Origin of the sequence: Neptunitalea lumnitzerae (genome assembly GCF_027924185.1) — a bacterium.
In the GTDB taxonomy this organism is placed as follows: Bacteria; Bacteroidota; Bacteroidia; order Flavobacteriales; family Flavobacteriaceae; genus Neptunitalea; species Neptunitalea lumnitzerae.
This window is the reverse complement of the sequence record NZ_BRVO01000004.1, coordinates 173015-230685: the sequence shown is the minus strand read 5'-3', so window position 1 is coordinate 230685 and position 57671 is coordinate 173015. Positions and strand designations below refer to the sequence as shown.

The window sequence follows — 57671 nt, the reverse complement described above, 5'->3', positions numbered from 1 at the left end:
GTTGGCTAAGGTATAAAATAGCAGAAAACAGTCAAATGTTTTATTAAGAAATATTCTAGATAAAGAATTTTTTAATCTAAAGAGTTTAATTTTTAGGGTTAGGTTTTTAACATTTTTTTAAGTTAAAACCAAATGCTTTGATGGTTTTAATAAAGATTATGAATTAATAATAAAATGACGTTAATCATATACGAAAAATTACACTTATTCGTAAATTGTACCTAAATTTAAACAAATGAACAAAATACTTAAGCCGGTAGATAGTTTTATGAAATCTTCTAACTCAGGGAGTTTTCTTTTACTTTTTGCTACCGCCCTCGCGCTCATAGTTGCCAACTCACCTTGGCATCATTATTACACAGAATTTTTAAATAGTGAATTTACTTTTGGTTTTATTGAGAATGGCATAGAGCTTACGGAACCCTTTTATTTGTGGATAAATGATGGTTTAATGGCCGTGTTCTTTTTTCATGTAGGACTTGAAATTAAACGGGAAATTTTAGATGGAGAGCTGAAAACGATGCAGAAGGCATCGTTACCCGTAATTGCTGCTTTAGGTGGGGTTATTGTGCCTATAGTTATTTATTTATTACTAAACTCTAACCCAGATACAGCCAAAGGATGGGGAATACCTATGGCTACTGATATAGCCTTTTCTTTAGGGATTTTACAATTATTTGGTAAACGAGTTCCATTAGGGCTAAAAGTGTTCCTAACGGCGTTTGCTATAGTAGACGATTTAGCAGCTGTTATTGTGATTGCAATTTTCTACGGATCGGACATCCAATGGGATTTACTTATGTACGCTGGTATTATTTTAGGGTTTATGGCATTCCTAGGTGTTAAAAAATATTTTTCGCGTTACATTTTCTTTCCGTTAAGTGTAGTGGTATGGATATTCTTTTTAAAGTCTGGTATTCACCCAACTATTGCTGGAGTATTGTTAGCATTTACCATCCCGGCAACCAGACAAACAACTTTAGATAAGTTTTTTGATAAAATTCAAAATTCAGTGCAGAGTTTTGTGCAGAATAAAGAACATTTAGAGAGTCACCATATTATGGATGAGGAACGTGTAGATGCTGCACATACTCTTAAAAAAGCTTCAGAGCTTATTAACTCACCTTTGCAAAAAATAGAGCACGATTTACATCCTTGGGTAACATTTGTAATTATGCCCATATTTGCCTTTGCCAATGCAGGGGTAAACTTTACTGGAGACGCTGCTATAGAGTATGACTTAGTTTTTCATATTGCCATAGCCCTTATTGTAGGTAAAGTGGTAGGTATCTCGTTGGCTTCGTTCTTATCGGTTAAGGCAGGTATAGCACATTTACCTAATGGGGTTAATTTTAAGCATATCATAGGTGCTGGTTTCTTAGGTGGACTAGGTTTCACCATGTCATTGTTTATTGCCAACCTTGCTTTTACATCACCTTCGTTACTTAGTTCAGCTAAAATAGGAATCTTGGCTGGTTCTTTTATTGCTTGTATTATTGGGTATGTTGTTTTAAAAATTGTAATTGGAAAAGGGGCTAAAGAAATAGTAGAGCAGGAAGTATAGCATACTTTATCATATAAATATAAAGACCTCTTATTTATTAAGAGGTCTTTTTGTTTATAGGGGGGTTTTATCTATGTATAGTTTATATCTATAATGTTTTTGTTTCTGATAGTGTTTAACTATTTATATTTGTTTCAATAAAAATAGTAAGCCATGAGTTCAAAAAAATTAACTACAACTGCCGGTGCTCCGGTACCCAATAATCAGAAATCTTTAACCGCAGGAAACAGAGGTCCTGTTTTGTTACAAGATTATCAATTAATAGAAAAGTTAGCTCACCAAAACAGAGAGCGCATACCAGAGCGTGTTGTGCATGCAAAAGGATGGGGAGCCTTTGGTACGTTTACCGTAACACATGATATTTCTAAATATACCAAAGCCAAGATTTTTTCGGAAGTAGGGAAACAAACCAAAATGTTAGCACGTTTTTCTACAGTGGCTGGTGAACAAGGAGCTGCCGATGCTGAAAGAGATGTAAGAGGTTTTGCTTTAAAATTTTATACAGAGGAAGGAAATTGGGATTTAGTAGGGAATAATACCCCTGTTTTTTTTGTAAGAGACGGGTATAAGTTTCCAGATTTTATTAGAACTCAGAAAAGACATCCAAAAACAAATATGCGATCTGCAACTGCCATGTGGGATTTTTGGTCGTTAACACCTGAAAGTTTGCACCAGGTTACCATCTTAATGTCTGATAGAGGATTGCCAAAATCGCCAATGCACATGAATGGTTATGGGTCGCATACCTATTCTTTTTGGAATAATGAGGGTGAACGCTTTTGGGTTAAGTTTCATTTTAAAACTCAGCAAGGACATGAATTTTTAACCAATGCTGAAGCAGAAAAAGTTGTGGGTAAAACTAGAGAGTCTTACCAAGAGCAATTATTTGGTGCTATTGAAGAAGGAAACTTCCCGAAATGGAAAGTACAAGTTCAAATTATGCCGGAAGAAGAAGCTACTAATACCCCATATAACCCATTTGATATTACCAGAGTGTGGCCACATGCCGATTATCCATTGTTAGACGTTGGAGAAATGGAACTAAACTATAATCCTGATAATTATTTTCAGTATATAGAAAATGCAGCATTTTCTCCTTCTAACATTGTTCCTGGTATTGCTTTTTCACCTGATAAATTGTTACAAGCAAGAATATTCTCTTATGCAGATGCACACAGACACCGTTTAGGTACACATTATGAGGCTTTACCGGCAAATGCACCTATTAGTGAAGTCAATCATTACCATAAAGATGGTTCGATGCGATTTTTTGATAATAACTCTGGTAATCCAGACGCTTATTATGAGCCTAACTCCTTTGATGGTCCTGTAGAAGACCCTTCTGCTCAAGAACCTCCAATGAAGATAGATGGTGATATTACCAGATATGAAGATCAGGATGTAATAGGAAATTATAAGCAACCAGGAGATTTGTTTAGAATGTTTAGTACTGAACAAAAAGAGCGTTTGTTTTCTAACATAGCAGAGGCTATGGCGGGTGTGCCAATAGAAATTGTAGAAAGACAATTGGTGCATTTTGATGGTGCAGATCCTGAGTACGGTGCAGGTGTTAGAAAAGCTTTAGGATTAGCCTAAAGAAATGAATTTGATGTACCAATGTTGAAATAAAATTGTTGTAATGCGCCCGGCATACATACGAATTGAATTTTCACCTCCCAACTCGATCATCGAGATTAACTGTTGCTAGGCTTGCCTTGAAATTGTTTCTTAGAAAATTCTTTACTGGTTTGGTGTCATACCTTTAAGATGTAAAAGTATAATGCCGGGTTATTTTAAAAAAAAATATGTTATGGAAAGTAATACCTTGTTAGATAAGTTTTTTAATGCCATACGAAATGGAGATGCTGAGAAAGTAGCTAATTTAATTGATGTACAGCCTGAATTGGTAAATGTAAGAGACCAAAGAGGATCTACACCACTTATATTGGCTGCTTATTATGATGCGTTACCTATTGTAAAATTATTACTGGAAAACGGAGCTAATATTGACGATAAAGATTATTCTGGTAATACAGCTATGATGGGGGCTTGTTTTAAAGGTTATAAAGATGTGGTAGCCTTTTTAATAGCTTCAGGGGCTAATGTTAACGCTACCAATGCTAACGGAGCAACAGCCTTGGTATATGCAGCTACGTTTGCCAATAAGGAAATTTTATTATTGCTATTGGATAACAACGCTGATAAAACCATTAAGGATACTCGTGGCAATACTGCCTTAATGCAGGCAAAACTTCAAGGGTTAAACGATATAGCAGAATTATTAGAAAACTAGAAATAGGCTTTCAATTGTATGGTACCTGTATGTATGGTGTTTGAGTTTTCTGACCTTCTACCATAATAGGATATGTTCAGGTCTAAAAATTTGGTGAGTTGTTTTTGAGCTAGTAATGTCCAAGTAAAGTTTTTCCCTTCTTGTAATCCTTCTAATATTTGATACCCTACTGCGGAATAGGCATTACCTTCAAAAGTATTTTGGTAGAAGTCTACTTCTCCACTAAGCGATATTTTTTGTGCATTGGCATAATTGAAAGACACCCCTAAATTATGCTGCTTTAAATTGTCTAAATTACCTGTTTGGTTTTGCTTATTTTGGTACTGGTAAGTTAAATCTAACTTACTATTTAATGAAAAGAAGTAACTTATTTTAGGTGCTAGACTATATCCATCTATTTCATAATTTCTACTTTCATAGTTTTCAGACATGCTAGAGGTAATGGTTGTTTTACCTGTGAAAGATGCTAACCAAAAACTATTGATTTGATGTGCAAATTGTGTTTGGTGACTTTGTATGCTACTTTCTTGCGCACCTACCGCTAACAATGTTTTTGTTTTAGTGTTTAAGTAGGTGTAAGCGGTGGTGTATTTTTGCTTTCCTCTATTGTAAAATACGGTGTTTTGAAAAGATTGACTTAACCCTAAAACATCATCTGATGAGGTATTGCCAAATGGGTTAAGGTCAAAATTATTTCCTTCTCTTCTGGTTTTTCTATCTATTAATAAAGAGGTTTGGTTATACAAACGTCTTACCCAAGTACCCATTTTGGTTTTAGATTGTCCCCAGGTTCCTGGGTTTAAGGTAAGGGTTTGACTTATTTTACTCTGGTGTGTATTAACATAGGTCTGATTTGGCAAAAATACTCTTAAGTATGTAGCCTCATCTTGAAACTGTGCCACCTCAAATTCATCAATTTCCTGAATACCGTTGTTGTTATAATCATTCCAAGTATAAGTTCCTTGTCCGGCTTCTACCTCAACATAACTAAATTCTTGTTGTGCAATGGTACCCGCATTGGTTTCGTATACGGTACTTAACTGGGTAAAACCTTTCCATAGTCGTTGGTTGTATTGAATTCTTGAGTTTAAAGAGTTTTCATCTTCAGTATTGGTGGTTTCATAAATAAAATTTCGGTAGCTAATGTAAGCTGCTAAATTGGTGTTTTCGTTTTTTATTAATTGTGAGTTGATATAATAGGTATGCGAAGTATTGTACTTCTGTAGGCTATTATTTAAAATACTATCAGTAACGCGGTGTTTGTATCCTATTTCTGCAAAAACTTGTAAACTGTCTCCAATACCTGTAAATACTTGGTATTCTTTATATCGTTGTGATAGGTTAGTTAGTGTATTAGTAACCTTTTCGGTTTGTTGGTTGTTTTCATAATTAAATCTTCCACCAATCCATTGCTTTTTAAAACTATAGGCTGCTCTTGTATAGGTTCTGGCAAAATTGGAACTGGTAATTTCTCCATCACTGGTAAGGTAGCTGCTATTGGTACTTATGGCTAAATTATTCAGTTTTAAGTTAGCAATACCCACATGTCTGCCTCCTTGGGTGTACCCTTTCAAGTCTAAATATTCAAATTTGTATTGTGCATTTCCTGTTTTAGGGTTGGCATAATTAATACCAGCAGTCATTAAATTTTGCTGAGCCGTAGGAGTGATATCAATATTCCAATCTCGGTTAAATTCAATATTGTAAATACGCTCTATACTCTCAAAGTTTTCATCTATATAATCTATGTTGGCAAAAACGTTTATTTTGGTAATGCTGTCAACTAGTTTTTGTTCAAAAGTTATTTTCCCTGCAAGCCCAGTATTGTTTTCATCATCTAAATCAGAGAATAAGTTTTCATCTTTATTACTTACGGCTCCTTCAAAAGAAACTGTAGTTTTTTCAGTAGGTCTGTAACTACCGTTTACAACTGCCATTTGTAATTTAGTAGGAGGTGTTAAAGTGGTTATTGGGTCATAGTCCCCTTGTTTAATTCCATTAATAGGGGCAACATATTCGTACACCTTACCGGTTGCTAAAGTTGTACTTAAAACATAATTTCCTTCGTTGGCGCCTACATAGGTAAACGTAACATTGTATAAGGTAGCATTTTCATCTGCGGAATACACATATATTTGTTCACCATTAACCACGTTGGTTGTATACTGTACTTGATTTTCATTGTAGGTGTTTTCCATAGCCGATGGAGCCGTCATTAAGTCGGTATTATTTCCGGCTTGTTGTAAAATAGCTATTTGTTCTTCAGAAAGGTTGGCTTGCACTGGTCGGTTCTTCGCGTCGTTTTCAGAATAAATATAAGCGCCAAAAGTTAGTTTGTCATTGGTATGTTTAACCCCATTATAGGTTACATAGCGCGTGTAATTATAATCGGTATACTGATATTCAATACGAATTCTCATGTCTGAGGTGATAGGGTATTTTGCAGTAAAGGTTACCTCTCCTGTACTATAATCAATTACATAATCATTGTTTTCTCCACGTTGTAATAATACACCGTTCACATAAACACGCTCACTACCAGAAACTACAATAACATATAACTCTGAACTAGAACCAGATAAATTATAAGGACCTTGGTTGCCTTCTTCCCCTGTAAAATTAACGGAAGTATACACCCCTCTTACCACAGCCCCTGAAGCAAATACTTCTGTATTACTGTCTCGGTTTGGGGTAAGGTTAGCATTCAGCAATAACCCTTGAACCTTTTTAGTGTAGTTCATAAAATAGGTATTGCTATTCTGTAAATTAATGTCACCTGCTCTAATGCCCCAGTTGGTGCTTTCTATTTCTACAAATATTTGGTCAAATTCTCGTGCTCTTTGTGAATATCCGTTGGACTGTATAGGAATGTTATCATCTCTAATAGATGCTCTAAGCGTAATATCGTTGGCTAACTTTCCTGATATTTGAAGGTCTAATTGCGAGTTTAGTACAGCATTTTGATTATTCCCAACCGTAACCCCTCTAGAAATACTACCTGTAGTATTCAACCCATCAAACAAGTTTACTTGTTCTTTTTTGGGCTGCTGTAAGGCATATAAAGTAGTAAGCTTATTGTTAGAAGGTACAATTAATTTAGGGTCAATAGCACTATAAGATTTGGTAATAAAATCAGGATAGTTTAAATAATTTATTTGAACAGAATCTAACAAAATCAATGCTTCCGGGGTAAAATTTACAGTAGCAGTATTAAAATCAACCGTAAACAAGGAGCTGTCAATAGGTTCTTGCTGAAGATTATAAATTTCTAAAAAGGTATTGTTTATGGGTACTGTATCAAGCGTTATGGTACCGGTAACCGCTGTTTTTTTCGTTTTGTAATTAGAAGAGATTTCCTGCGCCTGAAGGGTCCAGCCGATGAAGCAAATACATAATAGTAGCAGTTTTCTCATTATTCTAAAAACAGAAATCTTATCAAATTATTTCAAAATCAGCTCGAAATTAAAAATTTAAAGTTCGATTGTAAGGTATAAAGATTCTTAATATTTATTTTAGCTGTTAAAATTAAAATAGATGAAGATAATATCCTATAATGTAAATGGTATTAGAGCAGCCATTAAAAAAGGGTTTTTGGAATGGTTGGTAAGTGCTAACCCCGATGTAATTTGTTTGCAAGAGACCAAGGCTACGGCAGATCAATTAGATTTATCATTGTTTGAAGAAGCTGGGTATCCATACCATTATTGGTTTAGTGCAGAAAAAAAAGGATATAGTGGAGTAGCTATTCTTAGCAAAACAGAACCTAAGAATGTAGTATATGGTACAGGAATTGATTATATGGATAAAGAGGGACGTAATATACGTGCCGATTTTGATGGGGTTTCTGTAATGAGCTTGTATTTGCCTTCTGGAACCAATATTGACAGGTTAGAATTGAAGCTACAGTACATGGCAGATTTTCAAACCTATATAAATGCTTTAAAACAAGATATACCGAATTTGGTTATTTGTGGTGATTATAATATTTGTCACGAAGCTATAGATATACATGACCCTGTAAGAAATGCCAAGGTGTCTGGGTTTTTACCAGTGGAAAGAGAGTGGATAGACAACTTTATTAATAATGGATTTATAGATAGTTTTAGATTTTTTAATAAAGAGCCTCATCATTATTCTTGGTGGACCTACCGCGCTAATGCTAGAAATAATAACAAAGGGTGGCGTATAGATTATAACATGGTAGCAGAACCATTACAAGATAAATTAAAAAGAGCCGTTATATTACCAGAGGCAAAGCACAGTGACCATTGCCCAATTTTAGTTGAACTTAATGAATAGTTTATGATAAAAAAAGTGATTACTGTTATGGCTTTAATAGCCTTAACAACTTCTTGTGTGTCTACCAAAGTATATAAAGATTTGGAGGATAAATATGCAGAGCTTACGGAGGAACGTGATACACTTGCATTGCAAAAACAAGAGCTTGAAGTAGAAACCAACAGACTTAATAATGAGCTGTCTACTTTACAAGAAGAATATGATAAAGTATTGGCAGAACGCAATAGATTGCAACAAGAAAAGGCTGCTATAGAACATAATTTAGCAAATTTAAAAGAGTCTTACGATGCGCTTGAAAAGCGTAGTAATACTAGCTTAGCTGCTAATGCAAAGAAGAATAGAGAATTACTTGAAGAGTTAGAAACTGAAACTGCCAGGTTACAAAAGCTTGCAGCAGAATTAGATGAACGCTCAAAACGAATAGATGAGTTAGAAGCGGTGATTGCCGCTAAAGACGAAGCTATGAAAGCATTGAAAACATCTTTGTCTAGAGCGTTGTTAGATTTTGAAGGAAACGGATTAACCATTGAGCAAAGAGATGGTAAAGTATATGTTTCTATGGAAAACAAATTGTTGTTTAAATCTGGAAGCTGGTCTGTAGGAACTGAAGGTAGAAAGGCTGTAGAGCAATTAGGGCAGGTGCTAGCGCAAAACCCAGATATATCTGTGCTTATAGAAGGGCATACAGATGATGTGCCTTATAGCACAAGTGGTGTTATTAGTGGTAACTGGGATTTATCTGTTAAAAGAGCTACGGCTATAGTAAAACTTTTAACTGAAAACCCTGCAATTGATGCTTCTAATATAACTGCAGCGGGTAGAGGTGAGTTTGCTCCTGTGGCTACTAATGAAACAAAAGAGGGAAAGGCTAAAAACCGTAGAATTGAGGTTATTTTAACTCCAAAATTAGATGAGATATCTAAATTACTTTCAGAAGTGAAATAATTTAAGGTAAATACTTATATAAATGGGCACTAGTTGATATTATCAGTTAGTGCCTGTTTTTTTTGGGATATTTCGCTTACGTTCTAAGAACCATAATTGAGCAGAGTTGTAAACGTTGTGAAATACTATATAAAAAACAGGAGCTAAACCAATCATGGGGTTTATATAAGTTAAGCATATCCAAAGGGCAAACATGGTGTTTTTTCTTCCTGTTGCTAATCCAGATTCATATTTTAAAGCTTTTGGAGCTGTCCATTCTCCTACCTTAAAATTAATGAGTCCTATTACTACGGTAATAGCAGCAATAGTAATTATGGTTTGTATAGATATGGTTGCATTGTTTTGTATGTAGTGGGAACAATTAGCACTTGCTATAAACATATTTAATATAAACAGAACAAATGAAAAAGGTTTGTATTGGGTTATTTTATTACTTAAAACCGGGGAATATAATGTAATAAGTTGCCCAATTATAAGCGGAATACCTAATGTTATAAATACTTGTAATACGATGAAAAGTGGAGAAGTGGTTAAGGGTTCTTTAATAAAAATGGGGAGCATTACCGGAATAAAAATAACAGAAACAATATTGCTAAACACGGTAGATACAGTAACAAATGATACGTTTAACTTCATCATATTAGCTACCACAGCTGCTGCTGCTGCAGTAGGTGCAGCACCTAGAATAAAACCTACCATTGCAAGCTCTGGAAAAAATAGTTTTACCCAGCCGTAATGGATAAAGGTAAGTACTACTACAATAAGAGCGGCCTGTATATGTGTGCGACCAATATTTTTATAAGTAATGCGTATACCTGTAAAGGTAAGCAGTAGCATAACAATTAAAGAATACCGTATTAAAAAAGTAAGCTGATACAATTGAGGTAATAAAATACCCAAAGTTATAGCGCCAACTATGTATAAAGACTTCTTCAAGAAAATTGAAATTTAGATACTAAGGTACAGGTTTCTTATTGATTGCGCTAATGGTAAAAAGATATAAAAAAGGTTGGCTTATAAAGCCAACCTTTTTGGTTTGGAGTGTTAGGCTAAGCCTAGCATTTATTATTCTAAATCATTATCCGGATCTAGTGTTTTTTCTGTTTTGTCAGCAGCTTCTTCAATATCTTCACCTGCATCATCTACAGATTCTTTAGCATCGTCATAGGCTTTACCTAATCGTTCCATTGTTCCTTCTGCAGCGTCATCAATTTCTTCTCCAGCTCTGTCAATGTCGTTAGCAGCGCTTTTAGCTGCATCTTCTGTTTTTTCTTGGGTAGTTTCTGAACAAGACGTTGTTGCAAACATCATAGCGGCTACCATTGTAATACTTAAAAATAACTTCTTCATAATCCTTTTTTTTTATTGATTCTGATTCAAAACTAGTGATATGTAGATAGATAGCTAGTTTAAGGAACGTTAAAAACTTTTAAAGAAATCTAAATGATATAGATGAAACAGTGATTTTTAGGTACTTGTAAACTATGAGGTTATAATTTTATCGAGTTGTTAATATAAGCTATAATACTTTCTGTTGCTTTGCTGTTGGCTTGTAGAAAGTTATTATTTATGTTACCTATTCTTTGTTGTTCAGATGGAGTGTCTAAAAGTGTATTAAATATTGTAGTAAGCTCTGTTTGGTTGTTAATGGAAACAACACCGCCTTTTTCTACAAGAAGTTTTGCTTCGTTAAACTTAGCATAGTTTTTGCCAATAATTACAGGGATACCAAATACCGCAGGTTCTAACGTGTTGTGCAAGCCACTAGTACCCATGCCACCGCCTACATACGCAATATCGGCATAGCTGTACACCTTTGTTAGTAAACCAATAGTATCAATAATAAGTACATCGTAATCGGCAAGGTTTTTACCCTCTATTTCTGTGTAGCAAATTGTTTTTTTCTTTAAAGCTGAGGTAATAGCTTCTATTTTGTGGGTTTTTATTTCGTGGGGTGCAATAATAAATTTAACGTTTTTAGTAGAGTTGTTAATGTATGGTATAAGCAGTGCTTCGTCTTCTGGCCAAGAACTACCAATAACAATACAAGGGGTGTTTTGTTTAAACTCTTTTACAAAGTCTAGTGTGTTGTCTCGGTTTAAAATTTGTAATACCCTGTCAAATCTAGTATCTCCACAAACCGTATAGTTGGTTAAATGTATAGATTGTAACAACTGAGCGGATGTTTCCTCTTGAATAAAAAAATGATTAAAAGCCTTTAGTGCTTTTCTCATATACCCACCATACCATTTAAAGAATGCTTGTTTTTCTCTAAAAATACCCGAAACTAATAACGTAGGAATGTTTCTTTTTTGAAGTTCGCTCAGGTAATTAGGCCAAAACTCATACTTTACAAAAATGGCTAATCTTGGTTTGGTGATATCTAAAAAGCGTTGTACGTTTTGTTTTGTGTCTAGCGGTAGATAGGTAATAATGTCGGCATCGGTGCTGTTCTTTTTTACCTCATAACCAGAAGGCGAAAAAAAGGTAACTAAAAATTTATAAGAAGGATATAGTTTCTTGAGTTTATTAATTACGGGTAAGCCTTGCTCATATTCTCCTAAAGAGGCGGCATGTAACCATATAATTTGGTCACTGGGTTGAATGTTTTTTTTCAGTTTTGTATAAACATGTTTTCTGCCTGAAACAAATAACTGCATTTTTTTATTAAACAGAGCTACCAGTTTTAGCACTTGCTGTATAAATAGAACCAAAATGTTGTACATGAAACACCTGCTTGATTGAAATACAAAAGTAATTATTTAATTGAAATCTTATTTATTATAGTTAAAGACGTTATGTTTGTGTAGGATTTTTTTACACGTTAAAGGTTTGGTAGGTATTTTGTCTGTTTTTTCAGGATGAAATACTTGCTTAGCTCTTAAATACCTGTTGTTGAGTATTTTAATTTGACGTGTATGAAGTATTTTGCGAAACAATCAAAACTTTATTTCATGAAAACTAAATTAAATATCTTTTTAATTTTAGGGTTCTTTACGTTGTGTAGTGTTGCACAAACTGATATAGACCTAGAGTTAGAAAGTAAAAAAAAGAAAGATTTCGCACTTGCCATTAATGGGTCTGCATTAGGGGTTGGGGCTGAGATAGGAATGTCCCTTAATGAACAATTTTCATTAAGACTTAGAGGTAACTATTTGAACCTTGAAAATGCAATGACTGGAGAAGAGGAGGTAATAGGAGGAGAAGATTTTTTAGTAGATGCTGGTCCTAAGAGTACTCAATTTGATTTGAGTATTGAATATTTACCTTTTAGAAGTAGCAGTTTTAAATTAGTAGGAGGCTTAGGGTATTTTATTGAGGGAGATTTATCTGTTAGAAGTAATAATGTTAGCGGGTATTCTTATAAAGAAATGCAAATACAAGCTGAAGATGTGGGTTCTGTAATTTTTAATATAGACTACTCAGGTATTGCCCCTTATTTAGGGTTTGGTTTTGGTAGAGCCATTCCTAGAAAACGTGTAGGGGTAGGGTTTGAAATTGGTACCTTTTACTTAGGGGAGCCAGAAGGGTCTATTTTGGCTACCGAATTGTTGGCAGAGAATACAGTGGTTAATCTTGATAAATTTCAACAAGATATTTCAGATTATCGGTGGTACCCATTTCTTAATTTTAGAATAGCTGTAAACCTTACTAAATAACTTTAAATACGCAACAAATGAAAAAAATATACATTCTATTTGGCTTAGCAATGGCCTTAGTAATTTCAGGGTGTGAAAAAAGCCCACAAGATATTATTGATAGTTCAGGTGAATATGTAAATATAGCTGATGGATTTTCGTTGATTAACTATAGTATGCAACTAAATGTGGTAGACGCAGCAGATTACCGTTTTCCTGTAGAGGATGCAACTGTAACAGTAGAAGGCTACGATGCAGATTTGATTTTTGAATCTGGAGGTTCTAGAGAGTTTAAACTTACAAGAGGACAATTGCAGTTGGTTGTAAATCCTTCGTTTGAACCAGAAGAGGGAAATCCTTTAAACTTTACAGTTATAATAAATGCACCTGGTTATTTGCCTGTACGAAAAGAGTTTAGAATGTTCAATACAGATAAAGAAAAATTTGTAACACTTCCCATGGTAAATATAAGTAATCCGCCATCTGGCGCAGCGGTTGCTACCGAACAGTTTTCTTTAACAGGAGGAGAGCTTACTACCACAGAAATCATTACGGTGAATGCTAGCGGAGATAAAGTAATGGGAGGATCAATTACAATACCGGCAGGAACGAAGTTTTATGATGTTAACGGAAACCAATTAACCGGAGGAACCTTAGATGTACAAATGATTCATTTTGATGGTACCAATGACGCGTGTATAGCAGTTATGCCAGGCGGAGGTATTTATAAAGATCTAATAAGTACGCCAGATGGAGTGTTTGCAGGTAAAGTTTTTCCTGTTTCTTTTGCAGATGTTCAGATGTTTGTTTCGGGTACTAAGGTTAAAACGTTTAATAATCCAATTGAAATTGCTACAGAAATAGCACCTGACGCCATTAACATTAATACGCAAACTACCTTCATGGTGGGTGATGAGCTGACACTGAGTAGTTACGATGAGGAGAAACCATATTTATCGGTAGAAGAAACGCTAGTGGTAGAGGAGGTAAATGGTACATTAATGGCAATAGGTCATACTTCACATTTAACTCATTTTGAGATTGAGATTATTGATGGCTCTGTTTTTATTGCGGTATGGGATGGCGCAATTGATTTATTGGGAGGATCAGGGCTACCTCTCTCAGAAAATTGTAACAAGGTTATTAATTTTACGGTTCCTGGAACAGGTACAAGTGAGCGTACGTTTTATATGGAATTTGTGGAAGAACAATATGGTCTTAAAAACGTTTACACGAGTGGGCCAAAAACAGTTTACAATGGTTCAAGTGTAAGTTATCATTATTATGGTTATCCTAATGAAAGTGATTATGAGTTACATATTTATGAAGGTGTAGACCAGACTCATAAAGGTAACTTGTTGTACACTTTTGACTTAGATTCTGGCTGCGATACTAACAACACCGTAACTTTAGATGCTTCGTTATTTTCTAGTGATATTATTTTTAAAGGATCTGCTTCTTGTGCTAACGGAACGGTGGAAAAGCCTTCGTTTTATTTATACCAAAAACCAGCAGGGGCTAGTTTATGGGAATACATATATATTGGACATGTGGAAGATGGCCAATTAACCATTAATTCAGATATAACCCAAGATGGTCAAACTTACGACTATTGGACACTGTATAACAATAAAATATACGAAACTACCTATACCGTAGATTATTCAGAGGCAAATCAGTTAGATTTCCCGTTGGATGCTAATACGTGTATGTCGTTGTTTGGCTCTTAATAGGAGAAATCCACTTTTATAGTTCTCGGGCGACAATCAATTTTGGTTGTCGCTTTTTTATTTAAGATGTTTTAAGAACTAAAAAATTGGTAGGTACTGGAGGGGTTAGAAGGCTACCTGTTATTTATATAATAAATATAGTATTGATTGTATAAGGATACGTAAATTTGTAATATTGTTTATTATTAAGATGGTAGTTTAAATGAAGAAAATTCAAATGGTTGACCTAAAAGGTCAATACGAAAAAATTAAAGACCAAATTACTACTTCGTTTGATGAAGTATTGTCAAATACTGCTTTTGTTAATGGCCCTCAGGTTCATGCGTTTCAAAAAGAATTAGAAGAATATTTAAATGTAAAGCACGTAATACCTTGTGCAAACGGTACAGATGCTTTACAAATAGCAATGATGGGGCTAGGTTTAAAACCAGGCGATGAGGTAATTACTGTAGACTTTACATTTGCTGCAACTGTAGAAGTGGTAGCTTTGTTACAATTAACCCCTGTGTTAATTGATGTTGATGTAGAAACATTTAATATAGATATTGAGGCTCTTAAAAAGGCTATTACACCAAAAACCAAGGCTATAGTGCCTGTGCATTTATTTGGGCAAGTAGCTAATATGGATGCTGTTATGGAAGTAGCTAAAGCTCATGATCTTTTTGTAATAGAAGATAATGCACAAGCTATTGGAGCAGACTATACATGGGCAGATGGTACTAAACAAAAGGCCGGAACTATAGGGCATGTAGGGGCAACTTCTTTTTTCCCTTCTAAAAACTTAGGTTGTTATGGTGACGGTGGTGCTATTTTTACCAATGATGATGATTTAGCGTATACTATTAGAGGTATTGTTAACCACGGTATGTATGAGCGTTACCACCACGATGTAGTAGGTGTAAACTCTAGATTAGATGCTTTACAGGCTGCCGTATTAAGAGCTAAGTTGCCAAATTTAGATGCTTATAACAATAGCAGAAAAGCTTCTGCTGCAAAATATACGGCTGCTTTAGAAGGTGTTGATGGTGTTGTAACACCAGTGCAATATGGAGATGAAAGTAGTCACGTATACCACCAATATACACTTAGAATTACCAATGGAAAACGTGATGGATTAGTAAAATTCTTAGGAGAGCATCAAATTCCTTGTGGGGTGTATTATCCAATACCACTACATAGCCAAAAGGCGTATACAGATGCACGCTATAATGAGGCTGATTTTACAGTTACCAATCAGTTATCCAAAGAAGTGATTTCTTTACCTATGCACACAGAGCTTGATGACGAGCAAATAACTTTTATTACCGATAAGATAAAAGAGTTTTTAAACGCATAGCTTTTTTAAAACGAAACTAACAACTCTAAATATAACATAATGAAACAAATATTGGTTACAGGAGGGCTCGGTTTTATTGGGTCTCATACTGTAGTAGCACTTCAGGAAAAGGGTTATGACGTGGTTATTATAGATAACTTATCTAACTCTAGTGTTGATGTGTTAGACGGGATTGCTAATATTACAGGAGTAAGACCTGCCTTTGAAGAATTGGACTTAAGGAATAAAGCTCAGGTTCAAGAATTTTTTAAAAAGTATACTGATATTATTGGGGTAATACATTTTGCAGCTTCTAAGGCTGTAGGAGAAAGTGTAGAGAAACCTTTGTTGTATTATGAAAACAATTTGGGGTCTTTAGTATATATATTACAAGAGCTTTCTAATAAAGAAGAAGCTAATTTTATTTTTAGTTCTTCTTGTACAGTATATGGTGAGCCAGATAGTTTGCCAATTACTGAAAAAGCTCCTGTTAAAAAAGCAGAATCACCTTATGGTAATACCAAGCAGGTAGGAGAAGAAATAATTAAAGATACCTGTAAGGTTGTTGATGGTTTAAAAGCCATTGCATTGCGTTATTTTAATCCTATCGGAGCGCATGAATCTGCTGAAATAGGAGAGCTTCCGTTAGGGGTGCCGCAGAACTTAGTGCCGTTTTTAACGCAAACTGCTGCAGGCTTACGTAAGGAATTAGCTGTGTTTGGAGATGATTATCCAACAGAAGATGGTACTTGTGTTAGAGATTATATTCATGTGTTTGATTTGGCTAAAGCGCATGTTGTAGCTTTAGAACGATTACTAAATGATAAGAATGAAAAGAATTATGAAATCTTCAATTTAGGTACTGGAAAAGGTAGTTCTGTGTTAGAGGTGATTCAAAGTTTTGAAAGAGTTTCTGGTCAGAAATTAAATTACCGCATAGCACCAAGAAGAGAAGGTGATGTAATTGCAGTGTACGCAGATACCACCAGAGCTAATGAGGTATTAGGCTGGAAGTCTGAACTTTCGCTAGACGATGCTATGGCATCTGCATGGAAATGGGAACAAAAAGTGCGAGGACTTTCTTAGTTCTTATGTTAAAAATAAACCCTTACAAAAGGCATCCACGCTTCGGTGTAGATGCTTTTTTCGTTATCATGTAACACGTCATAACGTACTCCTACAGTTACATTTCTTGTTCTAAAACCTGCGCCAAGGTACAATGCTGGTTGCCAATAATTCTCATCGTAGGAGCTGATGTTTCCATAATTACGGATTATGTTTGAATATTCAAACTCACTAGACAGTTGAATTTCTTGCATTGGATTGAAAAAAGCAAGTACCGATGGTCCCCACACGGTTGATTCATAAAAACCATCACTATTGGTGTAGGCAAAGTTGACACCAACCCCTGTTGCAACATACTCATTAAACTGATAAATGGCGCTAGGATACAGCCCAGCGTTAAAATATCCGCTACCAAATGAGAGTCCAACGCCACCACCGTATCTAACGTGATCCCAGAAATTGTCATTATCTTGTCCGAAACTTGAAAAAAGTGCGAATAACATTAATAATGTCGTAAATAACAGTCTTTTATGCATAATTAATAATTTAAGAAGCTATCTAATAAATTCTGCTAAATTTGTATACAATATGTTGAATTCCTTCTACTAATATACATAATTATTGTATTTTTGCTAAAATAAAAAGAACACAGTTTCCAGAAAAAGATAACATGGACAGATTTTCATTTTTAAATGCCGCTCATACGGAATACTTCGCAGAATTATACGATCAATACTTACAATTCCCGGATAGTGTAGAGCCAAGTTGGAGAGCTTTTTTTCAAGGTTTTGACTTTGGATTAGAGAGTGCTGAACCAACATTGGTAGAGTCTCATGAAAGCGTAAAGCTTCCTATACCTGGTACCAATAACGTTGTAGAAATTCCTGATAATGTTCAGAAAGAATTTCAGGTTGTAGAGCTGATAAATGGGTATAGAACCAGAGGGCATTTGTTTACCAAAACCAATCCTGTACGTAACAGAAGAACTTATACTCCTACCATTGAGAAGGAGAATTTCGGGTTAACCGAAGCCGATATGGATACTGAATTTTCAGCTGGTAAAATTCTTGGTATCGGTAAAGCTTCATTAAGAACAATCTTGAAGCATTTACAAAATATTTATTGCGAGTCTATTGGGGTTGAATATATGTATATAAGAAGACCCGAAGAAATCCAATGGATTCAGCAGAAATTAAACATCAACGAGAATAGACCTTCCTATAATCCGGAAAGAAAAAAGCATATTCTTAAAAAATTGAACGAAGCTGTTTCTTTCGAGAGCTTCTTGCATACTAAGTATGTGGGGCAAAAGCGTTTCTCTTTAGAGGGTGGTGAGTCTTTAATACCTGCTTTAGATGCAGTAATTGAGCAAGCTGCAGAATATGGCGTAAAGCAATTTGTAATGGGTATGGCGCACCGTGGTAGGTTAAACGTGCTAACTAATATTTTTGGTAAGTCTGCTAAAGATATTTTTAGTGAGTTTGACGGTAAAGACTATGAGATGGATGTTTTTGATGGTGATGTTAAATATCACTTAGGATGGACATCTGATAGAACTACCGATAACGGTAACCGTATTAATATGAATATTGCACCAAACCCTTCTCACTTAGAGACTGTAGGTGCGGTGGTAGAAGGTATTACAAGAGCAAAACAAGATCATCATTACCCTGAAGATTATTCTAAGGTATTGCCAATTGTAGTGCATGGTGATGCTGCTATTGCTGGGCAAGGCCTTATTTATGAGGTGGTGCAAATGGCACAGTTAGATGGTTATAAAACCAATGGAACTATTCACATAGTAGTAAATAACCAAGTTGGTTTTACTACTAACTATTTAGATGCTCGTTCTTCTACATATTGTACAGATGTGGCTAAGGTTACATTGTCTCCGGTATTACACGTAAATGCAGATGATGCAGAGGCAGTAGTACATGCAAGTTTATTTGCATTAGATTTTAGAATGCAATTTAAAAGAGATGTATTTATAGATCTTTTAGGGTATAGAAAGTATGGGCATAACGAAGGTGATGAGCCTCGTTTTACACAACCATTACTTTATAAAGCTATTGCTGCACACAGTAACGTTAGAGACTTATATGCTAAGAAGCTAATGGATGAAGGTGTAATTGATGGTGATTACGTGAGTACCTTAGAAAGAAATTACAAAGATAGTTTAGAGGTTAAACTAGAAGATTCTAGAAAAGAAGATAAAACGGTAATTACGCCATTTATGCAAAATGAATGGAGTGGTTTTGAGTTGGCACTTCGTGAGAAAATGTTAGAAGATGTAGATACGTCTTATGACAGAGCCAAACTAGATAAAATTGCTGAAGTAATTACGAAACTTCCTGAAGATAAAAAGTTCATTAGAAAAATACAGCGTTTAATAGCAGATAGAAATGCTATGTATTTTGATAGAAATAGTCTTGATTGGGCTATGGGAGAATTGCTAGCGTATGGTACCTTGTTAGAAGAAGGTTTTGATGTTAGAATTTCTGGTCAGGATGTGGAACGTGGTACGTTCTCTCACCGTCATGCGGTAACTAAAGTAGAGGATAGTGAAGAAGAAGTTGTGTTATTATCTCAATTAGGTGAAGCACAAGGGAATTTCTATATTTACAACTCGTTACTGTCTGAGTATGGCGTAGTTGGGTTTGATTATGGGTATTCTATGGCAAATCCAAATACATTAACTATTTGGGAAGCACAGTTTGGTGACTTTAGTAATGGTGCGCAGATTATGTTAGATCAATATATTTCTGCTGCAGAAGATAAATGGAAAATGCAGAGTGGTTTTATTATGTTGTTACCTCACGGATACGAGGGGCAAGGTGCAGAACACTCATCAGCACGTATGGAGCGTTACCTTCAGTTGTGTGCAAAAGATAATATGTTTATTGCAGACTGTACAACGCCTGCTAACTATTTCCACTTATTACGTAGACAGTTAAAAGCACCTTACCGTAAGCCTTTAATCGTGTTTACTCCAAAAAGTTTACTACGTCATCCTAAAGCAGTTTCAACTGTAGAGGAACTAGCGAATGGTAGTTTCCAAGAAATTATAGATGATGCTTCTGTAAATCCTAAAGATGTAAAAACAGTTGTTTTCTGTACTGGTAAGTTCTATTATGACTTATTACAGGCGAGAGAAGATAAGGAAAGAACTAAAGATGTTGCATTGGTAAGGCTAGAGCAATTGTTCCCTATTAATAATGACAAAATGAAAGCTATTATTGAGGGGTACAAAAATGCAGACGATATTGTTTGGGCACAAGAAGAGCCTAGAAATATGGGAGCATGGGGGCACTTGTCTATGCATTTAGATTTTGCTAGAGACTTTAGAGTAGCTTCTAGAAGATTCTATGCGTCGCCAGCAGCTGGTAGTGCAACAAGAGATAAGAGACGTCAAAACGAAGTTATAGAGTACGTTTTTGATAAGTCTAAAGATAATATGAACAAATAATAATAAAAATGCGTTTGTTAGATTGAGTTAAGTAAGGCTCTGTCTGATTTCTTGAAGTTTGAAAATATCAATGGAAAGGAGCGCTCATATAAATGTCAATACCAAATAAAAATTATAACGTATGGTTTTAGAAATGAAAGTCCCTTCTCCGGGAGAATCAATAACCGAAGTAGAAATCGCTACCTGGTTGGTTCAGGATGGTGATTACGTTGAAAAAGATCAGGCTATTGCTGAGGTAGATTCAGATAAGGCTACTTTAGAATTGCCAGCAGAAGCTAGTGGTGTAATTACACTTAAAGCTGAAGAAGGAGACGCAGTTGCAGTTGGAGAAGTAGTATGTTTGATAGATACTAGTGCTGCAAAACCAGAAGGTGGTGCTCCTGCAGAAGAGAAAAAAGAAGAAGCGCCTGCTCCTAAGGCTGAAGCTCCAAAAACAGAGGCTCCTAAGGAGACTTATGCTACGGGTGCTGCAAGTCCGGCTGCTAAAAAAATATTAGCAGAAAAAGGTATTGAGGCTTCTGAGGTAAAAGGAACTGGTAAAGATGGTAGAGTTACTAAAGACGATGCTGTGAATGCGGTGCCTTCTATGGGTACTCCTGGTGGAGGAAACAGAGGAGAAACTAGAAACAAGCTTTCTATGTTACGTAGAAAAGTAGCGCAACGTTTAGTGTCTGCTAAAAATGAAACAGCAATGCTTACTACTTTTAATGAGGTAGATATGAGTGCTATTTTTGAACTTAGAAATGAGTACAAAGATGCATTTAAAGCTAAGCATGGTGTAAGTTTAGGGTTTATGAGTTTCTTTACTAAGGCTGTTGTTAGAGCTTTAGAAATGTACCCAGATGTAAACTCTATGATTGACGGTGATTATAAAATTTCATACGATTTTTGCGATATTTCAATTGCGGTTTCTGGTCCTAAGGGGTTAATGGTACCTGTAGTTAGAAATGCAGAAAACTTAACTTTTAGAGGTGTTGAAGCTGATATTAAAAGATTAGCGCTAAGAGCAAGAGACGGAAAAATTACCGTTGATGAAATGACTGGCGGTACATTTACTATTACCAATGGTGGTGTATTTGGTTCTATGATGTCTACTCCTATTATTAACCCTCCTCAGAGTGGTATTTTAGGTATGCACAATATTGTAGAACGTCCTGTTGTTAAAAACGGAGGTATTGCTATTGCTCCTATGATGTATGTGGCGTTGTCATATGACCATAGAATTATTGATGGTAAAGAGTCTGTAGGTTTCTTAGTGGCAGTAAAAGAGGCTGTAGAAGATCCTGTAAACGTGTTAATGAATGGTGATATTAAGAGAGCTTTAGAGCTTTAAGAATACATCTTTTTAAATATATAAGAGCCTCTCAGTTTTATAATTGAGAGGCTTTTTTATTGCTTATTTTTGTAAGGCAATATCTTCTTTTTTCTTGTAAGAAATGTAATTAATGGTATATTGCGTTTCTGTTATTTAATTCGATTTTATAATGCTGTGTACTACAATCTCCCGTAAATCTGTTTTACAACTGTTTTCTACTTTTCGTTATGGCTTTTTGTTCCTTTTGCTTTTTACTAGCGGAAATATACTAGCTCAAGATATGAAGTTTGTACAAGAACGGTATTATTCTGGTAAAATTCACAGAGAAGGAAATAGGTCTCAAGGCAAGAAGCAAGGGGAGTGGAAAATATATTCTGACGATGGTAGTTTGTATGAAATTAAGACGTATAAGGATAATAAGTTGAATGGTGTTTATAAACGATTTTTTAAGGATGGAGTTGTTGAGCAAATAAAGTATTATCTAGATGGTGAAGAAGATAAGAGTAAATGTTTTACCAGATATTACGCAAATGGTCAGGTAAAGGAAGAAGATTGTAAAAAAGATGGGAGTGGTAAATTAGAGCGTTTTTTTAAAGACGGGAGGTTAAAGACTAGGTATGTGTATGAAAATAATGTGAGGATGGAGTTTGTTGCATATTTTGATAACGGTCAGTTAAGAGGAAAGTTTAAACGTAATAAGGATGGTAGCTTTTCTGGAGAGTATTTTTCTGAGAATGGAGAACGTACGGGATATACTCATGGAAGTGCAGATGGGAATGAGGATTCAAAATATTTATATAATACAGGAGTTGTTCGTAAGCAGGTGAAGAAGAATAGTGAGTATGAAGTTTCTGAAGAATATTATGAAAGTGGAAGGCTTAAAGAAAAAATAGTGAAGCGAAACAATGCAGATTTTGTTTCTGAGGTAACGCAAAAGTTTGATGAAAAAGGTGGGCTTTTAAAAGAAGTACGTAAAAAAGATGATTTAATTGAAAGTGAACGGATAGCTACCGATTCAACATATGAAAATTACAGCTATTTAGCTGATAGAAATTATAAAAAACTTATAGCTGTTTATAAAGGTACCGATGTGGTAGTGTCTGATACCACTAAAGCGGGTGTGTTTTCTGAAAGTACATCTAAAATAGCTATTAATGGTATGTTTTATAAAGAAAATAAGACTGGTGATTGGCTAGAGTATTATAAGAACGGAACTCTAAAGTTTAAGGGAACCTATAAAGAAACCATCAAGAATAATAAAATAGTGCCTGTAGGAGAACATTTTTTGTATTATCCTAATGGAGCTTTAAGATCTAATTATAATTATAAGCTATCAGAGTATAATAAAGAGGATCCTGAGAAGTATTACTATGCTTCTTATATGCATGGTGAGGCGCGTTATTATTACCCAAATGGCAATTTAAAACAACAATCTTTTTATGGTGAGTGGGGTAAAAAAACAGGTGTTGAGACTAAATGGACTGAAGCCGGAGTTTTATTGTCTAAAGAGACGTTTGAAGTTGGGTCGGTAAGACGTAGAGAGATTTTTTATGAAAACGGACAGTTGAAGAGTCTTTTGAATCCAGGAGGTTTTGATGGTGAGTATAAAATATTTTATGACGATGGAAATATAATGCAAGAAGGTCAGGGCGAGTGGGTTTTTACAGGGGTTAAAACGGGAACTTGGAAAGCTTATTATAGAAATGGAGTAGTGGCTCGTGAAGAGGTGTATTATCCTAATGATACAAAAACTAAATCAGTACGTTTATTTTACCCTAATGGTAAAAGAATGATTGAAATTGATGCAAATGATAACTTTTCAGAAGAATATGAGTCGTTAGCTTATGTTCATTTTTTTAATAAGAGAGGAAGGTCAATTGATTATTTTGATTTCTTTGGTATTAAAGATAAGCATTCCGTGGCTGGGCCTGTAGAACATGTTTTTGATTTAGAAACCGGACAATTGATGATTACCTCTGAGTATTATAAAGGTGTAGATGCCGTAAATTTAGAATTGGTGTTTGAGTAATTTATTTAGGTAATGAATATAAGATGCTTATTATATAATTACAGCAATGATGGTGTTTATAAGTGTGTAAATGCCATACGCAAGGCATAGTAAAATAATTAAAAACACCGATTTTCGGCTACTAGGATTTAGTAACAGATTACTGTAGATAAATTTTATTCTTCTAATAGGTTTCATAGCATTATTAAAAATGATGCCATTTAATAAGTAGGTAGGGGGGGTAAGTTATTGGGTAACTATGAAAAAAACGTTAGTGAACGTACTGTATTGTTTAAGAGTTTAAATTGCTATAGATAGTAGTGAGTTTACTAATGTAAATACTCCAAATAAAAAGCCGAATAAGCATACTATTAATACGGCTAAACTGTTTTGCGGTTGATGTTGATTTTGATGTGTCATGGTTTTTCTTTTTCTAGTTGGTATTACAAAAGTGTATTTTTCAACTAGGGTACACATCGGTAAAAACACGTATTTTTATTTTAAGTACAAGTTTTTCTTTTTATAGTCAATAACTGCTTTTCCTTTTTTTAGTACGTCTGCACCAATAATTCCATGTACAGGTAGGGCATCGTGCATGGTTAATGCTTGGTTTACATGGGTAAGATCAAAAACTACCACTTCTAGTTTTCTTTTACTCCATCCTTTTATATGTAGTACATTGTTTTTAGAAACTTTAGTAAGTAGGTTGTTACCGCCTGCTCCAGAAGCTTTTATTTCTGAATCTTCAGCAAAAAGTTTAAAATGGTCTACGCAATCTAATCCAATACAAGTATTAGAGGCGCCAGTGTCTAAAATAAATCTTCCTTGAATACCGTTTAAGTGGGCTCTTAGTTCAAAGTGATTAGTGTTGGTAAAGCTTAAAGGAATTTTGTTGTATCCCTTTGCTAGTAAAAACTCTTTTAAATTCTGTTCCATAGTAAGGTGGCTATTGTAGTTGTTTTTTACTGTGCGCATAAAATAACTACAAGCATCTTTTTTTTAAAATCGAGACAATGCTCGGGGTGTTGTAATTTGATAATGCAGTAAAATTATGATTTTTAATTTGAATCTTGTTATAATGACATTGAGTAGTAGCGATTATTTAAGTAGGTTTAACATCTTTTGACAAATCGTTAAGTAAGTGGTGTGGATATTTTCTGTTGAATGTGAGGCTATAAGAAGTTGCTTTTATATTTTTGCCGCATGATTACAGATACACATACACATTTATATTCTGAGGCATTTGAGGAAGATAGAGATGCCATGATTGAAAGAGCTAAAGAAAATGGGGTAAGTAGATTTTTTCTACCGGCTATAGACTCAACATACACAAATAAGATGTTGACGTTACAAGAAAAATATCCTGAAGAAGTTTTTTTAATGTTCGGGTTGCATCCAACACATGTAAATGAAAACTATAAGGAAGAATTAGCGCATGTTAAGGAGATGCTTAAAACACATAAGGCGTATGCTGTTGGAGAAATTGGTATGGATTTGTACTGGGATAAAACCTATATAAACGAACAGCGAATGGCTTTTAAAGAGCAGATACAGATAGCAAAAGCCAATAAAATGCCTATCAATATTCATTGTAGAGATGCGTTTGATGAAGTTTTTGAAGTGCTTGAAGAGGAAAAAGGAGCTGATTTATTCGGTATTTTTCATTGTTTTACGGGAACGCTAGAGCAAGCAAAAAAAGCTATTGGTTACGGAATGAAATTGGGTATTGGAGGTGTAGTTACTTTTAAAAATGGTAAGATAGATACTTTTTTACATGAAATACCTTTGTCTCATATAGTGGTAGAAACTGACGCTCCGTATTTAGCGCCAACGCCTTACAGAGGAAAAAGAAATGAGAGTTCGTACATCATAAATGTGGTAGAAAAGTTAGCTACAATATATAAATCTACTCCGGCTGAGATTGCTGAGATTACTACTGCTAATGCTAAAGAAATATTTGGAATATAAGATGGCAAATAGATCTAAAATATTGCTTATTTATACCGGTGGAACTATTGGTATGATGAAAGATTATGAAACAGGGAGTTTAAAAGCATTTGATTTTGATCAGTTGTTAAGTAAGATACCAGAATTGTATCAAATTGATTGTGATATTGAAACTGTATCTTTTAAAGTGCCTATAGATTCTTCTGATATGAAACCATCGTATTGGGTGGAATTAGCAGAAATTATTGAACGTAATTATACAGCTTTTGATGGTTTTGTAGTATTGCATGGTAGTGATACCATGAGTTATACATCGTCTGCTTTAAGTTTTATGCTAGAGAATTTAACAAAGCCTGTGGTGTTTACAGGTTCTCAATTGCCTATTGGAGATTTAAGAACAGATGCCAAAGAAAATTTAATTACAGCGGTACAAATTGCCTCGTTAAAGGAAAAAGGACAATCTGTAATCCAAGAAGTGTGTTTGTATTTTGAATATAAATTGTTTAGAGCTAACAGAACTTCTAAGGTAAATGCAGATGATTTTGAAGCGTTTTTGTCATTAAACTATCCTCCGCTAGCCGAAAGTGGCCTTCATTTAAAAATTTCTAAGGAGCATTTGTTGTCTAAAAATGGTAAAAATGACCTTAAGGTGCATAAAAAATTAGATAATAATGTGGCAATTGTAAAACTTTTTCCTGGAATTACGGAGTCTGTTTTGGCGTCCATTATGCTACATTCAAATGTAAAAGGAGTGGTTCTGGAAACCTTTGGTGCAGGAAATACCACTACCGAATCGTGGTTTTTGAACGTATTGGAAAAGGCAGTTTCTAAAGGAGTAATTGTTGTAAATGTTTCGCAATGTGTAGGTGGAAGTGTTTCCATGGGGCAATATGAAACCAGTGCAGCTTTGGAGAAAATGCGGATCATAAGTGGTAAAGACCTTACTACCGAAGCGGCTTTAACCAAATTAATGTATCTTTTAGGAGAGGGAATTCAACCGCGAGTTTTCAAAACTATTTACGAAACATCGCTTCGTGGTGAGTTATCCTAAAATTAACCCTTATTATTTTATCATTCCAAAAAAAATTTGTTATTTGCTGCCCTGAAAAAATAGCACAAACAGAGAGGTGGCCGAGTGGTCGAAGGCGCACGCCTGGAAAGTGTGTATACGCCAAAAGCGTATCGAGGGTTCGAATCCCTTCCTCTCTGCATATTTTTTTACAAAATGATACAAAAATTTTATATCTTTAAACCCTATTAACTAACAAAATTTAAGTCGAAAGAAATGAAAAGAGTATTCTCAATGTTTGCTTTTGCAGCATTAACAATTTTAAATGTTGCTACTGTAAGTGCACAAGATGCGGAGCCTACTAAAGGATTTCACCAAGTTTTGAAAGAACGTTTCATTGAAGGTGGACCATCATTCATGGGTATCGTGTTATTGTGTTTAATTTTAGGTTTAGCTGTAGCTATCGAAAGAATTATTTACTTAAACATGGCAACAACAAACACAAAAAAATTAGCTGCTAGTGTAGAAGAAGCTTTAGCTTCAGGTGGTGTAGAAGCTGCAAAAGAAGTTTGTAGAAATACCAAAGGGCCTGTTGCTTCTATCTATTATCAAGGATTAGATAGAGTAGATGAAGGTCTAGAAGCTGTTGAAAAAGCTGTTGTAGCTTATGGTGGTGTTCAAATGGGTCAGTTAGAAAAGAACGTTTCTTGGGTGTCTTTATTCATCGCGGTTGCTCCTATGCTTGGTTTCATGGGTACGGTAATTGGTATGATTTTAGCATTCGATAAAATTAGTTCTGCTGGTGGTCTTGATGCATCTTTAATTGCAGGTGATATTAAAGTAGCATTATTAACAACAGTATTCGGTCTTATCGTGGCAATTATTCTTCAGATTTTTTACAACTACATCATCGCTAAGATTGATAGTATTGTAAATGATATGGAAGATGCTTCTATTATCTTAATAGACTTATTGATTAGAAATAAAGTACATTCTTAATCAATACCACAAAATTTAATAAATTTTAAGACTCGATTTTATGCAAAAAATATTTAATATAGGAATTTTGGCGTTAGGTATCATCTGCTTTGTTCTATGGTACTTACTACTTCAAAATACCGATCCATATTCAGACGTATTATTTTACGTGTCTTATATTCTTTTAGCTATCGCTGTAGTGGGTGTTGCAATATTTAGTATTATCAATATTGTTAGCTCTGGCGAAAAAATTAAAAGAACTTTAATAGGACTAGGCGCTTTAGCTGTAGTTGTAATCTTAGGATATGTGTTAGCTGATGGTAGCAACATTGACTTTGATGCATTATCTAGAGCAGATATTAACGTTACTGAAGCAGAATCTAAAACTGTAGGAGCAGGTTTAATTACTTTCTACATTTTAATGGTTGTAGCTTTAGGTTCAATGTTACTTTCAGGAATCAAAAAAATGTTTAATTAATTATGGCAAAGAGATCAGCACCGGAAGTAAATGCAGGTTCGATGGCGGATATCGCCTTCCTTTTGCTTATCTTCTTCCTGGTAACCACTACCATTGAAACCAATCAAGGGGTGAGTGCTAAGTTACCGGAAAGACAACCGCCGAATCAGGAAGCTCCACCGATCAAGGAAAAGAATGTTTTCATGGTTATGGTAAATGAGCAAGATCAGTTGTTGGTAGAAGAGGAGCTAATGGGGATTGAAGACCTTAGAGAAGCTGCAGAAGACTTTTTAGATAACGGTGGTGATGGTTCTTGTACATATTGTCAGGGTGTTAAAGACCCAGCGTCTTCTGATAACCCTAACAAAGCTGTTATATCTTTAAAAAACAATAGAGGTACCTCTTATGAAATGTATGTAGCTGTACAGAATGAGTTACAAGCGGCATACAACAGTCTTAGAGAGCGTGAGCGTAAAAGATTGTATCCTAACGAGGTTGAATGGAGAGAGATGTGGGCACAGTATAATGCTGCGAAAACATCTGATGCTAGAAAAGAAGCTCTAGAACCTAAGATTAAAAAGCTACAGGAACTTTTTCCACAAAAATTATCTGAAGCAGATACACAAAGAGATTAAAATTCATAACTATGTCTAAATTTAAGAAAAAGAAATCAGGTGAATTACCAGCGGTATCTACGGCTTCGTTACCGGATATCGTATTTATGTTACTTTTCTTCTTTATGACAGTTACTGTTATGAAGGATAGTGATTTGATGGTGAAGAACTCGGTACCTAAAGCTAGTGAAATACAAAAACTGGATAAGAAAGATCCTGTTATGTATATCTACGCTGGGAAACCAACACCTAAGTACCAAAAGAAAGGTGGTACTTCGGACCAAGTTCAGATCAACGATAAATTTGTGAGTCCAGATGAAATTCCTAATTTGGTATTAGAATATCAATCAGGATTACGTCAAGAGTTACAAGATCGTTTTATCACTGCTTTAAAAGTAGATAAAGAAACTAAAATGGGTATTGTTACCGATATTAAAGAAGCATTACGTGATGCGAATGCATTAAAGATTAATTATATTACAACAGAGGGAGATCCTCTTGAAGGCTTAAAATAGTTAAGAATCTTTAATTCTTTAATAAATGATATAAAAAAGCGTTTCAATTTTGAAACGCTTTTTTAATTTCTAATATATATTTGTGGTATGAGAAAGGAGTTTACTTTATTAATGTTACTGTTGGTATTACCGCTTGCTTTGGTAAAGGCGCAATCTGCTGTTACAGATAGCTTGCATTATAAGTATCCAGACTCAACTTACTTTGAAGATCAGTTTTATGCTGGTATGGTGTATAATGTACTGCTTAACACACCAGCTAATCTTACACAAAATAATTTTTCTAATGGTTTTATTGTGGGGTTTATAAAAGATATCCCTATTAATACAAATAGAAATAAGGGCTTTGGTGTAGGTTTGGGGTATACTAATAATTCTTTTTATTATAATATGCGCGCTACACGGGTAAATGGTGTGGTGCAATATGATTATATAGATGGTGATACCTCTTACAAACGTAGTAAGATTGAGACACATGCTATTGAGATACCTATAGAATACCGCTGGCGTACATCTACAGCAACTTCTAATCAGTTTTGGCGTATCTATACAGGTGTTCGTATTAGTTATGCTTTTTCGCGTTTATCTAAGTTTATTTCCGACTCAGAAAAGGATGTGTTTACGAATGATACTATAGAGCCTTTACAATATGCTGCTTATGTTAGTTTGGGGTATAAAACCTGGAACTTGTATGGTAGTTTTGCTTTTAGTAAACTATTTAAAGACGGTACAGTTATTAGAAGTACTGGAGAATCTTTAGATATGAGTTATTTAAATGCAGGCTTGGTTTTTTATATTTTATAACCAGTATTGAAAAGTTAAAAGTTGGGGTATAAGCCCAATGAAAATCCCTAGAATAATTTCTACTCCAGTATGTGCTTTAAGGTATAATCTTGCTGAAGCTACCATGCCAGTGAATACTATTATTGCTGCGGCTAATAAGGTAACATCTTTAGAAAAGTGAAAGCTTAAGCCAATAATATACATTAGTACTCCTGTAATACCGGTTAGGTGTATACTTGCTTTAATTTTAAACAACACCATAATGAGCAACGAAATATTACTAGCTAAGATAGCCAGAAAGAAGTAATAGAGCTCTGTAGCGCCTGTTTTTGGTATTAACCTAATAAGAATTACCAGAATAATAACAATGTTGAATACAAGAGGTATAATACGCTCTTTAGTGTTTGATGCGGTGAAGTTAGATAGAGCTCCTAATTTTTTTAAAACTATGGCAAGCAATAACGGTACAAGTATAGTTAAGATACCTACAGATAATAAACTTGCGTTAATCACTTTTGGTAAAAAATAGATGGGTGATATTCTAAAATACAGAAATACCCCAAGTATAGGCATAAGAATAGGGTGAAACAGTACAGATACTAGTTTAAAAAATAGCCTCATATTACAATTGCTTTCTTAAACGTGCAACAGGTATATCTAATTGCTCTCTGTATTTTGCAACTGTTCTTCGGGCAATAGGGTAACCTTTGTCTTTAAGCATTGCAGCTAGCTTATCATCTGTTAGTGGTTTTCTTTTATCTTCCTCGTCTAAGATGTCTTGTAGTATACGCTTAATCTCAATGGTAGATACATCTTCTCCCTCATTATTTTTCATAGCTTCAGAGAAGAATTCTTTAATAAGTTTAGTGCCATAAGGTGTGTCTACGTATTTACTGTTAGCCACACGAGATACGGTAGATACATCCATGCCAATTACATCCGCAATATCTTTTAAAATCATGGGGCGTAATTTCTGTTCGTCACCAGTTAAAAAATACTCCTGTTGGTAATCCATAATGGCATTCATGGTTACATAAAGGGTTTGCTGTCTTTGTAAAACAGCATCTATAAACCATTTGGCAGCATCCAGTTTTTGTTTGATAAACTGTACGGCTTCTTTCTGAGATTTAGATTTTGAAGAGGCTTCTTTGTACCCAGCAAGCATGTTTTTATAGTCTTTAGAAACATGAAGCTCTGGTGCGTTTCTTCCGTTTAAAGTAAGTTCTAATTCACCATCTCTAATCTTAATCGAAAAATCGGGTACTACATGTTCAACAACTTTGTTATTAGTGTAAGAACCACCTGGTTTTGGGTTTAGTTTTTCAATTTCATGTACAGCATCTTTTAGTTCGTCTTCTGTACAGCCAAATTTTTGTAGTAATTTTTCGTAGTGTTTCTTTGTGAACTGTTCAAAGGCTTCTTCGATAATACCAACAGCTAAAGTGGTTCTTGAAGATGGTTCTTTTCTTTTTAATTGAATAAGTAAACACTCCTGTAAGTCACGTGCACCAACCCCGGCAGGGTCTAACTCATGCACTACATCTTTTAGCATGCGTTCAATATTTTCTTCTGTGGTGAAAATATTCTGAGTAAACGCAAGATCGTCCATAATGTCTAAAACACTTCTGCGTATATAACCGCTTTCATCTATACTACCAATTAAAAAATAGGCAATCTCACGGTCGTCTTCACTTAGTGTAAAAGTGTTTAACTGATTTTCTAAATGTTGATGAAAAGACACAGAGGCTTCAAACGGAAGTGTTTTTTCTTCGTCGTCACTACTGTAGTTATTTGCCTGAAGTTTATAATCAGGTATTTCGTCATCACTTAAATACTCATCTACATTAATGTCTTCAGCTTCTATGCGTTCGCTATCGTAGTCTTCATAGTCGGTATCAAACTCATCGTGCTGTTCATCATGCATTTCTTCTTTACCGGTATCAAGCGCAGGATTTTCCTCAAGCTCTTGTTTTAGCCTGTGTTCAAATGCCTGTGTAGGCAACTGTATCAACTTCATAAGTTGAATCTGTTGCGGAGATAACTTTTGCGATAATTTAAACTGTAAATGCTGTTTTAACATTGATGTATAAAGTGTTTGCTATAAAAGTAAAAAAAACAATCTACAGCCCATAGGGTGTAGATTGTTTTTGAAGTATTTTTAACTGAATTTGTTAAAATTCTGCGTTCTTTGGAGTTCTTGGGAAAGGAATAACGTCTCTAATATTTGTCATTCCGGTAGCAAATAAAACCAAACGCTCAAAACCTAATCCGAAACCACTGTGTACAGCAGTACCAAATTTTCTTAGGTCTAAGTACCAATAAAGTTCTTCTTCATCAATACCCATAGTTTTCATTTTATCTACTAAAACTTCGTAGCGTTCTTCTCTTTGTGCACCACCAACTATTTCACCAATACCTGGGAACAAGATGTCCATGGCTCTAACGGTTTTACCGTCGTCATTTAAGCGCATGTAGAATGCTTTAATTTTTGCAGGGTAATCAAATAAAATTACCGGACATTCAAAATGTTTTTCAACTAGGTAACGCTCATGCTCACTCTGTAAGTCTGCACCCCAGTCTTCTATAATATAGTCAAACTTTTTCTTTTTGTTTGGCTTAGAGTTTCTAAGAATCTCAATAGCTTCTGTATAGCTTACACGTTTAAAATTGTTATCAAGTATAAAATCAATTTTCTCACGTAACGGCATTGGGCTGCGCTCGTTCTGTGGTTTTGTTTTTTCTTCGTTTAATAAACGTTGCTCTAAGAAAGCTAAATCATCTGCACAATGTTCTTTAACATATCCTAAAACCGATTTGATAAAGCGTTCTGCTAAATCCATGTTGCCGTCTAAATCCATAAAGGCAACTTCTGGTTCAATCATCCAGAATTCTGCAAGGTGACGTGTTGTATTAGAATTTTCAGCTCTAAACGTAGGACCAAAAGTGTATACTTTACCTAATCCCATGGCATAGGTTTCAGCTTCTAATTGACCAGATACGGTTAAGTTGGTTTCCTTACCAAAAAAATCTTCTGCATAATCTATGTTACCTTCTTCTGTTAAAGGAGGGTTTTTAGCATCTAAAGCAGAAACTCTAAACATTTCTCCGGCTCCTTCTGCATCACTACCAGTAATAATTGGTGTGTTTACGTAATAGAAACCATCCTCTTGAAAAAACTTATGTACTGCAAATGATAGGGCAGAACGCACACGCATTACAGCGCTAAAAGTATTAGTACGTACGCGCAAATGTGCATTAGCTCTTAAAAACTCAAGAGAGTGTTTTTTAGGTTGTATAGGGTACTCTTCTGGGTTAGATGCTCCCAAAATTGTAATGGTTTGTGCTTGTATTTCAACAGCCTGTCCGCTTCCTTGACTGGCAACCAAAGTACCTTTTACTTCTATAGCAGCACTGGTTGTTATTTTTTTAAGAACTTCTTCATCTGTATTTTCAAAATCTATAACACACTGAATATTGTTTATAGTAGACCCATCATTTAAAGCAATAAAACGATTTGATCTGAATGTTCTTACCCATCCTTTTACAACAACATCTTGTTGTGTTTTTCCTTCTGAAAGTAGTTCTTTTACACTGTAAGTTTTCATGTATTCTGTTCTTTAAAAGAAAGGCAAATATAACTTTTTGCCCATATTGATGAAAGCTGTAACTAGTTAATTCATAGTTAACTTAAAAAAATAACTATAAATACTAAAATTGTAAGCTAACTAGTTGTGCCATATTGTTTTTTATAAGATAACTTTATTATATTTGCAACTCATACTCGTACTTAACAACCGTTAAGTAAAAGTAGGTTTGGGGGTGTAAGGCCTGTTAATTTATTAACAGGCTTTATTTTTTTTCATCTGTTTCATCCTCAGAGGCTTCTAATTCTTCTTCCTCATCATCATGTGTTAGAATGTCTATATTCGGTTCAATAAATTCTTCTTTATTGGCTACACTTCTTTCTAACGATAATAACAAGGTTGGTAATAAAACCAAGTTAGATAACATTGCAAAAAGTAAGGTGAAAGATACTAACCCACCTAGGGCTTTTGTACCACCAAAACTAGATATCATAAATACAGAAAAACCAAAGAAAAGTACTATGGAGGTGTAGAACATACTCACACCACTTTCTCTTAAGGCTGCAAAAACAGATTTCTTAATTTTCCAGTTGTTCAGTTTTAGCTCTTGTCTGTATTTAGCCAAGAAGTGAATGGTATCATCTACCGATATACCAAAGGCAATACTAAATACCAAAATGGTAGATGGTTTTAATGGTATGCCTAAATACCCCATCATACCTCCGGTAATTAATAAAGGTAGTATGTTTGGTATTAACGATACAACAATCATTTTGAAGGAGCGGAACATATATGCCATCAATAATGAAATAAGGAAGATGGCTAATGCTAACGATACAACTAAATTGTTTATTAAGTAATTGGTTCCTTTTGTAAACATATAGGCTTTACCGGTTACTGTAACGGTATACCTATCTGTTGGAAATAGCTTTTCAATCTTAGTTTTAAGATCTTCTTCTATTTTTTCCATTTCGTCTGTACCAATATCTTTCATGAAGGTTGTAATACGAGCTACTTGCCCTTCGTTGCCTACAAAATTGTTAAGCACGTTGCCTTGTACTCCGCCGTTTTTAAGATACGAAAGAATAAAGGTGTTTTCTTGGCTGGTTGGTAGTTCATAGTATTTAGGGTTGCCATTGTAATACGCCTGCTTTATGTACTTAGCTAAGTTAACTACCGATAGCGGGTGCGAAAGGTGTGGTGTTTCTTCAATTAGCTGTTGTAGTTCTTCCATTCTTCTAAGAGTAGGAAGCTTCATAACACCATTTTTTCTTTTGGTGTCAATCATAATTTCAAGAGGCATAATTCCGTCAAACTCTTCTTCAAAAAACTTAATGTCTTTGAAAAACTGAGCACTCTTTGGCATATCTTCTATAATACTACCCGAAACTCTAATTTTATAAATACCAATAATACTAGCCACGAGCAAAACAATAGATGCAATGTATACCGATATTTTTCTGTATTTAACTAAGTGTTCTAAGTAATTTACAAAACCTTCTACCCAACGTCTGTTTAAGTGCTTTAAGTGTTTTGTTTTAGGGGTAGCCATAAAACTATATATAATAGGTATTATGGTTAGTGATAACATAAATATCACAAGTATGTTTATAGAGGCTACAATACCAAATTCTTTTAATAGCTTACTTTCAGTAATTATAAAGGTAGCAAAACCTGCTGCAGTTGTTGCGTTGGTCATTAAAGTAGCGTTACCAACTTTACTAATAACACGCTGTAAAGCTTTTGCTTGGTTGCTGTGCTTTTGGTACTCTTGTTGATATTTATTAATTAAGAAAATACAGTTAGGTATACCAATAACAATAATAAGCGGAGGAATAATAGCTGTAAGTACAGTAATTTCATAGTTTAATAGCCCTAAAATACCAAAGGCCCACATAACTCCAAATATTACTACAATCATTGAAATGAAAGTAGCCCTAAACGACCTAAAGAAGAAAAAGAAGATTAAAGAAGTAACTCCAAGTGCTGCCAAAATAAACATGCTAATCTCATCAATAATGTTTTGAGAGTTTAAGGTTCTAATGTATGGCATACCCGATGTTTTAACATCTAAACCAGTTTGGTTTTCAAAGTCTTCTATAAGGGGGATAAAGTCATTAAAAATAAAGTCTTTTCTAACAGAGGTGTTTACAATCTCCTTATCCATGTACACTACACTTCTAAGGGTACGGTCTTCTTTGTTAAAAAGTAATTTATCGTAAAAAGGTAAATTGTTAAATAGCTTGTCAGTAATACTATCTAGTTGTTGTTGGTTTTTTATTTTACCTTTTGTGAGGGGTTCTAAATCAAAACGCTGCTCTTGTACATTTTTTTTAATGGTTTGCAGGTTTTCAGTAGACATTACCAGTGTAGTTTCTGGTAAGGCTTGTAACCTTCTGTTAAGCGTGTTCCAGTTGTTAAAGTTTTCAGGTGTAAATAAGGCACTGTCTTTTACTGCTAAAACAATAAGGTTACCCTCTTCGCCAAAAATATCTAAAAACTTATTGTACTGTATGTTAACGGTGTCATGATCTGGTAATAAGTTAGCTTCTGTATAGGTGAAGCGCATGTTTTTCCATTTGGTACCTAAGAATACAGTTGCACCAAGAATCATTAAAATAACTAGAAATCTGTTTCTAAGAAGTTTTCCAGCTAAAAAATTCCAAAATCCGGAGGACTTTCTCTTTGCCATGATTTTATTTTAGAGTGGCAAATTTAGCTAAATAATAAGGTTTTAAAAGAATTGAGGCTTTAAATTACTACCAAGTTTAACTAAAAATTAAGGCTAAAGTTATATGTAAATTTAAATGAGATGTTATCATCAAAATGCGGTAGGTGGTAATAGCCGTATCTGTAAGCCCCACTAAGCCCAAAACCAGATAGTATATTGTTAAGTTCTAAGCCGCTTTCAAAATATCCTTTGTCTAATGTTTTAAACTCAATGAAGTCGTGTTTTTCTCTGTTACTCATATTACCCCAACCCGCTTTGCTAAATAGTGCTAATTGTGGTTTTATTTTATTGGTAATTTTAAATGGTAAAAAGTCGTGTCTGCCCATTACGGTAGCATATCGGTCAGAGAAGAACTCGTTAAAATACATGGTTTCAAAATTATCTATCCCCGCTACCGAAAAACGTCGCATAATACTTGCTTTGTTAGGGCTGTTAGGTGATACATGAAACACCTCTGTGATAGGTAAATCTCCTAAAGCAATACCCGCATTTAGGGTGATACTACTTTTGCCTGATTCTAGCGGTTGAATTTGGTAATGTGTTCTAAAGTTGAATTTAGTATAGTTAAAATCTCCATTTAGAAAATCAGAAAGTCCTTGTTGTACTTGTAGTGTAAATGATGGGTATCCTCTTTCAATTTGACTAAACCCGTCAGGGGTTAGCATAAATTTGCTATACGGTTGCCAACTAATTGCCGATGTTAGCTCTGTAGTGGTAAAGTTCTGAAAGCTTTGCCCATCATTAAAAAAAGTATAAGCATACGTTGGGTCAATTTGGTTTTGAGCCAACATAACTTTTAAACGCATTTTTGAGGTGATGTTATGTGATAGGCTTATCTGTGTTACTTTGGTTCTGTGAAAGGTTTCTATATTAAATAATCTTGGCTGAAAAACATAGAAAGCTCTGCCGTCTGTTATAAAATTATGATTTCCTATTTCTTCTAAGTCGTCAATATACATTAAGCCTAACCAGGTATTGGTAAATTTGTGTAACCTAACGTCACTTCCAATACCAAACTTCATTTTTTTATCTCTGGTACCATAAACAGTGTATCCGTGAATTTTAAAAACATTCGAAAAGTTTTTGTTGGTAGTGGCTCCCATACCTAATCTAAAGCCCTCATGGGCGTTGTATTTAAGTAGGTATCTTAAATCAAGATCTATGTATTTAGTAGGTAGGTATCCATTGGTTAGCTTAAGTACAAAGTTTATTTTGTCTTTGTAGTCTTCCGCTTTTCCTACACTGTCAATGTATCTGTAGGTTTCTAGTCCTCTGGGCGTAATACTATCTATACGGTACGTATTCCAATAATTTTCATCACGGTTAAAAGCGTTGTCGTCAAATGCAATTTCTAATCCGTGTCCTTTAATAGTTACTGGCTTATTAATAGCTATATTAAAATTCTGCTCTTTCAAAATCATTTGAACTGCAGCTTGGTCATCTTTTTCGTCAGTTCTTATAACGGTGCTGTCTCTGGGGAATTCATGTTCATCTTCTTCCAGTTTAATACGACCACCAAATAGACTAACTGCTTGATCTGTTTCTCCATTTTTTATAGCAAGTGTCTTGCTTTTCGGAAACCAAATATTTTGTTCGGGTAGATAGGTGAAGGTTTGTTTTGCTTCAACATCTATAGAGCCTTTTAGTTGCGCTACTGATTTTTGTATGGCAAAAGAGGAGGTGTCAATATACATTACTCCTTGTAATCCGGCAATATCTTCGGTACGTTTTGGTTTGTAGTAAACAAGATAAGCAGGTCTGCTACCTGGTACAGTATCTAATATTTTATAGGTATACTCTTTTAAGGCGCTGTGAGTAATTGGGTTTGTATATGAGGTACCAAATATAGTATAGGTATCGTCATAAAAAGAGAACGATTGCATTTGAATGGCTAGTACTTGATAAATAGGTTCTTCAAAACCTGCCATACGGTTGGCTAATATGTTTTCTCTTTTACCTTTGGTTTTATTGAATTTATACTCGGATACTTTTTCAGTAATGTATAAATGTGATTTTTCTAAACGTTTTTTTAAGTTGTAATCGGTAGAGTCTACATATACTAATTTCTTTTCTCCATTCTTAATTTGGTATACAGTGTCTATAGTATTAGAAATAGAGTCGGGGTTTGCGGTAACTAAAAGTTTACTATAAGATAAAAACCTAAAACTATTAAGTGCTTTCTCGGGATTGTTTTGCTTTCTGTTAGCAATTGCTTCTTTGATAATGTTTAGTGCTACACTATCTGTTGCAGAAATTGTTACCGCAGCTAAATTTTCTACGTTTTCTTTAAGAGTTATTTTATAAAACTTCTTCTGATTGGCTATAGCTATAGTGCTAGTTTGATAACCAATGTATGAGATAGAGAGTTCTTTTATAGGGGTGTTCTCAGATATGGTAAATTCACCATCTCTATTGGTAATAGTACCTGTGCCATTGTTGGTAGTAACATTGGCAAAGGGTAGTGGGGTGTTGGTGTTTTCATCGGTTACGATACCAGAAATTTGATATTGGGCTGTTGCCGATGTACAACAAAAAATAATTAGGATTAAAAGCCTGTACATAAGGTGATACTTCTTTAAAGAGAACTAGGGAATTTAGCGATAATAACGCATAAAAGCGACTTTTATGGTTAAAGTCGCTTTTATTTAGTATAATCTTAAGAATTAAACAGCTTATACTGTTAAAATTTCTTTCTCTTTAATTACAAGTAGTTCATCAGACTTCTTAATAAATGCATCTGTAAGTTCTTGAATATCTACTTCAGCATTCTTTTTTAAATCTTCAGAAGCATCTAATTTTTTCACTTCTTTGTTAGCGTCTTGTCTAGCACTTCTAATACTAACTTTAGCATCGTCAGTTTCGCTCTTAGCTTGCTTCACTAATTCTTTTCTTCTTTCTTCAGTTAACGGTGGTACGCTAATAATAATTAGATCTCCGTTGTTCATTGGGTTAAACCCTAAATTGGCTAACATAATAGCTTTTTCAATAGGCTGTAACATAGCTTTTTCCCAAGGTTGAACACTAATGGTTCTAGCATCAGGAGTATTTACGTTAGCAACTTGCGCAAGTGGGGTCATAGATCCGTAGTAATCTACAAATACGCTACCCAACATAGCAGGGCTTGCTTTACCAGCTCTAATGTTTGAAAATTCTTTTTCTAAGTGGGTAAGAGCAGCCTCCATTGATTCTTTGGCGCTATCTAATATAAAGTCAATTTCTTCGTTCATTTAATTCCAGATTTAAGAATTTTATAAATTCACTATCGTTCCTATATTTTCTCCTTCCATAACCTTTAGTAAATTACCTTGTTTGTTCATGTCAAAAACAATAATTGGTAATTCATTTTCCTGACTAAGGGTAAAGGCTGTGGTGTCCATAACTTTTAAACCTTTTTTCAGTACATCGTCAAATGTAATGAAATCAAATTTAGTAGCATTTTTATCTTTCTCGGGGTCTGCAGTGTAAATACCATCTACACGCGTACCTTTTAAAATAACATCAGCTTCTATTTCAATGGCTCTTAAAACTGCAGCAGAGTCAGTAGTAAAATAAGGGTTTCCTGTTCCGCCACCAAAAATAACAACACGCCCTTTTTCTAAATGTCTAAGTGCTCTTCTTCTAATAAAAGGTTCTGCTACTTCGTTAATCTGAATAGCCGATTGTAAACGTGTTTGCGCACCAGCATCTTCTAAAGCACTTTGTAATGCTAGTCCGTTTATAACGGTTGCAAGCATACCCATGTGGTCTCCTTGTACTCTATCCATACCGTTGCTTGCTCCGGCTACACCTCTAAAGATGTTTCCACCACCAATAACAATAGCTACTTGGATACCTTTATCAACAATTTGCTTAACTTCTTGTGCGTATTCCGAAAGTCTTTTTGGGTCAATACCATATTGTCTTTCGCCCATAAGCGCTTCGCCACTTAACTTGAGAAGAATTCTTTTGTATTGCATTTTTTTGATTGTGTTGTAAGAGTTTTAAAAACTATGCCAAAGGTAAGGAAAATTATTAATGTTAAAATACTTATGTTTTCTTAAATTTTTACGGTTATAGTGTGGCTTCTGTAAAAAGTAATGTTTCATAGTTTTTATTGTAAAGAGATGTGATGTTGAGAATATGATGAAATATAATTTCTGTTAGCGCATAACACGCTTCTTATTTTCTTTTATGTGACTGAAAATTAGTGTTAAGTATATTTTTTTAACGTTAAAAAAAAGACTGTTTGTTTAATTGTGTAAAGAAATTTAACTATATTTAAGTATTCTTAGATTAATTATATAGTTCTATTCTGACGGACAATGTGTAGGTTTTTTTAAAAAATCTACATAGGTGTAACAAATTATTCCCTCATCCCCTTTTCCCTTTGGTGAAAACCAAACCAACTAATCTTTTGGGATTAGCAATTTTTTGTGCTTAAAACCTAAATAAATTAATTGATATGAAGAAGAATTTCTTTTGGCTGTTGTTATTGGCATGTGTTGCCTTTAGCACAAACACTTTTGCTCAGAAAAAAACAAACATTCTTGTTATTATGGTAGATGATGTGGCACCTAACTCGTTAAGTGCTTACTCTATGGGTATGCAGTACCCTACACCTAATATTGATAGAATTGCAAAAGAAGGAGCATTGTTTACAGATCATTATTCGCAACCTAGTTGTACGGCGGGTAGGGCTGCTTTTATTACAGGACAGAAACCAGTGCGTACAGGGTTAACTACAGTTGGGCAGCCTGGTAACCCAATTGGTTTGCAGAAAGAAGACCCTACATTGGCAGAGTTATTAAAGCCTATGGGGTATATGACAGCGCAATTTGGTAAAAACCACTTGGGAGACCGTAATGAGCATTTGCCTACCGTGCATGGGTTTGATGAGTTTTATGGAAACCTTTATCACTTAAATGTATCCGAAGAACCAGAACAGCCTGATTATCCTAAAACCAAAAAGTTTGAGGATAAGTATGGACCTCGTGGTATTATAGAATCATACGCATCGGATGTAGATGATACTACGGTAGATCCTCGTTTTGGTAAAATAGGGAAACAAAAGGTGAAAGATGTGGGGCAGTTAACCTCAGAAATGATGAAAACCTTTGATCAGGTTTTAGTGGATAAATCTAAAGATTTTATGAAACGCGCAAAAAAAGCTGATAAGCCATTCTTTTTGTGGTTTGCCTCTAGTCGTATGCACGTATATACACATTTAACAGATGAACATAAGAACTTGGCAGGCGGTATAAGTACCGATATAGATAAGTTTGGTAGTGGGTTAATGGAGCATGATATGCAGGTAGGGGAGCTGCTTGATTATTTAGATGAATTGGGTATTGCAGAAAATACGTTGGTAATTTATACTACCGATAACGGACCAGAGCAAAGTACTTGGCCAGATGCGGGTACTACCATGTTCCGCGGAGAAAAGATGACAACCTATGAAGGTGGGGTGCGTTCTCCGTTTTTAGTGAGATGGCCTAAGCAAATACCTGCAGGGCTTATTAGAAATGGTATTTCTTCTCATGAAGATGTGTTGCCAACAGTTATGGCTGCGGTAGGCGATACTAATATTATAGAAGAATTGAAGCAAGGGAAAAAGTTTGGAGATATGAATTATAAGGTTCATATAGATGGATTTAATAATTTGGATTATTGGACAGGTAAGACAGATGAATCTGCTCGTAACTATTTCTTCTATTACTATGAAACTAATTTAACGGCAATAAGGGTAGGTCCGTGGAAAATGCACTTTGCTACCAAAGAGCGCTATTTTGATGATATGATATCTCATACCATGCCACAGCTTTATAATTTAAGAAAAGACCCTTTTGAGCATTACGATGATATTACAGGGTTTCATCTTGCTATGATGAAGTCATGGGTGATGCAGCCGGCAATAGGTATGCTAACCGATCATCTACAAACATTTGCTGAGTTTCCACCTCGCCAAGAATCTGCCTCTTTAGATATTAATAAAGCAATTGAGAAGATTTTAATGGCGGGGAGTAGACAGTAACGGTTATTTGTGTTAAATAATCTAAATTATTAGATGTGAAAAAGTTTATATTGTTTATAGGTAGTGTTTTAGCATCTTCATTGCTATACGCTCAAGATGATGCAGCGGCATTGGCTAAGAAATTGGCCAATCCTGTTGCTTCTTTAATCAGTGTGCCTTTCCAAAATAATACGGATTATGGTATAGGTGATTACAATGGAACCCGGAATACATTAAATATTCAGCCAGTGATTCCTATTGGGATTAGTGAAGATTGGAATTTAATAGGGAGAGTTGTTTTACCAGTTATTACACAGTACGATATTTATGCGCCCGGTACCAAGCAAAGCGGATTAAGTGATGCTGTAGTAAGTACTTTTTTGAGTCCTAAAGAATCTAAAAATGGACTTACTTGGGGTGTGGGTCCAGTGTTTTTAGTGCCAACGGGTACCGATGAGTTGTTAACTACTAAAAAGTTTGGTGTAGGACCTACGGCTGTTATTCTTAAGCAAGCTAATGGTGTTACTTACGGGGCATTAGTAAATCAAATATGGAGTGTTGCCGGAGACGCTGATAGGGCAGATGTAAATCAAATGTTCTTGCAGCCTTTTGTAACTTATAATTGGCCAAGTGGTGCTGGGTTAGGTTGTAATATGGAGTTGACGCAAAACTGGCAGGCTAGTACCTCTAATATATGGTTAAATCCTACAGTGAGTGGTTTAACAAGTTTGGGTAAGCAAAAGGTTTCGTTGGCTATTGGGCCAAGGTTTAATATTGCTGCGCCTGATGGGCAACAAGCTGACTGGGGTTGGAGAGCAGTTGTTATATTCTTGTTTCCTAAGTAATACATGTTTAAAAACTAAATATGCTATGAATAAGATGAAGTTTAAACACTTATATGTGGTTGTTATTTGTTTACTCTTAGTTACTAGTGTTACGAATGCTCAAGAAGATGAACTTTTTGGAAATTTATCTGTGGGGAAGTCTTTTGCTGGTAGCGGTAATTGGGGGTATAGTAGTGCTTTAACTTACAAACATATATTTGATGAAATTGGTTGGAGAAGGTTAAGTGGTGATTTTGGTACTAATTATAAGTATGGTGTATGGGGTTTTAAAGGAGGTTTGTCTTTACAATATACTTTTGATGATGAGATTGTTAATAGCTTAGAGGTACGCCCTTGGGTGGGTGCTAGCTTACGCAACGAATTAATTAATCATTTGGCCATGATTCAAGTAGGTAGATTGGAGTGGCGAAACTTTTTTTATGATGGAGTGGATAATGAAGCCTATATAAGAACCACTTTTGATGTGGGGTTTGAGTATGAGCTTCATGACTTAAATTTAGAAACTTGGGCTGTAGAAACCGGCTATACTTGGTATTTTTTAAAAGACCCTGCAATTGGTGAACGTTATGCCAATTCTAGAGAGTTTAGATTTTTATTTATAAAGAAGCTTCCTAAGGCAAAATTAATTTTTGGTTATAAGGCCGAGAAGTTTAGAGAGTTTGATGGTGAAGATCATGGTGCAGCACACACCATTCATTTGGCGGTGGCATTGTAAAAACGGAATGTAAACTGTTAAAACTAAATATAAAAAAAGCCGGTTTACAATTAAACCGGCTTTTAAATATTATATGGAAGAATAGCTTATCCTAAAGCAACTCTTTTAAATCCTGTTACAGTTAAATCTGCGTTTACAGATTTTACATACTGAGCAACACTAACTTTAGAATCTTTGATGAAAGATTGGTTTACTAAGGTGTTGTCTTTAAAGAAACGGTTAAGTTTACCTTTAGCAATGTTTTCTAACATAGCTTCTGGCTTACCTTCTTGTCTTAAAACATCTTTAGCAATTTCAATTTCTTTATCAATAGTCTCTTGGTCAACTCCTTCTTCATTTAAAGCTACCGGATTCATTGCAGCAGCTTGCATAGCTACGTCTTTAGCAGCAGCTTGCGCACCTTCTACATTAGCAGATAAGCTAACAATAGTAGCAATTTTGTTACCAGCGTGGATATAAGCACCTACAAATGGAGCTTCTAATTTTTCAAAAGCACCGATTTCAATTTTCTCACCAATAACACCAGTTTGTTCAACTAATTTATCAGCAACTGTAGTACCGTTATAGTCTGCAGCTAATAACTCTTCTTTAGAAGCAGTGTTAACAGCTAAAGCAGCTAAGTCGTTTGCTAAGTTTACGAAAGATTCGTTTTTAGCAACGAAATCAGTTTCACAGTTTAAAGAAATGATTACACCAGCAGTTTCAGCATCGTTAACTTTAGCGATAACAGCACCTTCAGAAGAATCTCTGTCAGCTCTTTTAGCAGCAACTTTCTGTCCTTTTTTACGAAGAACTTCAATTGCTTTATCGAAATCACCTTCTGCTTCAACCAACGCTTTTTTGCAGTCCATCATACCTGCACCGGTTGCTTTTCTTAATTTATTTACTTCAGCGGCTGTGATGTTTGCCATGATCTAGTAGTTTTTTTAAAGTCTGTACAAAAATCAGATATACAAGTTACTTAATGCCTGTACAGACTTTATGAAATTGTTATTAATTATTTTTCAGTTGCTTCTGTTGTAGCTTCAGCTTTAGGAGCATCACTTTCTTTAGCAGCTTTCTTTTCTTCTTTATCCGCTTTTCTTTCAGTTAAACCTTCAGAAATAGCTTCAGTAACGTATGTAAGAACTTTTTCTATAGACTTAGAAGCGTCATCGTTAGATGGTATTACATACTCTACCTCTCTTGGGTCAGAGTTTGTATCTACCATTGCAAAGATTGGAATGTTTAATTTTTGTGCTTCTTTCACTGCTATGTGCTCACGCATTGTATCAATGATAAACAATGCACCTGGTAAACGTGTCATATCAGCAATTGATCCTAAGTTTTTCTCTAACTTAGCTCTTAAACGGTCAATTTGTAACTTCTCTTTTTTAGATAAAGTATCAAAAGTACCGTCTTTCTTCATTCTGTCTATAGAAGCCATTTTTTTAACAGCTTTTCTAATAGTTACAAAGTTAGTAAGCATACCACCTGGCCATCTTTCAGTGATGTAAGGCATGTTTACGTTTGAAGCTTTATCAGCAACAATGTCCTTAGCTTGCTTTTTAGTAGCAACAAATAATATTTTTCTACCTGACGCTGCAATTTTTTTAAGAGCTTCGTTAGCTTCTTCAATTTTAGCAGCAGTTTTATATAAGTTGATAACGTGAATCCCGTTACGCTCCATGTAGATGTACGGAGCCATGTTTGGGTTCCACTTTCTAGTAAGGTGACCAAAGTGAACACCTGCATCTAGTAAGTCTTTTACTTCTATGTTATTTGCCATTTTTGTAATAGTTTACGTTCCGTTGAGGTTAGCAATGTTGAAGTGGCAATTTAGCATTGGCCTTCAGCATTTGGATGCTAAACTAATTCTCTTTTGACAGAGACAACGACAACTGATTTTAATAAATAAAAAATACGTTTTAATGAACGTGATAAAAAATTAACGTTTAGAGAATTGGAATTTCTTACGAGCTTTCTTCTGACCGAATTTCTTACGCTCTACCATTCTTGGGTCTCTAGTTAATAAACCTTCTGGTTTAAGGCTTAATCTGTGTTCAGCATCAATTTCGCATAAAGCTCTTGAAATAGCTAAACGAACAGCTTCAGCTTGTCCTGTAACACCGCCACCATAAACGTTTACTTTAACATCGTACGCATCTTCTGTATTAGTTAAAGCAAATGGTTGTTTTACTTTGTACTGTAAAGTTGGAGTAGCAAAGTAGGTGTTAAATTCTTTTTTGTTTACGGTAATGTTTCCGTTTCCGGGAGTAACATATACACGCGCAACAGCAGTTTTTCTTCTACCAATTTTGTGAATTACTTCCATTACTTAAGATCGTTTAAGTTAATTGCAGTTGGTTTTTGAGCCTCTTGTCCGTGCTCTGTACCTACATACACTTTTAAATTACGGAATAATGCAGCACCTAATTTGTTTTTAGGTAGCATTCCTTTTACTGATTTTTCTACTAAACGAGTAGGATCTTTTTCAAAAAGTTCCGTTGCGTTTAATGTTCTTTGTCCACCCGGGTAACCTGTGTGACGAACGTATACTTTGTCGTTCCACTTTTTACCAGTTAAATTGATTTTTTCAGCATTGATAATTACAACATTATCTCCACAATCAACGTGCGGGGTGTAACTAGGCTTGTACTTACCTCTTAAAAGTTTTGCTACTTTTGAAGCAAGACGCCCTAACGTTTGTCCTTCAGCATCAACTAAAACCCATTGCTTATCTGCACCAGCTTTAGTAACTGAAATTGTTTTGTAGCTTAATGAATCCACACTAAATTATTTTATATAATTAAACATTCCATTCCCAATTAAGGGAGTGCAAAAGTACAACTATTTGTATTAATTGCAAATCTTAAATGAGAAATATTTGATTTGAAAGTAATTGGCGTTGAATGTTTTAGGTTTAACAACTTTTCTGTGAAAGAGAAAAACCGCCTTATAAAGGCGGTTTGATATTGTTATAATACTGAATATTTGTAATTTAATTGTTGGGGAGTATAGTGTTAAACTGTTTTAGTTTTTATAATTTTAATGTGCTTCTAGCCAGTCATTTCCTATTCCAATTTCAACATCTAACGGAACGCTTAAGGTGTATGCATTTTCCATTTCGTGTTTAATCATGGCTTTTACTTTATCAAGTTCTGGTTTGTATGCATCAAAAACCAATTCATCATGTACCTGAAGTAGCATTTTGGTTTTGTAGTTTTCTTCTTTTAGGCGGGTGTGAATGTTAATCATAGCAAGCTTAATAATGTCAGCTGCACTTCCTTGTATTGGTGCATTTACAGCGTTACGCTCTGCGGCACCACGTACGGTATGGTTTCTAGAGTTAATATCTGCTAAATATCTACGTCTGCCTAAAATGGTTTCTACATACCCATTGTCTTGTGCAAAATGTACTTGTGAACTTATGTAGTTTTTCAATTTAGGATAGGTTTCGTAGTACGTATCTATTAGTTCTTTGGCTTCGCTTCTGTTTAAAGAGGTTTGGTTACTTAACCCAAAGGCAGAAACTCCATATATAATACCAAAGTTTACAGTTTTAGCATTGCTACGTTGTTCACGTGTTACTTCATCTAGTGCTACATTAAAAACTTTGGCAGCTGTAGCAGCATGAATATCTTCTCCGTTTTTAAATGCGTTTATCATATTTTCTTCCTCACTAAGTGCTGCTATAATGCGTAATTCAATTTGTGAGTAATCGGCAGCTAGTATGGTATAGTCTTCACTACGTGGTACAAATGCTTTACGTACCTGTCTACCTCGCTCTGTTCGAATCGGAATATTTTGTAGGTTAGGGTTGTTACTACTTAAACGCCCGGTAGCTGCAACTGCTTGGCTGTATACGGTATGTATTCTTCCAGTTTTACTATTAATCTCGTTAGGTAACGCATCTACATAGGTGTTCAGTAATTTGTTTAAAGAACGCCAGTTAAGAATATCTTCTACTATTTTATGGTCTTTTGCCAAATAGGATAGTACATCTTCTGCTGTAGAGTATTGTCCTGTTTTAGTTTTCTTAGGTTTGTCTACCAATTTTAGTTTGTCAAAAAGGATAGGGCCTAATTGTTTTGGTGACGAAAGGTTAAATTCTTCACCTGCTTGTTCAAAAATATTTTTTTCTAGCCCAGCAATATCTGTTTTTAAAGCTTCAGATAGGGAGCCTAAGAATTCTTTATTTACACTAATACCTTCAATTTCCATATCGGCTAATACCTTAACTAAAGGAGCTTCTACTTCTTCAAATAGTTTGTTAGCGGCTCTTTTTTCTAATTCAGGAGCAAAAATTTGTTTTAATTTTAATGTAATGTCGGCGTCTTCAACGGCATATTCTGTCTGGTCTGTAACTGGTACACTACGCATCGATTTTTGATTCTTTCCTTTTTTACCAATTAAGCTTTCAATAGAAACTGGTTGGTAGTTAAGGTAGGTTTCAGCTAATACATCCATATTGTGGCGCATATCTGGGTTAATAAGATAGTGCGCTATCATGGTATCAAAAATGTTTCCTTTTACCTCAATATGGTAGTTGGAAAGTACTTTAATGTCGTATTTTAAATTCTGACCAATTTTGGTAATTTCTTCGTTTTCAAAAAATACGCGGAATTCCTCTACAATGGCTTGTGCTTCTTCTTTATCTTCTGGAATGGTTACGTAATATCCTTTGCCTGCTTCCCAAGAGAAAGCAATACCTACCAATGCAGCCTCTAAAGATTTTAGGCTGGTGGTTTCTGTATCAAAACAAACCTCCTTTTGAAGAAGTAGTTTCTCTAAAAGTAGTTTTCGGGCTAGTGGTGTTGAAACCGATTGATAAAGGTGTGGGTGTGTTTCTATAGTAATGTAGCCATTGATAACAGTTTTTTCTGTTGTGTTGTCTGTATCGGCTACAGCAAATAGATTCGTTTGTCCGTTGGTAACAGGTTCAGTACCTACGGCAGTTTGTAATGATTCTTCTTTACCGAAGGTTTTCATTAAATTTTCTGCCATACGTCTAAATTCTAATTCTTGAAATAGTTCGCCTACTTTTTCAAAATCAGGGTCACACATTTCAAAATTTTCTTCATGGAATTCAACAGGAACATCTAGCATAATACGTGCTAGCTCTTTAGAGAGTAGTCCCATTTCGGCGTTGGCTTCTACTTTCTCTTTCATTTTACCTTTTAGCTGATCTGTGTTTGCTAGAAGGTCTTCCATACTACCAAATTGTTGTAAAAATTTAATAGCTGTTTTTTCACCTACTCCAGGTAATCCTGGGATGTTATCTACAGCATCTCCCATCATACCTAAGAAGTCAATTACCTGCTCTGGTCTTTCTACACCAAATTTAGCTTGTACTTCTGGGATGCCCCAAATTTCAATACCATTACCCATACGAGCAGGGCGGTACATAAATATGTTTTCAGAAACTAGTTGGGCATAATCTTTATCAGGGGTTACCATATAGGTCATATACCCTTGTTTTTCGGCTTGCTTAGCTAGCGTACCTATAATATCATCGGCTTCATATCCTTCTTTTTCAATGCAAGGTATGTTCATAGCCTTAATAATGTCTTGTATAATTGGCACGGCAATGCGAATAGCTTCCGGAGTTTCATCTCTGTTAGCTTTGTAGTCTGCAAACATTTCTGTTCTGCCTACGCTACCTCCCTTATCAAAACAAACGGCAAGATGGTCTGGTTTTTCTTTTTTTATGACTTCTAATAAAGAATTCATAAACCCTAAAACGGCACTGGTGTCCATTCCTTTGGAATTGATTCTAGGATTTTTAATGAAGGCGTAGTACCCTCTAAAAATTAGTGCGTAAGCGTCTAGTAAGAAAAGCCTTTTCTTTGCCATTGTTTCTTTGTTTTAAAATTTGATAATGGGTTTTCAAAGCTACAAAGAATTTGGCTTTTCTACTTGCTCTAGACTTAAATAGGGGTGAGCTTGTCGGAAATTTTTCTTAAATGATAATGAAAATGAGGTATTAACGCAATGGCTAACATGGTTAAAAATATGAAGGCACTCATATAAATATAGTAGTCTCTTGCGTATAGTAAATTAGTTTGTGCACGTACTGCCGCACCTAATTGTCTGCTGGCTCCTGCGGTTGCTTGTAATGTAGAAGCGCCTCTGTCTAATAATGTTTGCTGGTAGGTGGCTACATGGTGTGCTACCTCTGGGTTGGTGTTTACCAATTCTTTTCCGTAATCATTATAGTGTATGCTTTGTTGACGCAGCCCCATGAAGGTGACCAATGCCATACTTGCTGTGAATGTGAAAAACCTGTAGGATATTCCTGTGGCAGAAGCGGAGAATGCAATTTCAGTAGGTACAGCTGTTGCATAAAAGATAACAATGGATAACATAAGTGTACCGTTACCAAAACCTTGAAAGAATAAGGGTAAAAGTAAGTCGCTCGTTTCTGCTTGGCTACCGAATATAAATAACATATAGATGTGGAAAAATAATAGCGAGGCAAAGCCAGTAAGCCAAATGAGCCTAATTCTAGTACCTGTTAATAGAAATCTGGCTGTTAATAATGCCCCGCTAAATACTCCAACACCATTGATTGTCATTACGTAGGCTCTATGGTATACATCTAAATTAATAGCTGTGTTGAAAAAACCATAGGAAACACTGGTGTCACCTTTTGCAAAATAGAAAACGAGTAGCATAAGCATACCTATTCTAAAATTTCTGCTTTTGTATATATCAAGATTTACAAAAGGTGTTTTAAGTTTTAATTGGCGGAAGAAGTATAGCATTAAGAATATAACAAATACTATAGTAGCTAAGATAATGTGTAAGCTAGTAAACCAATTATAGTATTGTCCGTAGCATAATATATATGCAGATAAAGTTAATGCAGCTGCGTATAGTACATAACTTGGCCAGTCTACTCTGGCGCTAATAGCTGTTTTTTCTCTTCTTAAATCAATGTTGTCTTTAAGGCATACAAAAAGTAGTATAAAGCCGGGTATACAGGCAAAAATCATTAATAAGAAAACAAGGTTAAAGTTGTAAGTGGTAAAAACATAGGCATCTATTAAGTACGATAACGGTACAGAACCTAAAAGAGTACCATATAAGATACCATAGCTTAATACTCTACTGCGCTGTGAGTGAAATTGTTGAAAAATAAGGGTAAACAGGGTTCCTATAAAGGCATTTGATAAAGCACCAGATAAAAATCTTAAAACAAGTAGTGTACCTAAGCTTTGGGTGTTGTATAATATAAGATTTATAAAAATAAATAGAATACAACTTGTAGTTAGGTATGGTTTTGTTCTAAACTTACTAGAAATAACTTTTTCAAAAGGGAATGCTGCTGCTATTGATAAATAATATAAAACTATCGAAAATCGAATATCGTAGGCATCGGCGTTATAGTAACTCATGGCACTTGTGGTTCCGGCTAAATAAACTCCGAGACCAATACCTACCGGAACCATTGTGGCAAAAATAGCTACAATCATTAACCAGCGTGGAACCCATTTTTTAAATGAATGATGATATGTAGTCATAGTTATATTTAAGATTTAGGAACCTTTACTTCAGCATTCATACCTGCACGCAGTTTTACTAAAGCTTGGTCTTCTTCTGTGAACTGAATACGTACGGGGAAACGTTGTGTTATTTTAACAAAGTTTCCGGTGGCGTTATCAGGGGGTAATAATGAAAACTGAGAACCGGTAGCAGGAGAGAACGATTCAATTTTTCCGGTAAAGGTTTTGTCGGGGTAGGCATCAATATTAATTTTAGCTTCCTGCCCCTCGTGCATATTAGCAATTTGGGTTTCTTCAAAATTGGCAACAATCCATTTGCCTTGATTTTGGTCTACAATAAAGCCAATGGTTTGTCCTTTTTGAACTAACTGGCCAATTTGTAAATTCTTTTTCCCCATGTAACCATCAGTTGGGGCTGTAATTACAGCATATTTTAAATCTAAGTATATTCTGTTTAAGGCTGCTTTTTTCTCTTCTATGGTAGCTTTAGCAACTTCTATTTGTGCGCTAACATCGTTGGTTCTATTTAACGAGGTTTTATACGTACGCTTCATAGATTCTAAATTGGCTTCGGCAACCTTAAGTTTGGTTTCAATATCTTCAAAGCGCTGTTGAGTAACCGCGTTGTTTTCTAATAAGATTTTGTAACGGTTGTACTCTTTTTGTTGTTGCCATAACTGGGCTTGGGCAGCATCAATTTTTGCTTGGTTAATACTAGAGCTAGAGTTGGCGGTAGTTTGATTACTTTCTAATACTCTTAGCTGTGCTTCTGCAGAGGTAACAGCAGCTTGTGCTAGCTCTTTTTGTACCAATGCTTCGTCTCGGTCTAATATTACTAAAGTGTCTCCTTTTTGTACTTTTTGATGATCGGTGTAACGTACTTCTTGTACATATCCATTGGCTCTACTTAAAATAGGGTTAATGTATTCTTGTACTTGTGCATCGTTAGTATAGGTGTATCTCCAGTGATTAATCATAGAGGCTACTCCCCAAATAATTAATGCAATTAAGATAAATAAAGCAACAAGGTAGGTGATTCTTACAACCACTCTATCTGTCTTTTCGTGTTTTTTTAATACTTCGCTCATTATAATTCTCCTGATATTTTTAGTAGTTGATAATAGTGTAGTTTGGCGGCAATTTTGTTATTTACCAATTCAAATCGTGCTTGTAATAACTGGGTATCGGCATCAATTAAATCAGTTAGTAAAGAGAGTTGGTTAAAATAGGTTTGGTCTACTATTCTGTAATTCTCTTCTGCAAATGAGATACTCTCTTCAGATACCTGAACTTTTACCAAGTCTTCATTAAACCTGCTATAAGCTGTTTTAACCTGTTTTCTTAGGTTGTCTTCCACATTTGCTTTGGCAACCTTTTGTTGTTCCACTTCTATTTCAGCAGCTTTTTCTTTGTGTTTGTCATGGTAAAAGGCGGATAGGTCATATGATAATCTTAATCCGGCCATACCCATTAAGTACGGTGCTTGTTCGTAAGGGTATAAACGAATTTGAGGGTAAGAGTATGTGTAATTACCAAACAAACCAATCTTAGGAAGTTTATCAGCTTTCAATGCTTCTTCTTTCAGTTCGCTCAATTCAATTTGCTTTTCGGCCATTTTTTCCAGAGGAGACTGTTTTAGTGTAGAAGCTACATATTTTTGGTACTCTTTATTAAGTCCTATAGATTGTAGTTGAATACTATCTGAAGGTACTATAGGTGTATTATCTTCATTACCTATAATAATATTTAAAGATTGTGTGGCAATAACTATGTTGTTGTTAATAGTTAAAAGCTGAGTTTGTTGTTGAGACAGTTGTAATTTAGCTCGTAATACATCGCTTTTTAAAACCACCCCGTTTTCAAACAATTGTGTTATTAAGCGCACGCGTTCTTTGTTTTGTTTGATGTTTTGTTTTATCAACTCCTTAAACTCATAGTAACGTTGCAAATTCAAATAGTTTTCAATTACTTCTAAGTGTAATTGATCTTCTGTTTCTGCGGTGATGTGGTCTTGTAGTTCTCTACGGGTTTCAGCAGTTTTAATGGCGGTTTTAGTAGCACCACCAGCATAAATGTTGAAATAAGTGCTTACTTCTGCGTCATATACACTGTGATCTTCTAAATGAATAAACTCAGCATCGTGGTCTATACCGTTTACAAATATGGGTATGTTGCTTAATTTTCCGTACGAAGCTTCTAAATCAACAGAGGGCAATTGTTGGTTTTTAGCGTCTTTTATGTGTGCTTCGCTAATATTGGTTTTTAATTGTTCTTCTTTTAGCTCTTTGCTAAATGTTGCTGCTTTTTTCCAAGCGTCTTCAAGACTTAGCGGAATGCTATCAATGGTAATATCTTGGGCATGTACCATAGCAACACAAAGAAGTGGTAAAAAGAATAGAACTCTTTTTATCAAATTGCTTTTCATTTTCTTTTTTTTGTTTGGTACAAATTTCCGAAGAATGTTAAAATGTTATTTTTTATAAATAGCCAAATATTTATTAATTTGAGCCAAAATTACTTTTGATGAATGTAAGTAGTATTGCTTTGCAATTTTTAGATGATGTGGATACGGTGGATAGTTGTATTTATGTGCATCATACTAAGATTGAAGAGAAACTGCCAATCCATAGTCATAATAAACATCAGTTAAGTTATGTAGAGGGTGGAATAGCTTTTTTAAATACGCCTACCAATTCTTATTTTTTGCCTGCGCGTCATTTTGTATGGGTACCGGCTGGCTTACGGCATAATGTAGAGTTGCGATCTTCTATTGTAATGGTGCGTAACTTATATTTTCCTGCAGATTTATTTCCAAAAGATCATAAGCTTCGGAAGATGGGTATTTATCCGGTAACCGATTTAATTATGGAGATGATTCTATACACAGAGAAGTGGCGGGGCGGATTTACTGAAAAGGAGGCTGAGAAATACGAATTTTTAATTGCCTTGCGAAATGTTTTGATGGCAGTATCTAGAAAACCACTTCCGGTAGCATTGCCTACTACTAAGAATATTAATTTACAGGGTATATTAAAATATATTCATCAACACCTAGATGGTGAACTGAAATTAGATAGTGTGGCAAGAGAGTTTGGTATGAGCTCTCGCAGTTTATCGCGCTTGTTTAGAGATGAAATGGATATTTCGTTTCTGCAATATGTGAAACTAACCCGCGTAATATTAGGTATGGAAATGTTGTTAGAAACTGAAATGTCTGTTAGTGAAATAGCGTATGCTTGTGGTTATAGTAATGTGGCAGCACTAAGTAATGTGTTTGAACAAATGGTACACATGCGCCCATTAGATTTTAGAAAGCGGAACTTAAAAAGGGAATCCTAAAAAATAGAACTCCCTTTTTCTTATTTTATAAAGGCTTCAGATTCAGAGTTGTTTGCTTTTTCAGAGGTACATTTGGTCATCCAGAATCCTTTATGAATACTGTAATAGCCTGTTTCTCCTTTTTTATTCATGGCTATATAGCCAACTTGAAAATTTTTATAATTGCTTCCGGGTTTGGTAACAATTCTTCTAACGGCTTCTTCACAGGCTTCCTGTGGTGTTTTACCTTGTCGCATAAGTTCAACAATTAAAAAGCTACCCACGGTTTTCATTACTTCTTCTCCAAGTCCTGTGGCCACAGCAGCACCTATTTCATTGTCTACAAATAACCCCGAGCCAATAATAGGAGAATCGCCAACACGGCCATTCATTTTATAGGCTAGTCCGCTAGTAGTACAAGCACCTGCAATGTCGCCATTAGCATCCATAGCTAACATCCCTATGGTGTCGTGGTTTTCAATATTAATAATAGGTTCGTATTGAGATTTTACTTTCCATTCATCCCATGCTTTTTTTGCTTTTTCAGTTAGGAGGTCTTCTTTTTTAAAACCCATTTCATAGGCAAATTGTTCTGCACCTTTACCAGCTAACATTACATGGGGAGTTTTTTCCATAACCATTCTAGCAACCGATACAGCATGCGTAACATTTTGCATATATACTACAGAGCCACAATTACCATGGCTATCCATAATGCTAGAATCTAATGTTACATGGCCGTCTCTATCTGGTAAGCCACCTTTACCTACTGTGATATTATCAATATTAGCTTCGGCAAGTTTACAACCTTCTTCTACTGCGTCTACAGCAGATTTGCCTGCTTGTAAAGTTTGGAAGGCTTTTTCTGCTTCCAAATTTACATTCCAAGTAGCTATTACCAATGGTTTTGTGTGGTTAGTGTTTTGATGGTTAGGGGGATGGTTTGTATTTGTTTGAGAAGCTAGTGCTTTGCCGCCAACTAAAACAGCAGCTGTGCTTAGCGAGGCGTTTTTTAAAAACTTTCTTCTTTCCATAGTTGTTGTAGTGTTATTAATGGGGTTAAATTAGTGAAAATAGAAGAAACGATACTTTTTGTAGTACATTGTTTTAAAGATTTGTTAAAATAAAGACATTTTTAAAGCGGTGTTGAAGTTTGCTTTAACTTGTGCGGCTGATGAATTAATTAGTATGTACATGAAAAATATCTTCAAATGGGCATGTTCAGGATTCTTCCTTTTCCAGTTTATGCAACTATCTGCCCAAGATGTAACCCCAAACAACCAACCAGAGTATGATCCTATAATGTATCGTCAGGGGTCTGTGTACAGGTCGGCTTCTGGTAAGCCAGGACCTGAGTATTGGCAAAATGAAGCAGATTATAAAATAGATGCTACGTTAGACGATGCGAAACAAACCATAACAGGTAAAGTAACTATTACGTATCATAATAATAGTCCTGAGGCGCTTGAGTATATTTGGTTATATGTTGAGCAAAATCGTTTTACTGAAACTTCAAGAGGAACCCTTACTACCCCGGTAATGGGTAACAGATATTCAGGAGATACAGATGGTGGGTACACCGTATCTTCGGTACAAGCCAAAGTAGGAAAAAGAGGAGAAGCTTCTAATAAGTATTTGATTGATGACACTCGTATGCAGGTGTATTTTAACGAGCCTATTCCGGCTGAAAAAGGCGTGGCTACTATTAGCATGAATTTTACGTTTAAAATACCAGAAGCTGGTATGGATAGAATGGGTAGATTGGAAACAGATAATGGTATTATTTATTCTATTGCTCAATGGTACCCAAGAGTGGCTGTTTTTGATGATGTGAAAGGATGGAATACAGAACCGTATTTAGGTGCTGGTGAGTTTTATTTAGAGTATGGAGATTTTGATTATTCGGTTACGGTACCATACGACCATATTGTGGTGGGGTCTGGTCAATTAGAAAACCCTAAAGAAGTGCTAACCAAAACAGAACAAGAGCGTTTGGAAAAAGCAGCTAATAGTGAAGAAACAGTATATATTATTACTCCTGATGAGGTAAACAATCCGTCAGTAACACGTCCGGTTTCTAGTGGTATGGTTACTTGGCATTTTAGTATGGAAAATACGCGTGATGTTTCTTTTGCTTCTTCTAAAGCTTTTGTTTGGGATGCAGCAAAAATAAACTTACCTAGTGGTAATGCATGTTTAGCACAATCTGTATATCCAAAAGAGGTGGCAGGAGATAATGCTTGGGGGCGTTCTACAGAATATGTAAAAGGTTCTATTGAAAATTATTCAAATCAATGGTTTGAGTATCCGTATCCTAACGCTATTAATGTGGCTTCTAATGTGGGTGGTATGGAGTATCCAGGAATTGTATTTTGTGGTGTTAATAGTACCGGTGCTGGATTATGGGGTGTTACAGACCATGAATTTGGTCATATTTGGTTTCCTATGATTGTAGGGTCTAATGAGCGTTTGTACCCATGGATGGATGAAGGTTTTAATACGTTTATTAACCATTACAGTACGCTTGCTTTTAATGATGGTGAGTATCCTTCAGAATTAACTCAGGCAAGAAGTAATTTAGGGTATTATACCAAAAAGAATAGAGAAAGTATTGCAACATACCCAGATGTTGTGAGTACTTCTAATTTGGGTTATACAGCTTATTACAAGCCTGCTATGGGAATGATGATGTTGAGAGAATATATTTTAGGACATGATCGTTTTGATTATGCTTTTAAAGACTATATTAAAACATGGGCTTATAAACACCCGCAACCTTCAGATTTCTTTAATGCAATGGAAAATGCGGCTGGTGAAAACTTAAATTGGTTTTGGAGAGGTTGGTTTTATGGCAATGGTAATGTAGATATTGCTATTAATAGAGTACAACCGTTTAGAGGGGCTTATGTGGTAATGTTAGATAACCGTGGCGATATACCAATGCCGGTTAAATTAAAAGTAACTTATACAGATGGTACTGAAGAGTTGAAAGAACTTCCGGTAGAAATTTGGCAGCGTGGAGATAGCTGGAATTATCTGTTAAAAACGGATAAAGAATTAGAGT

The 57671-nt window shown here is 35.1% G+C and carries 46 protein-coding genes and 1 tRNA gene (1 of these 47 cut by a window edge); 25 read left to right on the top strand and 22 right to left on the bottom strand.

Translation table 11 applies throughout. From position 1 onward, the window contains the following. Positions 1–235: 235 nt before the first annotated feature. From nhaA to Y10_RS15770, 3 genes are all read left to right on the top strand, one after another. Positions 236–1564 carry a Na+/H+ antiporter NhaA gene (gene nhaA, locus Y10_RS15780; protein WP_281766382.1) on the top strand — a complete coding sequence of 443 codons (1329 nt, stop codon included), beginning with the start codon at positions 236–238 and terminating at the stop codon, positions 1562–1564. 153 nt (positions 1565–1717) lie between these two features. Beyond that, positions 1718–3160, top strand: a complete 1443-nt coding sequence (locus tag Y10_RS15775; protein WP_281766381.1) for a catalase — start codon at positions 1718–1720, stop codon at positions 3158–3160. Positions 3161–3374: 214 nt separating this feature from the next. Next, complete coding sequence (locus tag Y10_RS15770) at positions 3375–3857, top strand: ankyrin repeat domain-containing protein (protein WP_281766380.1); 483 nt, start codon at positions 3375–3377, stop codon at positions 3855–3857. Here the strand turns inward: Y10_RS15770 and Y10_RS15765 are convergent. Beyond that, positions 3854–7270 (bottom strand): hypothetical protein, encoded by a 3417-nt coding sequence (locus Y10_RS15765; RefSeq protein ID WP_281766379.1) that lies wholly within the window; start codon positions 7268–7270, stop codon positions 3854–3856. The genes Y10_RS15770 and Y10_RS15765 overlap by 4 nt on opposite strands. A gap of 121 nt (positions 7271–7391) precedes the next feature. Here Y10_RS15765 and Y10_RS15760 point away from each other — a divergent pair, with 121 nt between their 5' ends. Both Y10_RS15760 and Y10_RS15755 read left to right on the top strand, forming a co-directional pair. After that, positions 7392–8156, top strand: coding sequence for an exodeoxyribonuclease III (locus Y10_RS15760; protein ID WP_281766378.1), 765 nt, complete (start codon positions 7392–7394; stop codon positions 8154–8156). A 3-nt stretch (positions 8157–8159) separates the two neighbouring features. Continuing rightward, positions 8160–9101, top strand: coding sequence for an OmpA/MotB family protein (locus tag Y10_RS15755; protein WP_281766377.1), 942 nt, complete (start codon positions 8160–8162; stop codon positions 9099–9101). A gap of 42 nt (positions 9102–9143) precedes the next feature. On the opposite strand, the gene Y10_RS15750 is transcribed toward Y10_RS15755, so the two are convergent. The 3 genes from Y10_RS15750 to Y10_RS15740 all read right to left on the bottom strand — a co-directional run bounded on the left by Y10_RS15750 (position 9144) and on the right by Y10_RS15740 (position 11761). Further along, positions 9144–10037: a hypothetical protein gene (locus tag Y10_RS15750; RefSeq protein WP_281766376.1), complete on the bottom strand. Its 894-nt coding sequence runs from the start codon at positions 10035–10037 to the stop codon at positions 9144–9146. A gap of 129 nt (positions 10038–10166) precedes the next feature. Continuing rightward, positions 10167–10451: a hypothetical protein gene (locus Y10_RS15745; RefSeq protein ID WP_281766375.1), complete on the bottom strand. Its 285-nt coding sequence runs from the start codon at positions 10449–10451 to the stop codon at positions 10167–10169. 140 nt (positions 10452–10591) lie between these two features. Then, positions 10592–11761, bottom strand: coding sequence for a 3-deoxy-D-manno-octulosonic acid transferase (locus Y10_RS15740; protein WP_309297841.1), 1170 nt, complete (start codon positions 11759–11761; stop codon positions 10592–10594). A 294-nt stretch (positions 11762–12055) separates the two neighbouring features. Here Y10_RS15740 and Y10_RS15735 point away from each other — a divergent pair, with 294 nt between their 5' ends. The 4 genes from Y10_RS15735 (at position 12056) to galE (ending at position 16870) form a co-directional block, all read left to right on the top strand. Further along, positions 12056–12760 (top strand): hypothetical protein, encoded by a 705-nt coding sequence (locus Y10_RS15735; protein ID WP_281766373.1) that lies wholly within the window; start codon positions 12056–12058, stop codon positions 12758–12760. 17 nt (positions 12761–12777) lie between these two features. After that, positions 12778–14469, top strand: coding sequence for a hypothetical protein (locus tag Y10_RS15730; protein ID WP_281766372.1), 1692 nt, complete (start codon positions 12778–12780; stop codon positions 14467–14469). A gap of 202 nt (positions 14470–14671) precedes the next feature. Continuing rightward, positions 14672–15805: a DegT/DnrJ/EryC1/StrS family aminotransferase gene (locus tag Y10_RS15725; protein ID WP_281766371.1), complete on the top strand. Its 1134-nt coding sequence runs from the start codon at positions 14672–14674 to the stop codon at positions 15803–15805. A gap of 39 nt (positions 15806–15844) precedes the next feature. Beyond that, complete coding sequence (galE, locus tag Y10_RS15720) at positions 15845–16870, top strand: UDP-glucose 4-epimerase GalE (RefSeq protein WP_281766370.1); 1026 nt, start codon at positions 15845–15847, stop codon at positions 16868–16870. An 8-nt stretch (positions 16871–16878) separates the two neighbouring features. On the opposite strand, the gene Y10_RS15715 is transcribed toward galE, so the two are convergent. Further along, complete coding sequence (locus tag Y10_RS15715; RefSeq protein WP_281766369.1) at positions 16879–17352, bottom strand: alpha-ketoglutarate decarboxylase; 474 nt, start codon at positions 17350–17352, stop codon at positions 16879–16881. A gap of 167 nt (positions 17353–17519) precedes the next feature. Between Y10_RS15715 and Y10_RS15710 the strand changes: the two genes are divergently transcribed. The 3 genes from Y10_RS15710 (at position 17520) to Y10_RS15700 (ending at position 23659) form a co-directional block, all read left to right on the top strand. Next, positions 17520–20315: a 2-oxoglutarate dehydrogenase E1 component gene (locus tag Y10_RS15710; RefSeq protein ID WP_281766368.1), complete on the top strand. Its 2796-nt coding sequence runs from the start codon at positions 17520–17522 to the stop codon at positions 20313–20315. Positions 20316–20436: 121 nt separating this feature from the next. Next, positions 20437–21648 (top strand): 2-oxoglutarate dehydrogenase complex dihydrolipoyllysine-residue succinyltransferase, encoded by a 1212-nt coding sequence (gene odhB, locus Y10_RS15705; protein WP_281766367.1) that lies wholly within the window; start codon positions 20437–20439, stop codon positions 21646–21648. Positions 21649–21910: 262 nt separating this feature from the next. Next, the gene (locus tag Y10_RS15700; protein WP_281766366.1) at positions 21911–23659 is read left to right on the top strand and encodes a toxin-antitoxin system YwqK family antitoxin; all 1749 of its coding nucleotides are present in this window, start codon (positions 21911–21913) and stop codon (positions 23657–23659) included. Between the two features lie 474 nt (positions 23660–24133). Here the strand turns inward: Y10_RS15700 and Y10_RS15695 are convergent, their stop codons facing one another. Further along, positions 24134–24574, bottom strand: coding sequence for a retropepsin-like aspartic protease (locus Y10_RS15695; protein ID WP_281766365.1), 441 nt, complete (start codon positions 24572–24574; stop codon positions 24134–24136). A gap of 267 nt (positions 24575–24841) precedes the next feature. Here Y10_RS15695 and Y10_RS15690 point away from each other — a divergent pair, with 267 nt between their 5' ends. The 8 genes from Y10_RS15690 to Y10_RS15655 all read left to right on the top strand — a co-directional run bounded on the left by Y10_RS15690 (position 24842) and on the right by Y10_RS15655 (position 29959). Next, complete coding sequence (locus tag Y10_RS15690; RefSeq protein ID WP_281766364.1) at positions 24842–25606, top strand: TatD family hydrolase; 765 nt, start codon at positions 24842–24844, stop codon at positions 25604–25606. A gap of 1 nt (position 25607) precedes the next feature. Further along, entirely contained in the window at positions 25608–26636 is a 1029-nt protein-coding gene (locus tag Y10_RS15685) for an asparaginase (protein WP_281766363.1), read from the top strand. Positions 26637–26706: 70 nt separating this feature from the next. Next, positions 26707–26794, top strand: a tRNA-Ser gene (locus Y10_RS15680). A 76-nt stretch (positions 26795–26870) separates the two neighbouring features. Beyond that, a complete protein-coding gene (locus tag Y10_RS15675; RefSeq protein ID WP_281766362.1) occupies positions 26871–27593 on the top strand; it encodes a MotA/TolQ/ExbB proton channel family protein in 723 nt (240 codons plus the stop codon). Between the two features lie 40 nt (positions 27594–27633). Further along, positions 27634–28050 (top strand): hypothetical protein, encoded by a 417-nt coding sequence (locus tag Y10_RS15670; RefSeq protein ID WP_281766361.1) that lies wholly within the window; start codon positions 27634–27636, stop codon positions 28048–28050. Positions 28051–28052: 2 nt separating this feature from the next. Beyond that, positions 28053–28664: an ExbD/TolR family protein gene (locus Y10_RS15665; RefSeq protein ID WP_281766360.1), complete on the top strand. Its 612-nt coding sequence runs from the start codon at positions 28053–28055 to the stop codon at positions 28662–28664. A gap of 11 nt (positions 28665–28675) precedes the next feature. Then, a complete protein-coding gene (locus Y10_RS15660) occupies positions 28676–29158 on the top strand; it encodes an ExbD/TolR family protein (protein ID WP_281766359.1) in 483 nt (160 codons plus the stop codon). An 87-nt stretch (positions 29159–29245) separates the two neighbouring features. After that, positions 29246–29959, top strand: coding sequence for a porin family protein (locus Y10_RS15655; protein WP_281766358.1), 714 nt, complete (start codon positions 29246–29248; stop codon positions 29957–29959). On the opposite strand, the gene Y10_RS15650 is transcribed toward Y10_RS15655, so the two are convergent. The 7 genes from Y10_RS15650 to pyrH all read right to left on the bottom strand — a co-directional run bounded on the left by Y10_RS15650 (position 29954) and on the right by pyrH (position 40209). Further along, on the bottom strand, positions 29954–30559 hold the full coding sequence (locus Y10_RS15650) for a hypothetical protein (RefSeq protein ID WP_281766357.1): 606 nt from the start codon (positions 30557–30559) through the stop codon (positions 29954–29956). The two genes, Y10_RS15655 and Y10_RS15650, sit on opposite strands and share 6 nt — an antisense overlap. A 1-nt stretch (position 30560) precedes the next feature. After that, positions 30561–32018, bottom strand: coding sequence for an RNA polymerase factor sigma-54 (gene rpoN / locus Y10_RS15645; protein WP_281766356.1), 1458 nt, complete (start codon positions 32016–32018; stop codon positions 30561–30563). 91 nt (positions 32019–32109) lie between these two features. Beyond that, complete coding sequence (asnS, locus tag Y10_RS15640; RefSeq protein WP_281766355.1) at positions 32110–33543, bottom strand: asparagine--tRNA ligase; 1434 nt, start codon at positions 33541–33543, stop codon at positions 32110–32112. A gap of 244 nt (positions 33544–33787) precedes the next feature. Then, positions 33788–36214, bottom strand: coding sequence for an efflux RND transporter permease subunit (locus tag Y10_RS15635; protein ID WP_281766354.1), 2427 nt, complete (start codon positions 36212–36214; stop codon positions 33788–33790). An 80-nt stretch (positions 36215–36294) separates the two neighbouring features. Further along, positions 36295–38814 (bottom strand): DUF5686 family protein, encoded by a 2520-nt coding sequence (locus tag Y10_RS15630; RefSeq protein ID WP_281766353.1) that lies wholly within the window; start codon positions 38812–38814, stop codon positions 36295–36297. A 111-nt stretch (positions 38815–38925) separates the two neighbouring features. Next, entirely contained in the window at positions 38926–39480 is a 555-nt protein-coding gene (gene frr / locus Y10_RS15625; protein WP_281766352.1) for a ribosome recycling factor, read from the bottom strand. A gap of 21 nt (positions 39481–39501) precedes the next feature. Beyond that, on the bottom strand, positions 39502–40209 hold the full coding sequence (gene pyrH, locus Y10_RS15620) for a UMP kinase (protein WP_281766351.1): 708 nt from the start codon (positions 40207–40209) through the stop codon (positions 39502–39504). 485 nt (positions 40210–40694) lie between these two features. On the opposite strand from pyrH, the gene Y10_RS15615 reads away from it, so the two are divergent. The 3 genes from Y10_RS15615 to Y10_RS15605 are packed head-to-tail and all read left to right on the top strand — an operon-like array spanning position 40695 to position 43802. Continuing rightward, positions 40695–42263 carry an arylsulfatase gene (locus Y10_RS15615; protein WP_281766350.1) on the top strand — a complete coding sequence of 523 codons (1569 nt, stop codon included), beginning with the start codon at positions 40695–40697 and terminating at the stop codon, positions 42261–42263. A 35-nt stretch (positions 42264–42298) separates the two neighbouring features. After that, positions 42299–43087: a hypothetical protein gene (locus tag Y10_RS15610; protein ID WP_281766349.1), complete on the top strand. Its 789-nt coding sequence runs from the start codon at positions 42299–42301 to the stop codon at positions 43085–43087. A gap of 25 nt (positions 43088–43112) precedes the next feature. Continuing rightward, positions 43113–43802: a hypothetical protein gene (locus tag Y10_RS15605; protein ID WP_281766348.1), complete on the top strand. Its 690-nt coding sequence runs from the start codon at positions 43113–43115 to the stop codon at positions 43800–43802. Between the two features lie 86 nt (positions 43803–43888). Here the strand turns inward: Y10_RS15605 and tsf are convergent, their stop codons facing one another. The 8 genes from tsf to Y10_RS15565 form a co-directional block, all read right to left on the bottom strand. Continuing rightward, complete coding sequence (gene tsf, locus Y10_RS15600; RefSeq protein ID WP_281766347.1) at positions 43889–44713, bottom strand: translation elongation factor Ts; 825 nt, start codon at positions 44711–44713, stop codon at positions 43889–43891. Between the two features lie 86 nt (positions 44714–44799). Next, positions 44800–45570 (bottom strand): 30S ribosomal protein S2, encoded by a 771-nt coding sequence (gene rpsB / locus Y10_RS15595; protein ID WP_281766346.1) that lies wholly within the window; start codon positions 45568–45570, stop codon positions 44800–44802. Positions 45571–45729: 159 nt separating this feature from the next. Next, on the bottom strand, positions 45730–46116 hold the full coding sequence (rpsI, locus tag Y10_RS15590) for a 30S ribosomal protein S9 (protein ID WP_281766345.1): 387 nt from the start codon (positions 46114–46116) through the stop codon (positions 45730–45732). Continuing rightward, on the bottom strand, positions 46116–46571 hold the full coding sequence (rplM, locus tag Y10_RS15585; RefSeq protein ID WP_281766344.1) for a 50S ribosomal protein L13: 456 nt from the start codon (positions 46569–46571) through the stop codon (positions 46116–46118). Before rplM ends, rpsI begins: the two co-directional genes overlap by 1 nt. 258 nt (positions 46572–46829) lie before the next feature. After that, positions 46830–49637, bottom strand: coding sequence for a DNA polymerase I (gene polA, locus Y10_RS15580; protein ID WP_281766343.1), 2808 nt, complete (start codon positions 49635–49637; stop codon positions 46830–46832). Positions 49638–49711: 74 nt separating this feature from the next. Next, a complete protein-coding gene (locus Y10_RS15575) occupies positions 49712–51307 on the bottom strand; it encodes an MFS transporter (protein WP_281766342.1) in 1596 nt (531 codons plus the stop codon). An 8-nt stretch (positions 51308–51315) separates the two neighbouring features. Continuing rightward, the gene (locus Y10_RS15570; RefSeq protein ID WP_281766341.1) at positions 51316–52377 is read right to left on the bottom strand and encodes an HlyD family secretion protein; all 1062 of its coding nucleotides are present in this window, start codon (positions 52375–52377) and stop codon (positions 51316–51318) included. After that, positions 52377–53714, bottom strand: coding sequence for a TolC family protein (locus tag Y10_RS15565; protein ID WP_281766340.1), 1338 nt, complete (start codon positions 53712–53714; stop codon positions 52377–52379). The genes Y10_RS15570 and Y10_RS15565 overlap by 1 nt, the downstream gene beginning before the upstream one ends. Before the next feature lie 98 nt (positions 53715–53812). Between Y10_RS15565 and Y10_RS15560 the strand changes: the two genes are divergently transcribed. Beyond that, a complete protein-coding gene (locus Y10_RS15560; protein ID WP_281766339.1) occupies positions 53813–54628 on the top strand; it encodes a helix-turn-helix domain-containing protein in 816 nt (271 codons plus the stop codon). Between the two features lie 20 nt (positions 54629–54648). Here Y10_RS15560 and Y10_RS15555 read toward each other — a convergent pair whose 3' ends face one another. Further along, positions 54649–55641, bottom strand: coding sequence for an isoaspartyl peptidase/L-asparaginase family protein (locus tag Y10_RS15555; RefSeq protein ID WP_281766338.1), 993 nt, complete (start codon positions 55639–55641; stop codon positions 54649–54651). Positions 55642–55801: 160 nt separating this feature from the next. Here Y10_RS15555 and Y10_RS15550 point away from each other — a divergent pair, with 160 nt between their 5' ends. Continuing rightward, positions 55802–57671: the 5' portion of a M1 family metallopeptidase gene (locus Y10_RS15550; RefSeq protein WP_281766337.1), read on the top strand. It continues 83 nt past the right edge of the window; only the first 1870 of its 1953 coding nucleotides appear in the window; the start codon lies at positions 55802–55804; its stop codon lies beyond the right edge, outside the window.

Coding starts and splice junctions, on each gene's coding strand:
- nhaA (WP_281766382.1), top strand. CDS start 236: ATGAACAAAATACTTAAGCCGGTAGATAGTTTTATGAAATCTTCTAAC.
- Y10_RS15775 (WP_281766381.1), top strand. CDS start 1,718: ATGAGTTCAAAAAAATTAACTACAACTGCCGGTGCTCCGGTACCCAAT.
- Y10_RS15770 (WP_281766380.1), top strand. CDS start 3,375: ATGGAAAGTAATACCTTGTTAGATAAGTTTTTTAATGCCATACGAAAT.
- Y10_RS15765 (WP_281766379.1), bottom strand. CDS start 7,270: ATGAGAAAACTGCTACTATTATGTATTTGCTTCATCGGCTGGACCCTT.
- Y10_RS15760 (WP_281766378.1), top strand. CDS start 7,392: ATGAAGATAATATCCTATAATGTAAATGGTATTAGAGCAGCCATTAAA.
- Y10_RS15755 (WP_281766377.1), top strand. CDS start 8,160: ATGATAAAAAAAGTGATTACTGTTATGGCTTTAATAGCCTTAACAACT.
- Y10_RS15745 (WP_281766375.1), bottom strand. CDS start 10,451: ATGAAGAAGTTATTTTTAAGTATTACAATGGTAGCCGCTATGATGTTT.
- Y10_RS15740 (WP_309297841.1), bottom strand. CDS start 11,761: ATGCAGTTATTTGTTTCAGGCAGAAAACATGTTTATACAAAACTGAAA.
- Y10_RS15735 (WP_281766373.1), top strand. CDS start 12,056: ATGAAAACTAAATTAAATATCTTTTTAATTTTAGGGTTCTTTACGTTG.
- Y10_RS15730 (WP_281766372.1), top strand. CDS start 12,778: ATGAAAAAAATATACATTCTATTTGGCTTAGCAATGGCCTTAGTAATT.
- Y10_RS15725 (WP_281766371.1), top strand. CDS start 14,672: ATGAAGAAAATTCAAATGGTTGACCTAAAAGGTCAATACGAAAAAATT.
- galE (WP_281766370.1), top strand. CDS start 15,845: ATGAAACAAATATTGGTTACAGGAGGGCTCGGTTTTATTGGGTCTCAT.
- Y10_RS15715 (WP_281766369.1), bottom strand. CDS start 17,352: ATGTTATTCGCACTTTTTTCAAGTTTCGGACAAGATAATGACAATTTC.
- Y10_RS15710 (WP_281766368.1), top strand. CDS start 17,520: ATGGACAGATTTTCATTTTTAAATGCCGCTCATACGGAATACTTCGCA.
- odhB (WP_281766367.1), top strand. CDS start 20,437: ATGGTTTTAGAAATGAAAGTCCCTTCTCCGGGAGAATCAATAACCGAA.
- Y10_RS15700 (WP_281766366.1), top strand. CDS start 21,911: ATGAAGTTTGTACAAGAACGGTATTATTCTGGTAAAATTCACAGAGAA.
- Y10_RS15695 (WP_281766365.1), bottom strand. CDS start 24,574: ATGGAACAGAATTTAAAAGAGTTTTTACTAGCAAAGGGATACAACAAA.
- Y10_RS15690 (WP_281766364.1), top strand. CDS start 24,842: ATGATTACAGATACACATACACATTTATATTCTGAGGCATTTGAGGAA.
- Y10_RS15685 (WP_281766363.1), top strand. CDS start 25,608: ATGGCAAATAGATCTAAAATATTGCTTATTTATACCGGTGGAACTATT.
- Y10_RS15675 (WP_281766362.1), top strand. CDS start 26,871: ATGAAAAGAGTATTCTCAATGTTTGCTTTTGCAGCATTAACAATTTTA.
- Y10_RS15670 (WP_281766361.1), top strand. CDS start 27,634: ATGCAAAAAATATTTAATATAGGAATTTTGGCGTTAGGTATCATCTGC.
- Y10_RS15665 (WP_281766360.1), top strand. CDS start 28,053: ATGGCAAAGAGATCAGCACCGGAAGTAAATGCAGGTTCGATGGCGGAT.
- Y10_RS15660 (WP_281766359.1), top strand. CDS start 28,676: ATGTCTAAATTTAAGAAAAAGAAATCAGGTGAATTACCAGCGGTATCT.
- Y10_RS15655 (WP_281766358.1), top strand. CDS start 29,246: ATGAGAAAGGAGTTTACTTTATTAATGTTACTGTTGGTATTACCGCTT.
- Y10_RS15650 (WP_281766357.1), bottom strand. CDS start 30,559: ATGAGGCTATTTTTTAAACTAGTATCTGTACTGTTTCACCCTATTCTT.
- rpoN (WP_281766356.1), bottom strand. CDS start 32,018: ATGTTAAAACAGCATTTACAGTTTAAATTATCGCAAAAGTTATCTCCG.
- asnS (WP_281766355.1), bottom strand. CDS start 33,543: ATGAAAACTTACAGTGTAAAAGAACTACTTTCAGAAGGAAAAACACAA.
- Y10_RS15635 (WP_281766354.1), bottom strand. CDS start 36,214: ATGGCAAAGAGAAAGTCCTCCGGATTTTGGAATTTTTTAGCTGGAAAA.
- Y10_RS15630 (WP_281766353.1), bottom strand. CDS start 38,814: ATGTACAGGCTTTTAATCCTAATTATTTTTTGTTGTACATCGGCAACA.
- frr (WP_281766352.1), bottom strand. CDS start 39,480: ATGAACGAAGAAATTGACTTTATATTAGATAGCGCCAAAGAATCAATG.
- pyrH (WP_281766351.1), bottom strand. CDS start 40,209: ATGCAATACAAAAGAATTCTTCTCAAGTTAAGTGGCGAAGCGCTTATG.
- Y10_RS15615 (WP_281766350.1), top strand. CDS start 40,695: ATGAAGAAGAATTTCTTTTGGCTGTTGTTATTGGCATGTGTTGCCTTT.
- Y10_RS15605 (WP_281766348.1), top strand. CDS start 43,113: ATGAATAAGATGAAGTTTAAACACTTATATGTGGTTGTTATTTGTTTA.
- tsf (WP_281766347.1), bottom strand. CDS start 44,713: ATGGCAAACATCACAGCCGCTGAAGTAAATAAATTAAGAAAAGCAACC.
- rpsB (WP_281766346.1), bottom strand. CDS start 45,570: ATGGCAAATAACATAGAAGTAAAAGACTTACTAGATGCAGGTGTTCAC.
- rpsI (WP_281766345.1), bottom strand. CDS start 46,116: ATGGAAGTAATTCACAAAATTGGTAGAAGAAAAACTGCTGTTGCGCGT.
- polA (WP_281766343.1), bottom strand. CDS start 49,637: ATGGCAAAGAAAAGGCTTTTCTTACTAGACGCTTACGCACTAATTTTT.
- Y10_RS15575 (WP_281766342.1), bottom strand. CDS start 51,307: ATGACTACATATCATCATTCATTTAAAAAATGGGTTCCACGCTGGTTA.
- Y10_RS15570 (WP_281766341.1), bottom strand. CDS start 52,377: ATGAGCGAAGTATTAAAAAAACACGAAAAGACAGATAGAGTGGTTGTA.
- Y10_RS15565 (WP_281766340.1), bottom strand. CDS start 53,714: ATGAAAAGCAATTTGATAAAAAGAGTTCTATTCTTTTTACCACTTCTT.
- Y10_RS15560 (WP_281766339.1), top strand. CDS start 53,813: ATGAATGTAAGTAGTATTGCTTTGCAATTTTTAGATGATGTGGATACG.
- Y10_RS15555 (WP_281766338.1), bottom strand. CDS start 55,641: ATGGAAAGAAGAAAGTTTTTAAAAAACGCCTCGCTAAGCACAGCTGCT.